Below are 56251 nucleotides of genomic sequence, written 5' to 3'. Positions count from 1 at the left end.
CGGCACCCTGCTGCCGAATCAGGTGCGCGACGTGCTGCAACGCTTCGACGAAGAGAGCCGCAGCCAGCGTACCCGTCAGCAGCGGCTGGCGCTGATTTCCCAGGGCATCATTGGCGTCTGGCTGATTATCGCCCTGGCGTTTCATCTGGCGGAGGTGGGACTGATTGGTCTGTCGGTCATTATCCTGGCGACCACCTTCTCCGGCGTGACGGATGAACATGCCATCGGTAAAGCCTTTACCGAAGCGCTGCCGTTTACCGCGCTGCTGGCGGTCTTTTTCGCGGTAGTGGCGGTGATCGTCGATCAGCACCTGTTTGGGCCGATCATTAACTTCGTGCTACAGGCGGCTCCCGATGCCCAGCTGTCGCTGTTTTATCTGTTTAACGGCCTGCTGTCGGCCATCTCCGATAACGTCTTTGTCGGTTCGGTCTATATCAACGAAGCGAAAGCGGCGATGGAGAGTGGTATCATCGACCGGGAGCAGTTTGAACTGCTGGCGGTGGCGATCAACACCGGCACCAACCTGCCTTCCGTGGCCACGCCAAACGGTCAGGCGGCCTTCCTGTTCTTACTGACCTCCACCCTCGCCCCACTTATCCGCCTCTCTTATGGCCGGATGGTATGGATGGCGCTGCCTTATAGCCTGGTGTTAACCGCTGTGGGTTTGCTGTGCGTCAAAATTACCCTCATTCCTTTTACCCAATGGATGCTGCAGGCAGGTATACTGGCGACGCATTAAATGAGTCGGCCGGGCGGTCATTGCCCGGCTGCACTTGTGCATGATAAGTATTCGATTACGTTATATTTTACGCGCTGAAGCTGGCGCGTAGATTGATTTCGTTTACACTGCGCTTTCTATACCTGCTCCAGGGAAATGATTATGTTGAAATTTTTGAACCAGTGCTCGCGCGGTCGCGGGGCGTGGTTGTTGTTGGCCCTGACCGCCTTCGTGTTAGAAATGGTGGCATTGTGGTTCCAGCACGTAATGCTGCTGAAGCCATGCGTACTCTGTATCTATGAACGCTGCGCGCTGTTTGGCGTCATGGGCGCGGGTCTGGTGGGCGCCATCGCCCCAAAAAGCCCGCTGCGCTATGGTGCCATTGCCATCTGGCTTTACAGTGCCGGTAAAGGCCTGCAACTGGCCTGGGAGCACACCATGATCCAGCTGCACCCGTCGCCGTTCCAGACCTGTGACTTTGCCGCCAGCTTTCCGAGCTGGTTGCCGCTGGACAAGTGGCTGCCGCAGGTCTTTGTGGCTACCGGTGACTGCGCCGTGCGTCAGTGGGAATTCCTGACCCTGGAGATGCCGCAGTGGCTGGTGGGCATTTTTGCCGCCTACCTGATCGTGGCGCTGCTGGTGCTGATTGCCCAGCCGTTTAAAGCGAAAAAACGCGATCTGTTTGGTCGTTGATGCCCGGCGGCGCTTCGCTTGCACGGGCCTACGGGTAAGCGCAGCGTCACCCGGCAATAAAGCCGCACATTAAAAAACCCGCCTTGGCGGGTTTTTTATTATCAGCGGTTGGGATGATTCAGAATATGGTCTTCCCAGTCCCGCACCTCGGACTCTTTCACCGCGATATGACGCACGGAGATCCGCTCGCCGTGCATCGCCGCTTTTGAGCCGGTCAGCAGCGGGTGCCACGCCGGCAGATCTTTCCCTTCCGCCAGCAGGCGGTAGGCGCAGGTCGGGGGCAGCCATTCGAAGGTCGGCAGGTTATCCCGGGTCAGCTTGATGCAGTCCGGCTCCAGCTCGAAACGCCGCTCGTAGTTGCGGCACTGGCAGGTTTTGATATTCAGCTGATTACAGGCGACATTGGTGAAATAGATTTCGTCCGAGTCTTCATCCATCAGCTTATGCAGGCAGCACTGCCCGCAACCATCGCACAGCGATTCCCACTCGGCGTCGGTCATGTTGTCGAGAGTTTTGCTTTGCCAGAAAGGGATTTCGCTCATAAGGATGTCCACACGTCAAAATAAAGCGCACCTTATAACCAGTCTGGCACCTCGATGCAAGTTTTGCCGCCCGAAAAGCGCGGCAAGCGAGGATTACAGTACGCGTGTTTTTAGTGACAGACCGTTGACGGATAGGTCCAGCTCATCGCCACTGTGCAGCGGCCCCACCCCTTCCGGGGTGCCGGTGAGGATCACATCGCCCGGTTTCAGGGTGAAGTAACGGCTCATATAGGCAATCAGCGGCACAATCTTATGGATCATGTCAGAGGTAGAGCCCTGCTGACGCACTTCGCCGTTAATTTTCAGGCTCAGGGTCGTATTCTGCGGATCGTCCTGGAACTCCGCCGCCGGTACAAACCCGGAGATGGGGCAGGAATTATCAAAACCTTTGGCTTTCTCCCACGGCTGGCCCGCTTTTTTCATTTTGCCCTGCACCTCGCGCAGGGTGAGATCCAGCGCCACACCATAACCGGCAATCGCCTTCTGCACATGATCTTCAGAGGCCTGGCGCAGCGTGGCGCCAATCAGCACCGCCAGCTCCACTTCGTGGTGCACCGACCCCAGCCCCTGCGGGATCACCAGCGGCTGGCGGATATCGCAGAGTGCGGTTTCGGGTTTAATAAACAGCACCGGCTCGTCCGGAACTGCACTGCCCATTTCCTGAATATGCTTTGCGTAATTACTGCCCACACAGACGACTTTACTGACCGGATAATCCAGCAAGGCGCCTTGCCAGTTATGATGCTGATACATAATGAGCCCCTAAAGGTTAATGTAACGCTGACAGATTAATCTCAAACTATTTTTTCCCCAGCGCCTCAAGATGCTGTTTGAGTAAATTCTCTTGCGGCGGAGGGAGTTGTAAATAATAGCCCTGTTCGGCTAACGCGCTTTTTACTTTTTCCAGATCGGCGTTCTTCAGCTGCTTACGCCCGTCAAGCGGCATGAGCATCACCAGTTGCGGCTTACCGAAGCTCTTCATCAGCGCCTCAGGCACACGGGAAAAATCGTCTTTTTTTTCGACATAAAGATAGGTCTGGTCGCGCTGGGTACTTCTGTAGATCACACAAAACATATATTTACTCAGAATTAACGGGGAGGGTGACTTGCCTCAATATAATTGTGACTATAACATGCCTGATACTCTTCGGAATATCACGACGCACACGCCGTGGTAAAAAGCAAATTGAGTAAGGCCAGGATGTCAAACACGCCAATCGAGCTTAAAGGCAGTAGCTTCACCTTATCAGTGGTTCATTTGCATGAAGCAAAACCCGAGGTTATTCGTCAGGCGTTAGAAGACAAAATCGCCCAGGCGCCCGCATTTCTGAAACATGCGCCCGTCGTCATTAACGTCAGCGATCTTGAAGCGCCGATTAACTGGCAGCAGCTGCAACAGGCGGTCTTAGCCACCGGGCTGCGGATTGTCGGCATCAGCGGCTGTAAAGATCCTGAACTGAAAGCCGAAATCGACGAGGCGGGTCTTCCGCTGCTCACCGAAGGTAAAGATAAAGCCCCGCGCGCAGAGCCCCCTGCCCCGCCTGAACTTCCTGTTACACCCGCCACAAAAACGCGTTTGATCGACCTGCCGGTACGTTCCGGGCAGCGTATTTATGCGCCAAATTGTGACCTTATTGTAACAAACCACGTCAGCGCAGGAGCGGAGCTTATTGCCGATGGCAATATTCATATCTATGGCTCAATGCGAGGCCGGGCGCTGGCAGGCGCCAGTGGCGATCGCGATGCGCAAATTTTTTGTACCCACCTGGAGGCGGAGCTGGTCTCCATCGCAGGTGTTTACTGGCTGAGCGATAACATCCCGGCCGAATTTTCTGGCAAAGCAGCGCGTTTGCGTCTGGCAGACAACGCTTTGACCGTTCAACCGTTGAATTGATCCCTTTTTAACAAGGAATTTCTATGGCACGCATTATTGTTGTTACTTCGGGTAAAGGAGGCGTTGGCAAGACCACCTCCAGCGCGGCCATCGCTACTGGTTTGGCCCAGAAGGGAAAGAAAACTGTCGTTATCGACTTTGATATCGGCCTGCGTAACCTTGACCTGATTATGGGTTGTGAACGCCGCGTGGTTTACGACTTTGTAAACGTGATTCAGGGTGATGCCACGCTGAATCAGGCAATGATTAAAGATAAGCGTACCGACAATCTCTATATTCTTCCCGCTTCCCAGACGCGCGACAAAGACGCGCTGACCCGTGAAGGCGTGGAAAAAGTGCTCGATGAGCTGAACAAGATGGACTTCGATTTCGTGATCTGCGATTCACCTGCGGGCATCGAAACCGGTGCGCTGATGGCGCTCTACTTCGCCGATGAAGCGATCATCACCACCAACCCGGAAGTCTCATCCGTGCGCGACTCGGACCGTATTTTAGGTATCCTTGCCTCAAAATCCCGTCGAGCGGAAAATGGTCAGGAACCGATCAAAGAGCACCTGCTGCTGACCCGCTATAATCCGGGTCGTGTCAGCAAAGGTGATATGCTGAGTATGGAAGACGTGCTGGAGATCCTGCGCATCAAACTGGTTGGCGTTATCCCGGAAGATCAATCCGTGCTGCGCGCCTCTAACCAGGGTGAACCGGTTATCCTCGACGCCAACGCAGACGCGGGTAAAGCGTATGCGGACACTGTGGATCGTCTGCTCGGAGAAGAACGTCCTTTCCGCTTCATTGAAGAAGAGAAGAAAGGTTTCCTCAAACGCCTGTTCGGAGGATAAGTTATGGCATTACTGGACTTTTTTCTCTCGCGGAAAAAAAACACCGCCAACATCGCTAAAGAACGACTTCAGATCATCGTGGCGGAACGCCGCCGCAGCGACGCTGAACCGCACTATCTGCCGCAGCTGCGCAAAGACATCCTGGAAGTGATCTGCAAATACGTGCAGATCGACCCGGAAATGGTCACCGTGCAGCTGGAGCAAAAAGACGGAGATATCTCGATTCTGGAGCTCAACGTCACCCTGCCGGAAGCGGAAGAGTCGCGTTCATAAACGTGCGTATTGCCGGGCGGCACGTCGTTTGCCCGGCCTACGGTTTGTCGTTTTGTAGCCCCGGCAAGCGCAGCGCCGCCGGGGGTTACAGATCGCGCTTACTGCGGATACTCATCCAGTAACGCATTCAGGCGATCGGCCATCAATTCCCCGCGCCATCCGGCAATCAGTTCCGGCGTGCCGTTTTGCGGTTTCAGCTTCCAGTGCGCGTTCAGCAGCTGGTTGATCTGACGGCGTGAGGCCAGCAGCTCGGCGCTGACTTTGCTCTCTGACGCCACCTCCTGCACCAGGGCCTTGATCGCCTTAAATGCTTTGCGATACCCTGGCATATCCATCAGATTCAGCAGCGGCTCCGGCAGCGCCTCATCCGGCAGTTGCTGAGCTTTCGCCACCAGCGCCAGCAGCGTTTTCCCGTGGAAACGGATCTCCGAACCCGAAAGCCCGATACTGTCCAGCTCGCCCATGCTGCCCGGCATGTACCGCGCCACGGCCCAGAGATGCTCCTCACGCACCACAAAATTCACCGCCAGGTCACGCTCACGCGCCTTACGCAGACGCCAGTCGGCCAGCAGTTGCAGACAGGCCAGCTGACGAGTGCGCAGCTGCCAGGCGTTGGTGATGTCGCGCCACGCCTCTTTCGGGTCGGCGATCTCCTGACGACGCTGCTGCGTCATCTGGCACTCATTCAGCGCCGCAGCCAGCCAGCCGGAGGCTTCGGCCTCTTTCATCAATTGACTGGCGATGGGCAGCAGGTAGAACACATCCGCCGCCGCGTAGTCGAGCTGACGTTCGGTCAGCGGACGCGCCAGCCAGTCGGTGCGGGATTCGCTCTTGTCGATGACAAGGCCGGTATACTCTTCCACCATGGCAGCAAAGCCCCATGATAGTGGACGACCCGCAAACGCGGCGAGGATCTGGGTATCAATCAGCGGCTGCGGCATGATGCCGAAGGTGTTGAGGAAAACTTCCAGATCTTCACTGCCGGCATGCAGATATTTGGTGATGGCGGTGTCCAGCAGCAACTCACGCATCGGCGTCCAGTCGGTGATCCCCAGCGGATCGATAAGCGATACCCGTTTGCCGTCATACAGTTGGATGAGACCCAGCTGCGGGTAGTAAGTGCGGGTACGAACAAACTCGGTGTCCAGCGCGATGGCGGATGCATCGCGGGTGAGATCGCACAGCGAAGCCAGTTCGTCGTTGGTGGTGATCATCTGGTAATTCAAATCATTTTCTCTATGGTTTGCGCCCATAAAAAAACGCTGGCCAGGCCAGCGTTTCTGGGTGACTAACACGAAGCTCAGCCTTTATTGTCTACTTTGGCGCGCGCTTCGTCACGTAATTCTCGTCGTAATATCTTCCCGACGTTCGATTTTGGCAGTTCGTCGCGAAACTCCACCAGCTTCGGCACTTTGTAGCCGGTAAGATGGCGACGGCAGAAGGTGATCAGCGCGTCTTCGCTCAGGGCAGGATCTTTTTTCACCACAAAGATTTTTACCGTTTCGCCGCTGCTGCCTGCCGGTACCCCTACTGCGGCCACTTCCAGTACGCCGTTGTGCTGCATCACCACCTCTTCGATCTCGTTGGGATAGACGTTGAACCCGGAGACCAGGATCATATCTTTCTTACGATCGACGATGCGCAGGAAACCTTCGTCATCCATCACCGCGATGTCGCCGGTGTGCAGCCAGCCATCCTTGATAATTTCGTCGGTAGCGTCCGGGCGTTGCCAGTAACCCAGCATCACCTGCGGCCCTCTTACGCACAGCTCGCCAGGCTCGCCATGCGGCACTTCGTTATCGTCGTCATCCACCAGTTTAGCTTCGGTGGAGGGCACCGGCAGGCCAATGCTGCCGCTGTGATAGTCGATATCGTGCGGGTTTACGCTCACCAGCGGGGCGCACTCGGTCAGGCCATAGCCTTCAAGCAGGTACTGCCCGGTGAGCTTGACCCAGCGCTCGGCCACCGCCTGCTGCACCGGCATCCCGCCGCCCGCTGACAGATGCAGGGTGGAGAAATCGAGCTGCTGGAACTCTTTATTATTGAGCAGCGCGTTAAACAGGGTGTTTACCCCGGTCATGGCGGTAAACGGATATTTCGCCAGCTCTTTCACCAGTCCCGGAATATCACGCGGGTTGGTGATGAGCACGTTCTGCCCGCCGAGTTCGATAAACAGCAGACAGTTCATGGTCAGGGCAAAAATGTGATACAGCGGCAGCGCAGTAATGACCAGCTCTTTGCCGCGATGCAGCAGCGGCCCGTAGGTGGCATTGACCTGTTCGAGGTTCGCCAGCATGTTGCGGTGGGTAAGCATCGCCCCTTTCGCCACGCCGGTTGTGCCGCCGGTATATTGCAGGAAGGCCAGATCCTGCGAGACGATCTCAGGCTTAACGTACTGCATCCGGTAGCCGGTGTGCAGCGCCTGGCGAAAAGAGATGGCATCCGGCAGGTGATATTTCGGCACCAGACGTTTGACATATTTGACGACGAAGTTAACCAGCGTCCCTTTGGCGGTGGAGAGCTGGTCGCCCATCCGCGTCAGGATGACGTGTTTGACCTGGGTCTTATCAACCACTTTTTCCAGCGTGTGGGCGAAGTTGGAGACAATCACAATCGCCGCGGCACCGCTGTCATTCAACTGATGTTCCAGCTCACGCGGAGTATAGAGCGGGTTGACGTTAACCACGATCATCCCGGCGCGCAGAATGCCGAACAGCGCCACCGGATACTGCAGCAGGTTGGGCATCATCAGCGCCACGCGATCGCCCTTCTGCAGGCCTAAGCCCTGTTGCAGATAGGCGGCAAAGGCCCGGCTGCGCTCTTCCAGTTTACGGAAGGTCATCACCTCGCCCATGTTCACAAACGCAGGCTGATCGGCGTAACGCGTTACGGAGTTTTCAAACAGTTCAACCAGGGATTGATAACGGTCAGGATTTATCTCTGCGGGAACATCCGCAGGATATCGGTTAAGCCAAACCTTCTTCACTACATCACCTCTGAAATGCGTGTTCGTCGTCATCACAACCCCGGTTAATAAACAAGTCGTTAACATAATATTAACTCAGCGTACCAGTTTATTTATTGTCCGGATTTAAGGTTGCGAAGCGCGTCACTATTTATTTTTCTTATTACCGTGGAAAAAACAAAACAGCGGACGGGCCGCTGTTTCTTAATTAAGAATAACAGTGACTTACTCTGTTACTATCGTTCGGACCTGAGCCGGACCGGGACCATAGCCTGGCCATCCGCCGTAGCCGTAACCATAGCCATAACGCCATGGATGCGGTCCCCAGTACCAGGGGTCGGGTGGCGGCATCATCACCTGCTGCTGCACCCGCCAGCGTTTATAGCCGTTGGCCTGCATGGTCATGAATTTATAAGGCGTGTTGCCGACTTTACCCTGCTCTGCGCCGGTGATCGGTCCCACTACGGTGATCAGTTGCCCCCGGAAATCCACCGGGTCGAGGAAGCCGTTAACATCGGCATAGATACGGCCTCGTGAGGCTTCACCCAGCACCGGACGCGCGCCGCTGTCGAGGGGAACGGTGGCAATCTCCAGACGGGTTTTCCCCTGCTGGTTGAGCACCTCCACGACTTTACCGCCGAAACGCGCTTCCTGACCCACGTAGAGTTCCGGGGCGTTCATCACCCGGACCAGATCCTGCTGCGGCGTGGGGCTGCTGCCCTGGATGGCATCAGGCACGGAGATACATCCCGTTAACGCCAGGGCCAGCGCCCCGACGGTCAGCAGACGAACGACATATTTTTGAACCGCCATGATGCGACTCCTTTTTCTCAGGCTCTTATACTGAGATTCACTCCCGGCCCGGAAGTTTCTTCCACGCTACGGTGTTTCGCAAATAAACCGGCTCGGCTTTCTCCACCGCCACGGTTTGCCCTGCCTCCAGCATCTGACAAGCGATGGGCAGCATATCTTCTGCGGCAGGTAACAGGACAGTGCCGTCCACCAGGGTCAGACCGCTCTCCTTTGCCATGTCAGGCCAGGCTGGCCAGCCGGTCCCGACGGTCGCCCACTCACCGGAAAGCTGCTTCATGCGCTCACCTGCCGCTTCCGGCGTGAGCACCGCTTCGCTCTCTTCCCCGTGCCAGACGCCTTGCTCGTCACGGGTGTACTCCGCCCAGTAGACTTCGCCCATTCGGGCATCAATAGCCGCCAGCACGCGGGTCGCACCGGTACGGCGCCACGCCCCCTGCGCCATGGTCGCCAGGGTCGAGATGCCAATCATCGGCAGTTCAGCGCCCAACGCCAGCCCCTGGGCAATGCCGATACCGATGCGAACGCCGGTAAAGCTGCCCGGACCACGGCCATAGGCCAGCGCATCGAGGTCGGTAAGAGAGGTATTGCCCTCGGTGAGGATCATCTTCACCAGAGGCAGGATACGTTGGGTGTGTTCCCGGGGGCACTCTTCGAAATGAGCAAAGGGAGTACCGTCATTCCACAGGGCAACGGAGCAGGCCTCCGTGGCGGTATCGATAGCCAGAATTCGCATGTATTGTCGCGCTCTCGCAGTGGTCAGTCACAAAAAGGGGCGCATTTTAGCACACCCACCAGCAAATTACTGCGTCTGCGACGCGGCAAGGAAACGCACGGCGCGATCGATATCCCGGGTACGTGGCGCCGGCGGCAGGCTGGCGATAAAGGTGGCACCGTAAGGTCGCATGACCAGGCGGTTATCGCAGATCACCAGCACTCCGCGATCCTCCACGTCACGGATCAGGCGCCCCACTCCCTGCTTAAGAGTAATGACCGCATCCGGAAGCTGCACCTCATCAAACGGATCGCCTCCCCGCAGGCGGCAATCTTCCATCCGCGCCTTCAGCAACGGATCGTCCGGCGAGGTAAAGGGCAGTTTGTCGATGATCACCAGCGACAGGGTATCGCCGCGCACGTCGACCCCTTCCCAGAAGCTACTCGTGGCCACCAGCAGGGCATTGCCGTGGCTGACAAACTGCTGCAGCAGCTGGCCTTTGCTGGTTTCCCCCTGCAACAGTACCGGCAGCGTCATGGTGGCGCGGAACTGCTCCGCCAGATCGCGCATCATTGCGTGGGAGGTGCAGAGCATAAAGCAGCGGCCGTTGTTGGCCTCAATCATCGGCTTGAGCATCGCCGCCAGATGGCGGGCGGCGCCGGGCTGATTAGGCAGCGGCAGGTTGCGCGGCACGCAGAGCAGCGCCTGGGTGGCGTAATCAAACGGGCTCGGCAGCAGCAGGGATTTGGCCTCTGCGATGCCGAGACGTTCGGTGAAATGGTGCAGATCGTCGTTAACCGACAGCGTGGCGGAAGTAAAGATCCAGCTACCCGGCTTCTGCGCCATCACATCCTGGAACTTATCGGCCACGGTGAGCGGCGTCAGCGCGAGGGTGAAATGGCGCGAGTTGCATTCGTACCAGTAGCTGTAGCCGGGCTGGTTAAATTCTTTCAGCCGTTTCAGGCGCGCGCGGTAGAGCGTGGCGCGTTCAAAGGCGGCATCCAGCAGCGCCGAACGGCCGAGGGAGAGCTTCGCCACGTCATAACAGAGCTCCAGAGCATCATCCAGCAGCAGCAGCGCGCGCTGAATATGCTGATCGGCCAGCAGTTCGCGCAGGTTGCCACGAAAACCCGGATCGCCAAGCTGCATGCGAAAATCCTGCGTACTCTGCGCCAGGCGGTCGGCGCACTTCTGTAGCTGCTGGGTATCTTTCAGTTCGGTGCGGTAGGTGATGGTAAAATCTTTCGCCAGATCCAGCAGCTGGCGGCTGGAGAGCGACTGGCCGAAATACTGGCTGGCGATATCGGGGAGCTGATGGGCTTCGTCGAAGATCAGCACCTCGGCTTCGGGGATCAGCTCGCCAAAACCGCTCTCTTTCACCACCATGTCCGCCAGGAAGAGGTGATGGTTCACCACCACCACGTCGGCCTCCATCGCCGTTTTACGCGCTTTGACCACAAAACAGTCTTTATAGAGCGGACAGTCGCTGCCCAGACAGTTGTCGTTGGTGCTGGTGACCAGCGGCCAGGCAGGAGAGTCTTCGGCGACGCTGGCGCAGGTACTGATATCGCCATCCTGGGTCTGGTTGGCCCAGCTGCGCAGGATGATCACATCGCTGAGGGTCTGTACCGGCAGATCGCCGCCCGCGAGCGCCTGCTGTTCGAGCCGCTCAATACAGAGATAGTTGGAGCGCCCTTTCAGCAGGGCCAGACGGCCTTTATATTTCAGGGCTTTGGCGACGGTGGGCAGATCGCGGCTGTAGAGCTGATCCTGCAACGCTTTCGAACCGGTGGAGATGATCACCTTTTTCTTCGTGCGCAGCGCTGGCGCCAGATAGGCGTACGTTTTACCGGTGCCGGTCCCCGCCTCTACCACCAGTGGCTGGGCGCTGTCGATCGCCTCGGCTACCGCGTGCGCCATCTGGCGCTGCGGTTCGCGCGGCTTGAAGCCGGGAATTGCCTTTGCTAACTGTCCGTCTGCTGCGAAATCGTCTGCCACTCTGCCCCCTGTAATTTTGCACAGGGATTATGTCAGGCCGATCGTCCTGGCGCCAGTCGAGAGTGACGCAGGCAAAACAATATGGCAGTCTTGCCCGCAGAAAGTCACCATAACGAGGAAACGTGTATGACAATTGTGCGCATTGATGCCGAAGCCCGCTGGTCAGATGTAGTGATCCACAACCAGACCCTCTACTACACCGGCGTACCGGAAAACCTGGATGCCGACGCCTATGAGCAGACCGCCAATACCCTGGCGCAGATTGACGCAGTGCTGGAAAAACAGGGCAGCGACAAATCCCGCATTCTGGATGCGACCATTTTCCTTGCCAGTAAAGAGGATTTTGCGGCGATGAACAAAGCCTGGGACGAGTGGGTGGTGGCGGGTCACGCGCCTGTCCGCTGCACGGTACAGGCGACGCTGATGAAGCCGCAGTATAAGGTTGAGATTAAGATTATCGCTGCGGTGTAAGGGCGTTACTCCTCTTCATCATCCTCAAAACGCGCCACGATCCGCTCGCCGGTATGGGTGGCGCGAAGCTCTTCTGCCACCTGAGAAATTGCCTGCCCGCTGCTCATCCCCTGGGACATCAGCTCCTGTATGCGCTCGACGGCCTTTTGCTGCTGCTCGTGGTTCAGTGAAGGTAAACCTGCAAACATTGTCAACTCCTGCTAAATTATTGGCGCTAATTATTTCACGCTGCCCGGTTGTTTACCACCCATGAACTCGCTATCCCCCACTGTTATGACATTACCGTGGCGTCCTGACGCCGCAGAATTCTGGTTTGCTCCGCTCAGCCATCTGCCGTGGGCCATGCTGCTGCACTCGGGCCATGCGGATCACCCCTACAGTCGCTTTGACATTCTGGTCGCTGACCCGCGCAGCACACTGGTGACGCACGGAGCGGATACGATGATCGACGGGGTTCATTCTGACGCCTGCCCGCTGAGTTTGTTGCAGCAGGCCCTTGATGAGATGGGCCTGCCCTGCACGCCTGACCCGGACCTCCCCTTCCAGGGCGGCGCGCTGGGGCTGTTCGGCTATGACCTTGGCCGCCGCTTCGAAAAGCTGCCGGAACGGGCCTTGCGTGATATCACCCTGGCGGATATGGCGGTGGGCCTGTATGACTGGGCGATAATCGTCGATCACCACAAAGAGCGGGTGTCGCTGGTCTGTCATGGCGATGCACAGGCGCGGCTGGCCTGGCTTGAAGCACAGCGCCCCCCTGAGAACGTACCTGCATTCCGGCTGACCTCCGGCTGGCAGGCCAATATGACCGCGGCGGAGTACCAGGAAAAATTTGAGCGCGTGCAGGCCTTCCTGCACAGCGGCGACTGCTATCAGGTGAATCTGGCCCAGCGTTTCCAGGCCCGCTACGAGGGCGACGAATGGCAGGCGTTTACCCGGCTGAACGCCAACAACCGCGCCCCCTTCAGCGCCTTTTTGCGTCTTGAAGAGGGGGCGATCCTGAGCCTCTCCCCGGAGCGTTTTATCCACCTTGCGGAAGGCACCATCCAGACCCGTCCCATTAAAGGCACCCTGCCGCGGCTGGCGGATGCCGAGGCGGATCGCCAGCAGGCGGAGAAGCTCGCCGCCTCGCCGAAAGACCGGGCGGAAAACCTGATGATCGTCGATCTGATGCGCAATGATATTGGCCGGGTGGCGGAGCCGGGAAGCGTGCGGGTGCCGGAGCTGTTCGTGGTGGAGCCCTTCCCCGCCGTGCATCATCTGGTGAGCACCATCACCGCCCGCCTGCCGCAAGCGCAGACCGCGTGCGATCTGCTGCGCGCCGCGTTTCCCGGCGGGTCGATCACCGGCGCGCCAAAAGTGCGGGCGATGGAGATCATCGACGAACTGGAGCCGCATCGCCGGAACGCATGGTGCGGCAGCATCGGCTATATCAGCCTCTGCGGCGGCATGGATACCAGCATCACCATTCGAACCCTGACGGCGGTGGAGGGGCAGCTCTACTGTTCCGCAGGCGGTGGCATTGTGGCTGACAGCAAGGCCGGGGCGGAATATCAGGAAACGTTTGATAAAGTGAATCGTATTCTGCAACAACTGGAGTGCTAACTGGTGAATATCGACGATCTGACCCTCGACCATTTTTTATCGCGTTTTCAGCTGTTGCGCCCGCAGGTGAACAGCACGTCGCTGAACCAGCGTCAGGCGGCAGTGTTGATCCCGGTGGTGCGCCGGGAGCAGCCGGGCCTGCTGTTGACCCGGCGCTCGGCGAAGCTGCGTAAACATGCCGGTCAGGTGGCCTTTCCCGGCGGCGCGGTAGACAGCACCGACGCCTCATTAATTGCCGCCGCCCTGCGTGAAGCCGAAGAAGAGGTGGCGATCCCGCCGCACAAGGTCGAGGTGATTGGCGTCCTGCCGCCGGTGGACAGCGTCACCGGTTTTCAGGTTACGCCGGTGGTGGGGATTATTCCGCCGGATCTGCACTATCACGCCAGCGAGGACGAAGTGGAGTCGGTCTTTGAAATGCCGCTGGCGGAAGCCCTGCGTCTGGGCCGTTATCATCCGCTCGATATTCATCGCCGTGGCCACGATCATCGGGTGTGGCTCTCCTGGTATGAGCATTATTTTGTCTGGGGCATGACGGCGGGAATAATTCGTGAGCTGGCGCTGCAGATCGGCCTGAAACCTTGACTATACTTTACATTCGCCTCTTTTTTGCGCCTTTGCGATCGGCCTCCCGCTATTAGTTTATCAGGCGTTAATCATTAGTTTAATTCATGTGAATAGTTAAGCTGACGACAGGGTTCCCTCTTACACTATGCGAAGTTATTACATCGTTACTGGAAACCCGGTAACCCTGTCAGGAGTGTTAAAGTGATTAGTATATTCGACATGTTCAAAGTGGGGATTGGTCCCTCTTCTTCCCACACTGTCGGGCCGATGAAGGCCGGTAAACAGTTCGTCGATGACCTGGTCGAAAAAGGATTACTGGATAGCGTTACCCGCGTGGCTGTAGACGTTTACGGTTCACTGTCGCTTACGGGTAAAGGCCACCACACCGATATCGCCATTATTATGGGTCTGGCCGGGAATATGCCGGACACCGTAGATATTGACGCCATTCCGGCGTTTATTCGCGACGTGGAAACGCGCGGTCGTCTGCTGCTGGCGAATGGCCGGCATGAAGTCGATTTCCCGCAGGACGACGGCATGCGTTTTCGCAGCGACAACCTCTCCCTGCATGAAAACGGGATGCAGATCCACGCCTTTAGCGGCGAGAAAGTGGTCTACAGCAAGACCTACTACTCCATCGGCGGCGGCTTCATCGTCGATGAAGAGCATTTCGGCCAGGACGTCACGGGCGACGTAAAGGTGCCTTACCCGTTCAAATCGGCGACAGAAATGCTGAATTACTGTAAGGAGACTGGCCTGTCCCTCTCCGGCATGGTGATGCAGAACGAGCTGGCGCTGCACAGCAAGAAAGAGATTGAAGACTATTTCGCCAACGTCTGGCAGACCATGCGCGCCTGTATCGATCGCGGTATGAATACGGAAGGGGTACTGCCTGGCCCACTGCGCGTGCCGCGTCGTGCCTCCGCCCTGCGCCGGATGCTGGTCACGACGGATAAGTACTCCAACGATCCGATGAACGTGGTGGACTGGGTCAACATGTTTGCCCTCGCGGTGAACGAAGAGAACGCTGCCGGTGGCCGCGTGGTGACCGCACCGACCAACGGTGCCTGCGGGATCGTTCCGGCAGTGCTGGCCTACTACGATCACTTTATCGAATCGGTAAGCCCGGATATCTATATTCGCTACTTCCTCGCCGCAGGCGCGGTGGGTGCGCTGTATAAGATGAATGCCTCCATTTCCGGCGCTGAGGTTGGCTGTCAGGGTGAAGTGGGCGTGGCCTGTTCCATGGCGGCAGCCGGTCTGGCTGAGCTGCTGGGCGCCAGCCCGGAGCAGGTATGCGTGGCCGCCGAGATCGGCATGGAACATAACCTCGGTCTGACCTGTGACCCGGTTGCCGGTCAGGTGCAGGTGCCATGTATTGAGCGTAACGCGATTGCCTCCGTAAAAGCGATCAACGCCTCCCGTATGGCGATGCGCCGTACCAGCGAACCGCGCGTCTCGCTGGATAAGGTGATCGAAACCATGTACGAAACCGGTAAAGATATGAACGCCAAATACCGCGAAACGTCCCGCGGCGGTCTGGCCATTAAGGTGCAGTGCGACTAAGACGCTGAAAGCGCTTCTGCGACTTTCGTCTTTCATGCTTTAAACGCCCATCTGATAGGGATGGGCGAATTTCATCCCCTTTCCTCGTTACCTGAAATAATGCCGACTACACTAGCCAGGTTGCCACGGGCATCTGCGCCAGTGGCTCTTCGGGTGACCGTGGCATGCAAACAACGCACAGGATAATTAAAAATTATCACCGCAAACGGGTAATCGTTTGCCTCCTGCTGTCCCTTTCCACTCTCGTTTGCACGCTAATTATCGGCTTTATTTCACAGCGCAATTTAAATCAGCAGACCACCGTGGCCTTTGTCTCCCATGCTGTCGATACGCTGGATAAGATCCTGCAACCGCTGGAGACGGGACGCGAGGTGGTACAACCGCTTATCGGCCTGCCCTGCGTGGAGGTCAACTTTTTACTGCGCAAGCACGCCGCCTCCCTGCAAACCGTGCGCTCAATCGGCCTGATTAAAGACGGCATTCTCTATTGCTCAAGCATGTTCGGTGACCGCGATATCCCCATCAGCCAGTTTCAGCCCCTGCTGCCCGCCGCGCAGCCCTTACTGCTCCTGACCACAGACCAGCCGCTGATGAAAGGCAGCCCGGTGCTGATCCAATGGTATCCGGCGCCCGGCCAGAGTGAGGATGGCATCATGGAGATTGTGAATATCGATCTTATCGCCCGGATGCTGCTGGAGCCCCAGCTGCCGCTCATCAGCGACGTTAACCTCAGCGTCGGCGGTAAGTACCTGAACCATGAGCGCCAGCTTTCGGACAGGCTGGTGACAGACGCTGGCGACAACGTTTACCAGCAGGCTTCCCTCAACTTTCCTTTCATCATCACCGTCAACGGCCCGGGGCTGACCGCGCTGGCGCTGAAAAATCTGCCGTCGCAGCTGCCGCTGGCGGTGATATTCAGCATGCTGGTGGGGTATATCGCCTGGCTTGCCACCGCCAGTCGCATGAGCTTTACCCGGGAGATCAACTTTGGCCTGGCCTCCGGTGAGTTTGAGCTCTTTTGCCAGCCGCTGATCGATGCCAAAAAACAGGATTGCGTCGGCGTGGAAATTCTTCTGCGCTGGAATAATCCGCGGCAGGGGTGGATCGCCCCGGATATTTTTATTCCACTGGCGGAGGAGCATAACCTGATTGTCCCCCTCACCCGCTACGTGCTTATCGAAACCGTCCGCCATCTGGCGATGTTTCCTACCGCGCCGGGCTTTCATATTGGGATCAACGTCGCGGCCAGCCATTTCCGTGACGGCACTCTGCTTCATGACCTGAACCGCGTCTGGTTCAGCGCCGAGCCCGCGCAGCAGCTAGTCATTGAATTAACCGAGCGCGATTCCCTGCTGGAGATGGACTACACCATGGTAGAGGCGTTACATCAGAAAGGGGTGAAGCTGGCGATTGACGATTTTGGTACCGGGAGCAGTTCGCTTTCGTGGCTGGAGAAACTCAATCCGGAAGTGCTGAAAATTGATAAATCTTTTACCGCCGCCATCGGCACGGATGCCGTCAACTCAACGGTGACAGACATTATTATCGCCCTGGCCCAGCGTCTGAATATTGAACTGGTGGCTGAAGGGGTGGAAAACAGCGACCAGGCGAGCCATCTGCGCCTGCACGGGGTGGATATCCTTCAGGGATTTTTGTACGCGCGGCCGATGCCACTGCGGGATTTCCCGCAGTGGCTGGCGGAGAGTTCACCTCCGCCAGCCTCTCATAACGGCGATATGATGCCGTCGGCTCCGTAATTACTCTTCTTCGTCGTGGGCGGACTGTTCTTTAACAATGCGCACCAGATCAACGCGGTAATCGTTGGCGGTCACGATGGTTATCTTCAGCGGCGGCAGCTCAAGCACATCACCGGCTCGCGGAATTTGACCGTTCACGGCAATCACCAGACCGGCCACCGTCGCGATATCTTCATCGTGGTTGGTCAGGTGTTCCAGCCCCAGCGTATGTTGCAGGGCATGCAGATCCGTGGTGCCTTTGACCAGCCAGCCATCATTATCGTTAACGATCTCCGGCGTTTCGTCGGCATCCGGGAACTCACCGGCAATCGCTTCAAGAACATCCAGCGGCGTAACCAGACCCTGCACCACGCCAAACTCGTTGGTCACGATAACAAAGCTACCCCGGGCACGGCGCAGTACGCCAAGCAGGTTGATCGGGTCGAGCGTTTCCGGCACCACGATAGCAGGCGATGCGGCGGCAATGGCCTCAACGTCCACGCCCTCTTCCAGTGCCACCAGCATCTCTTTGGCACGAACCACGCCAATGATCTCATCCAGCTCGCCGCGACACACCGGGAACAGGCTGTGCGGAGAGGAGAGCAGCTGCTGGCGGATTTCCGTCACGCTCAGTCTGGCATCGACCCAGCTGATTTCACCGCGCGGGGTCATGATGCCGCGCAGGGAACGCGAGGCCAGGGACAGCACGCCGTTAATCATATAGCGCTCTTCTTCAACAAAGGCGCCTTCCGGAACCGGCACCGGGACATGGTTATCGCTGTCCTGCTGTGCTTTGGCTTCGCGGCGGCCACCCATCAGACGCAAAATCGCATCAGCGGTCCGGGCACGCAGCGGCTGGTTCGACTGCTGGCGAATAAAGTTGCGACGGGCAATCTGGTTAAACAGCTCTATAATGATGGAGAAACCAATTGCGGCGTACAGATAGCCTTTCGGAATATGGAAGCCGAAACCTTCTGCCACCAGGCTCAAACCGATCATCAGCAGGAAGCTCAGACAGAGCACCACCACGGTCGGATGCTGGTTAACGAATCGCGTCAACGGCTTCGAGGCGAGTAGCATCACCGCCATCGCGATGATCACGGCCGCCATCATCACCGGCAGATGATTCACCATACCGACAGCGGTAATGACCGCGTCGAGGGAGAAGACCGCGTCCAGTACCACGATTTGCAGTACCACTACCCAGAAGCTGGCATAGCCTTTACCGTGTCCGTCGTCGTGCTGGCGGTTTTCCAGCCGTTCATGGAGCTCGGTTGTGGCTTTGAAGAGCAGGAATATCCCCCCCAGCAGCATGATCAGGTCGCGCCCTGAGAAGGTGAAGTTGAAGGCAGTGAACAGCGGTTGCGTAAGCGTAACCATCCATGAGATCACCGACAGCAGCGCAAGACGCATAATCAGCGCCAGCGACAGACCGATTAAACGTGCTTTATCACGTTGTTTAGGTGGAAGTTTATCCGCAAGGATCGCGATAAACACGAGGTTATCGATACCGAGAACGATCTCAAGTACCACCAGCGTGAGCAATCCTACCCAGATTTGCGGGTCCATTAAGAATTCCATGACAAGCTCCTGCTAAAGGAATGGCAAAACGGCGCCGCGAAAAGGTCGGGCGAAGCGGTAAAGAACGTAAACAGTGAGTGGCGCGAATCGCCGATAAGGCTGGCCAGAGCTGGCCGGGTGTGTGACTGGCGTCGGTGACGGTCCATACAGTGGGCTACTGCCCCATACTCCTGACAATTAAACGGATGGTAAACATATCAGAGACCTGAGCTCTTTGGCAAAGATTTACTTTCCTTTGCAAACAGATGTTTCCGTGCTTTTTTTGATCACAGAAATATCTCATTGGCTTAGGCTAAATTACGGATCTTCATCACATAAATTATTTTTTCGATGTCTAAAATAAATCGCGTAAGTCTTAGTTAATTGAACTCTAACCCTTATCTGAATCGATTCGTTCTTTCGAAGATGATCTCTAATGCTCCTCTCACCCGGGGGCATTAACGATAATAAAAGGAGGTAGCAAGTGACTATTGCTATTGTTATAGGCACACATGGTTGGGCTGCAGAGCAGTTACTTAAAACCGCAGAAATGCTTTTAGGCGAACAGGAAAACGTCGGTTGGATCGATTTCGTTCCCGGTGAAAATGCTGAGACGCTGATAGAAAAATATACCGCTCAACTGGCAAATCTGGATACCAGTAGCGGCGTGCTGTTCCTTGTTGATACCTGGGGCGGCAGTCCGTTTAACGCGGCAAGCCGCATTGTGGTTGATAAAGAGCAGCATGAGGTTGTTGCCGGGGTTAACATCCCCATGTTGGTCGAAACGCTGATGGCCCGCGATGACAACCCAAGCTTTGACGAGCTGGTTGCCCTGGCTGTCGAAACCGGTCGTGAAGGCGTGAAAGCGCTGAAAGCGAAACCTACAGAAAACGTCGCTCCGGCGGCGGCCCCTGCCCCGGCTGCTGCCCCGAAAGCCGCCGCCCCGCTTAAGCCGATGGGCCCGAACGATTACATGCAGATTGGCCTGGCGCGTATCGACGACCGTCTGATTCACGGCCAGGTGGCTACCCGCTGGACCAAAGAGACCAACGTCCAGCGCATCATTGTGGTCAGCGATGAAGTCGCCGCTGATACGGTTCGTAAAACTCTCCTTACCCAGGTGGCCCCGCCGGGCGTAACCGCGCACGTGGTGGATGTCGCCAAGATGATCCGCGTTTACAACAACCCGAAATATGCGGGTGAGCGTGTGATGCTGCTGTTTACCAACCCAACAGATGTCGAACGTATTGTTGAGGAAGGGGTAAAAATCACCTCCGTGAACATCGGTGGTATGGCTTACCGTCAGGGCAAAACGCAGGTGAACAATGCGGTGTCGGTGGACGAAAAAGATATCGAAGCGTTCAGGAAACTTAACGATCGCGGGATCGAGCTTGAAGTCCGTAAAGTCTCTACCGACCCGAAACTGAAAATGATGGATCTGATCAGCAAAGTGGCGAAATAAGCCGGCGCTGGTTGACAAATTTCACACTTAAGTCTGTTAAAGCTATAGGAGAAGTACAATGGAGATTACCACTCTTCAGATTGTGCTGGTGTTCATCGTCGCGTGTATAGCGGGTATGGAATCCGTACTAGATGAATTTCAGTTTCACCGTCCGCTGGTCGCCTGTACGTTAATCGGCGCCGTTCTCGGCGATATGAAAACCGGTATCATCATCGGTGGTACCCTGGAAATGATCGCCCTGGGCTGGATGAACATCGGTGCGGCCGTTGCGCCGGATGCGGCTCTCGCCTCCATCATCTCTACCGTGCTGGTCATCGCCGGCCATCAAAATATCGGTGCCGGTATCGCGCTGGCTATCCCACTGGCTGCAGCAGGCCAGGTTCTGACCATCATCGTGCGTACTATCACCGTTGCATTCCAGCATGCGGCAGATAAGGCGGCGGAGAATGGCAACCTGACGGCGCTGTCGTGGATCCATGTCTCGTCCCTGTTCCTGCAGGCCATGCGTATCGCTATCCCGGCGGTTATCGTGGCAATCTCCGTCGGTACCAGTGAAGTCCAGGGCATGCTGAACGCCATTCCTGAAGTGGTCACCAGCGGTCTGAACATTGCAGGCGGCATGATCGTGGTCGTCGGTTATGCGATGGTCATCAACATGATGCGCGCAGGCTACCTGATGCCGTTCTTCTATCTCGGCTTCGTTACCGCGGCATTCACCAACTTCAACCTGGTGGCACTGGGTGTGATTGGTGCGGTAATGGCTATCCTCTACATCCAGCTCAGCCCGAAATATAACCGCGTAGCCGGTAGTGCACAGGTTGCTGGTAATAACGATCTCGATAACGAACTGGACTAGCAGGTGAGCGAAATGGTTGATATGACTAAAACTACCCCTCAGAAAAAACTGACTTCGGGTGATATTCGTGGCGTGTTTATCCGTTCAAACCTGTTCCAGGGTTCATGGAACTTCGAACGTATGCAGGCGCTGGGCTTCTGCTTCTCTATGGTACCGGCAATCAAACGTCTGTATCCCGAGAACAACGAAGCGCGTCGTCAGGCGATTAAACGTCACCTGGAATTCTTCAACACCCATCCTTACGTTGCAGCGCCGGTTCTGGGCGTAACGCTGGCGATGGAAGAGCAGCGTGCTAACGGCGCAGAGATTGACGATGGTGCCATCAACGGTATCAAAGTGGGTCTGATGGGGCCGCTGGCGGGCGTAGGTGACCCGATCTTCTGGGGTACCGTGCGTCCGGTCTTCGCCGCGCTCGGTGCGGGTATCGCCATGAGCGGCAGCCTGCTGGGTCCTCTGCTCTTCTTTATCCTGTTTAACGTGGTACGTCTGGCAACCCGTTACTACGGCGTGGCCTATGGCTACCGTAAGGGCGTGGATATCGTCCAGGATATGGGCGGCGGCTTCCTGCAGAAACTGACTGAGGGGGCGTCAATCCTCGGCCTGTTTGTCATGGGGGCGCTGGTTAACAAGTGGACGCACGTTAACATCCCGCTGGTGGTGTCAACCATCACCGGTCAGGATGGCCAGACCCGTGTGACCACCGTGCAAACCATTCTTGACCAGCTGATGCCGGGCCTGGTGCCGCTGCTGCTGACCTTTGCCTGTATGTGGCTGCTGCGTAAAAAGGTCAATGCGCTGTGGATCATCGTCGGCTTCTTCGTTATCGGTATCGTCGGTTACGCTATCGGTCTGCTGGGTCTGTAATTTTTTTGTGAATACACCGGGGGCATGAACGCCCCCGTTTTTTTATCCGGAGGATGAATGACGGTCACGGACATCGTACTGGTTGTCTTTATTGTTGCCCTTCTGGCGTATGCCCTCTACGACGAATTGATCATGCCCCGCCGCAACGGCGCGACGTTGCTCTCAATCCCCCTTCTGCGCCGCGGTCGCGTTGATGCCATCATCTTTACCGGTCTGCTGCTGATCCTTATCTATAACAACGTGATGAGCCAGGGGGCATTACTGACCACATGGTTATTATCTGCCCTGGCATTAATGGGGTTTTACCTGTTCTGGATCCGGGCGCCGAAAATAATCTTCAAATCCACTGGATTCTTTTTCGCCAATGTCTGGATAGAATATAACCGCATTAAAGAGATGAATTTATCAGAAGACGGCGTGCTGGTGATGCAATTAGAGCAGCGACGTTTGCTTATCCGGGTAAGAAATATTGACGATCTGGAGAAGATATACAAATTATTGGTTAAGACTCAATAAGATACAAAAATAGCACTGGCTATATTTCGCTATGTTTTTCACAGTGTTATATAGCCAAAGCTATATTATTACGCGACATTTACGGGCTATTATTAACGTTATCTTCACATCAATTTCTAAATGAAAATCGTTATCAAAAACTAATCTGAATAATACTCCCCTGTAGTTGTTTTATATTCTCAAAATATGTTAAGGTTGCGCCCGTCGTTGGGGAGTAGCCGATTTCCGGTTTAACGGAAATGTACGTGTCAACATACTCGTTGCAAAACGTGGCACGTACGGATTTTTCTGCACAGCAGAAGGATCAGGCGAGACCATAGACGCATCGACTGCTGTTTACTGGGGGCAGTGATGTGTCATATGGATATCCCCGGTCTGGACGCGCTGATGAACCTCTCTGCAACACTTCTCCTGGCCTTTGGCATGTCGATGGATGCATTCGCCGCTTCCATGGGCAAAGGTGCCACGCTGCATAAACCTAAGTTCTCTGAAGCCCTGCGTACCGGTCTTATCTTTGGTGCTATCGAAACCCTGACCCCGCTGATTGGCTGGGGGCTGGGGATGCTCGCCAGCCAGTTCGTGCTGGAGTGGAACCACTGGATCGCCTTTATACTTCTGACCTTCCTCGGCGGACGTATGGTTATCGAAGGCATTCGGAATGATGTCGAGGACGATGAGCCGATTCAGCGTCACGGCTTCTGGCTGCTGGTGACAACCGCTATAGCTACCAGTCTGGATGCGATGGCGGTCGGCGTCGGCCTGGCTTTCCTGCAGGTCAACATCATTGCCACCGCGCTGGCGATTGGCTGCGCGACCTTTATTATGTCTACCCTGGGCATGATGATTGGCCGTTTTATTGGCCCGCTGTTAGGGAAACGCGCCGAGATCCTCGGCGGTATCGTCTTGATCGGCATTGGCGCACAAATTATGTGGAGCCACTTCGCCGGTTAACTGACTCGCTGCCAGCAGTGGATACTAAAATCGGTCTGGCAGCTGAAATGCGTCTGTTTTGCCAGCGCCTCCCACACCTCCGGCTTTGCCCGCCATGCAAACGGGGTCATCTGCAAAAGCGCTACCGCCTCTTTTCCAGTCACTGACATGTTATAGGCCAGCGACAGCGCCTCTTTCAGGGCAAAACCCTCCAGCTGCTCCGAATGCGGCGCATGCAGCAGAACTTCACTGTAAATCAGCTCTTTCAGCTCCATCAGGTGACGCGGTCCTGGCGTCACGGTGATCACCCAGCCGCCCTCTTTTACCACCCGCGCCAGCTCCTCGCCTTTGCAGGGGGCGTAGATGCGGACTACCGCATCCATACTGTTCTCTTCAAAAGGCAGACGATGGCTGGAGGCCACACAGAACGTCACCTCTGAATAGCGTTTAGCCGCCGCGCGGATGGCAGATTTTGAGACATCCAGACCAAAGGTGGTCGCGCCCTTTTCCTGCGCGGTTTGGGCAAAGGCCGATGTGTAATAGCCTTCGCCACAGCCAATATCAAGCAGCGAGGTCGCGCCATCCGGCAGCAAGGCCGCCAGCTTACCGGCTACCGCGTCACGCAGGGGCTGATAGTGTCCGGCATCGAGAAAGGCCCTGCGCGCCTGCATCATCTCTGCACTGTCGCCCGGATCGCGCGATCGCTTGTGCTGGACCGGCAGCAGATTGACATAGCCCTCTTTCGCCATATCGAACCGATGCCCCTGTGGGCAGGCGTAACTTTTATCCGTATGGGCGAGCGGCGCGTGGCAAAGAGGACAGCAGAATGTCATGGGAACTCCGGGCAATCATAAAGGGCGAAAGTGTACCGCTAATCGCCCTGCTATAAAACGGCCTTAACGCATTACGATGAGGTGGCTGGAATCGGCCGGGAGTCCATCCGGCTTGATGTTTTCGATGCGCAGCACGTCGCCCATAATCTGGCTGAAAACCGGTGCCGAAACCGCCCCGCCGTAATAGGCGCCGTTTTGCGGATCGTTAATCACCACCGCCAGGGCAAATACAGGGCGGCTGGCGGGCGCGACGCCGGCAGTATAGGCCACATATTTGTCGACATAATTACCGCCATCGTCGATTTTCTTCGCGGTGCCGGTTTTCACCGCCACCCGGTAGTCGCGCACCGCGGCTTTGATGCCGCCCCCACCCGGCAGCGCCACGCTTTCCATCATATGTTCCACCTCCTTCACAATCGACGCGGGCATCACCTGGGTACCGATAACCGGCGGATCGATGCGGGTGATAGAGAGTGGACGCTCCAGGCCATAGCTGCCGATGGTGGCGTAGACGTGGGCGAGCTGCAACGGCGTGACCATCAGGCCGTAGCCGAAGGCAAAGGTGGCGCGATCGAGCTGGCTCCAGAATTTACGCTCCGGCAGCAGGCCGCTGCTCTCCCCCGTCAATCCGAGACCGGTGGAACGACCAAAACCAAACCCGTGGTAGGTATCCAGCAGCCGCTGGATCGGCATCGCCAGCGACAGGCGCGACACACCCGTGTCGCTCGATTTTTGCAGAATGCCGGTCAGCGTCAGCTCCGGGTAGTAACCGACGTCGCGGATACGGTGTCCGGCCAGGGTATAAGGATGGGTGTCGATCACGCTGTCTGGCTGCACCAGCCCCTGCTGCAGGGCTGTCATTAGCACCAGCGGCTTAACGGTAGAGCCGGGTTCAAAGGTGTCGCTGATGGCACGATTACGAAAATCGTTCAGCGTGGCACCCTCGCGGTTATTGGGATTGAAATCCGGGTAGTTGGCCATCGCCAGGATCTCCCCAGTCTGGATGTTGATCAGCACCGCTGCCCCCGACTCCGCTTTATTCCAGGCGACAGCATTGTCCAGCGCATCTTCCGTAATCGTCTGCAGCCGTTCATCAATGCTTAACTGGATGTTGTGCGCCGGAACGGGCGGTACTTCGGTAATATTTTCGATCACGCGTCCGTAGCGATCCTCACGCACGCGGCGCAGACCGGGTTTGCCGGTGAGCTGGGCATTAAAACTTTTCTCGATCCCTTCGATGCCCTGACCGTCGATATTGGTAAAGCCGATCAGGTTAGCTGCCACGTGTCCGGCCGGGTAAAAACGGCGCGACTCATCACGCAGGCTGATACCAGGCAGCCGGAGTTTAGCGATCCACTGGGCCTGAGCCGGATCCACCTGGCGGGCCAGATAGATAAAACGGCCATATGGATTGCTGTTGATGCGCGCCGCAAGCGTGGGGAGCGACAGATGCAGCGCACTGGCTAATGCCTGCCAACGCGTGTCAAAACCCACTCCCCCTTTTGCCAGCACCGTTTTCGGATCCGCCCACACGGCCCGCACCGGCACACTCACGGCCAGCGGTCTCCCCTCCCTGTCCATAATCATCCCTCTGGGGGCATTGATGGCGACCTCGCGCAGGGAGCGCATATCCTCCTGCTTAACCAGCGGATCGGGTTTAACGATCTGCAACCAGGCGACACGACCAAGAAGAAAGAGAAGGCTGCCTAAAATCACCAGACAGAGGAGAGCAAAACGTAACGGGGTGAAGTTTGCTGCGGGATTGACGGGTTTCTTTTTCACCAGGGCTCCAGGGCTGAGTAACAACGCCCTGATTTAACGGCAAATTTGAGCCGCGAGGGTGAAAACAATGCTAATACTCTCGCAGCTTTGAAACAAACTGCTAACAGCGACGCATGTGGTAACACTTTGAAAAATATCCATTAAAAAGCCCCGCACAGGCGAGGCTTTATATCTCTGCAACTGAAACGTCGTGACGCTTCAGATCAGGCAGGGGTTCGATCAGATAGCGGTTACGTTAACAGCAGCCGGACCTTTCTGGCCGTCCTGAATTTCGAACTCAACGTTCTGGCCTTCAGCCAGAGTTTTGAAGCCGTTACCCTGGATTGCAGAGAAATGTACGAATACATCTTTGCTGCCGTCAGCAGGAGTAATGAAACCAAAACCTTTAGACTCGTTGAACCACTTAACTTGACCTTTGATCTTTGCCATTTGCAAAATTCCTTAGAATGTTTTCTTAGCCCGTGGGCATTAACTGAGATAAAACTGAGACATTACTGCATGAGGCACTAATATAAGGTTCGGCAGAGAAGCGGTATTCAACGACAACGTGTTTACTCAGGACTTCTTTACTGAAAATGCCACACATAAACAGAACTGTACCTCGTTTGACCCAAACCGTGTTATCACATACAACTTAAATAATGGCAAGCCATTTTTAAAGGTGTCTCGATCAGCCGCACAAATTCCGAGACTGACTTGCCACAATCTGCACAGTAATGCACGTTCAGTGTATACCAGACCAAAATGTTGCCTGCCCAGTCGCTGTCAGGATAAGCGCTGTTATCAAAGACTTTTTTACATTAGCTCAATAACTTCATATCGTCCAGCAAGCGCGCCAGAATTTCTGTGGTCGCTATTTCATTTAGAACTTTTCGTGAAAAGTTATGCTGAATTGATCGTAACGACAAGGGATTGTTTCAGGAAAAAAACATTGTATATCGGTTCGCTTGTTTAAGTTATATACACCTAAACCGGTAATCCGCTATGCACCAAAATAATGATATTTTTATGAACCTGCCTCAAAAAAAGGCAATCAAAACGTTTCGATTAAAATAAAATATGACAACCGTCGATTTAATAAAAAATATTCGCTAATTGAACAAGTATTCGTTTACAAGGATAAATATTGACCAATGCGCAGCGGATGAAAGTTATCGCTGCGCGGGGATAACTCTGCCAGTGCCTGCGCGAGCTCTCTGACAGGCTCATCCAGTGATTCATCCGCCAGTTCAAAGACACCCCAGTGGATCGGGATCGCCAGCGGCATGCCCAGCTGTTGCCAGAGCTTCACCGCCGCCTGCGGATCCATATGATGAATCGACATGAACCAACGTGGTGCATAGGCTCCGACAGGTATAGCGGCGGCATCCACTTTTCCCAGTCGCTCCGGAATGGTTAACAGTTCCGGAGTATAACCGGTATCGCCGCTAAACCAGAAGCGCTGCTGCCCGCTCTCAAAGACCCAGCCACACCATAACGAGCGATCGCGATCCCAGAGGCTACGCATGCTCCAGTGCTGTGCCGGCACGGCGGTAAACACCAGCCCTTCGAAAACATAGCTTTGCCACCAGTCCAGTTCAATAACCTGTTTCGCCCCGCGGCGGCGGCACCACGCCCCAAGACCTAAAGGCACAAAAAAGGTCAGCTGCGGAAAACGATGCACAAGCTGGCGCACCGTGGCCGAGTCCAGGTGATCGAAATGGTTATGGGAAATAACAACAGCATCAAGGACTGGAAGCGCCGCGACACTCATCACCGGAGGCGTTTTTCGTATCGGTCCGGCAAACAGCACCGGCGAGGCGCGCCGGGAAAAGACCGGATCGGTAAGGATATATTTTCCGTTCAGGCGTAGCAGCAGGCTGGCGTGGCCCAGCCACCAGACACCATCTTCTTCCAGGGTGTTGAGCGTAACGGGTTGCCACCACTGGCGGATAAAGGCGTCATAGCCTTCTGAAGGGGGTTTTGGCAACCCGGCGGCTTTTCGCGCCTTGCGCCAGCGTTCAACATCGCCGGGTTGACGAACAGGGGCATCCGGATTGCGGAAACCCTGCGGGGTATGGTGTGCAAGGGAGGGATTATACCAGGGATTACGCCAGGCCATACATACCTCCCCTGACCGATTAGCGTTCGGCTACCAGACGAATAAAGTCATCGTCCTGGCTCTTAGCCGTCTCTTCTGGCGCTTTTGGTACCTCTTTCTCTTCCGGCTCATTGGCTTCGCACAGGCGACGCAGCAGGACATTCTGTCGTTTCTGCAGGTCGACTAACTTCTCTAGCAGTTCGATCTGCTCGTTGGTACGGGAGCTCGCGCGATTGACAAAAAACCACAGCACCAGACCCGCAACCAGCAGTACGATCGAGATCGCCAGAGATGCCACGCTGAACATCCCGGAATTTACTAACTCACCCATTTCACTCCCCCATAAAAGCGCCTATTTTACCACTCGCGTTAAGGAAGGAAATCACTTGCGATAAAAATGACAACTACCAGGGGATAAACTTATTGATAGAACAAATACCGCTAAAGAACTGTACATCCTGGTCGCACATCACATTGATGGTCTGCGTCCAAAGTAAAACACAGGCCACTAACACTAAGACCAGAATAACCCAGCGTATTTTCTTCACTCCACTCTCCGTACCGTAACTGCCTGATGCCAGGTTATCATGCGCAACTTAAACCATGCCTAACTGTAACGCGAAGGCGATGCTTTCGGAATCATAGACTTGTTAAAGTAAGTGTATCGATTACGCTAAGCGGCAGTTATTCAAAAAATGAGGTAATGATGCGCTTTTTTATTCGCACATTGATTGTTATAGCACTGGTCTGGACGGGTATACTGCTCGCAGGCTACGGTGTCTTGATCGGCAGTAAAGAGAATGCGGGCGGGCTCGGGATCCAGTGCCAGTATCTCACCGCGCGCGGCGTCAGCACGGCGCAGTATATTCATTCAGACAGCGGTATTATCGGCCTCTCTCGCTGCCCGCTCCTGCGAAAGAGCGAGACAGTGATCGATAACGGCTGATCCCTTGCATAAAAAAACGCCGCCATAAGGCCGCGTTTTTTTATCGCGCTTTCAATCAGAACGGATAGTCGTTGTAACCCATCTGTTCAGAAATCTTACGCGCCGCTGTGTGCAGCATTTCAACATACTCGTGCAGATGCTCTTCAGAGAAACGCAGCGTCGGGAAGGAGATACTCAGGCCGGCAATGACCACACCGAAACGGTCAAATACCGGAACGCCGATGCAGCGCAAGCCTTCTTCCTGCTCCTGGTTATCTTCGCCATAACCTTGTTCACGGACTTTATCCAGCACCTGCAACAGCTCTTCGGTGGTGGTAATGGTGCGCTCAGTGCTGCGTTTGTACTCCACGTTCTCGAGGATCTGCTTCACTTCATCACGGTCGCGCCATGCCAGCAGAACTTTACCGATAGCGGTACTGTAGAGCGGGTTGCGGCGGCCAATGCGTGAGTACATACGCAGGTTATACATGGAATCAATTTTATGGATATAGACGATACTGTCTTCATCCAGCGCCCCCAGGTGCACCGTCTCTTTCGTCAGACGGGAGAGTTCGCGCATCTGAATATCCGCGCTGCGGATCAGATCGACGTTCTGCAGCGCACGAGCGCCCAGTTCAAATAACTTCAGGGTCAGGGAGTACTTTTCGGACTCGCCCTCCTGAGCAACATAACCCAGTGATTTCATGGTCTGTAAAAAGCGATAAACGGTGCTTTTTGACATCATTACACGCTGGGACAGCTCAGTAATACCGATTTCGCGCTCTTCACCAAGCGCCTGCAGGATGCCGAACACCTTTAACACGGATGAAACAGAATCTGGCTGTTTATCCAAATCCGCGATTGCCATTAATCACCTCAACGCAAGTGTTTTATAAAATTCAGAACCGGTTTTTATTATAAATTCGCTCCGGCGTTGCTGCAATCAATCCTGGCTTACCTGGTTACAAATCTGCGACACACAACAGAAATAACAGTGATAATATCCTTACCCTGTTAATAATAACCTCCAATGCTAATTAATTTTCATGACGACTCTCCCCAAAGACGGCCTGCCGCTGCCGCAACGTTATGGTGCCATTGCAACCATTATTATCGGTATTTCAATGGCTGTACTGGATGGCGCTATCGCCAATGTCGCCCTGCCAACCATTGCCAGCGACCTGAATGCCTCCCCGGCCAGCTCAATCTGGATTGTTAACGCCTACCAGATAGCCATTGTTATCTCGCTGCTCTCGTTCTCGTTCCTCGGGGATATGTTTGGCTACCGCCGGGTTTATCAGTGCGGGCTGGCGGTATTTACGCTGACCTCCCTTTTCTGCGCCCTTTCAGATACGCTGCACATGCTGACGCTGGCGCGTATCATGCAGGGGTTCGGCGGTGCGGCGCTGATGAGTGTGAATACCGCGTTGATCCGTCTTATCTATCCTCAGCGACATCTGGGCCGGGGGATGGGGATCAACTCCTTTATTGTTGCCGTGTCGTCTGCGGCGGGCCCAACTATCGCCGCAGCGATCCTCTCGGTCGCGTCCTGGCAGTGGCTATTTTTAATTAACGTTCCACTTGGGATCGTGGCGTTGCTGTTCGCCCTGCGTTTTTTACCGGCCAATGGCGCGAAAAGCAGCATGCCAAAATTCGATCTTCCGAGCGCGGTGATGAACGCCCTCACCTTTGGCCTGCTGATCACCGCCCTGAGCGGCTTCGCTCAGGGACAGTCGCTGATGCTGATTGCGGGCGAGGTCGTGGCGCTGCTGGTGGTAGGCTTCTTCTTCGTGCGTCGCCAGCTGGCACTGCCGGTGCCGTTACTGCCGGTAGATCTGCTGCGTATTCCGCTCTTCTCCCTCTCTATCTGCACCTCTATCTGCTCCTTCTGCGCACAGATGCTGGCGATGGTTTCTCTGCCCTTCTTCCTGCAAAGCGTGATTGGCCGCTCGGAAGTGGAAACGGGCCTGCTGTTAACGCCCTGGCCTCTGGCGACCATGGTAATGGCTCCGCTGGCGGGCCATCTGATTGAGCGGGTACATGCGGGGTTACTGGGCGCGCTGGGACTGGTGGTGATGGCGACAGGTCTTTTCGCTCTCGCCCTGCTGCCTGCGGCACCTCACGATCTGGATATTATCTGGCGGATGGTGCTGTGCGGGGCGGGCTTTGGCCTGTTTCAGTCACCGAATAACCATACCATTGTTACGGCAGCGCCTCGCCACCGCAGCGGCGGCGCCAGTGGGATGCTGGGCACTGCCCGCCTGCTGGGACAGAGTACCGGCGCGGCACTGGTGGCGTTGATGTTCAACCTGGCCGGACAAAGCGGCACGCATCTGGCGCTGTTGACCGCCGGCACGCTGGCCACCGTCGCGGCCATCATCAGCGGGTTGCGGGTGACCCAGCCTCATTCACAGCCATAAAAAAAGCGCGTCTTTGGACGCGCTTTTTTATTAGCAAACCGAGGCCGTTATTTCAGGTATTCACCGTTACGCAGCGCTGCGATACGCTTATCCAGCGGCGGGTGAGACATAAACAGCTCGCTCAGGGATTTTGATTTACCGTTGATGCAGAATGCCATCATGCTTGAGGCTTCCTGCGGTTCATAGCTGGTTTTCAGACGCTGCAGCGCAGCAATCATCTTCTCGCGTCCCACCAGTTTGGCTGAACCCGCATCCGCATGGAATTCACGGTGACGGGAGAACCACATGGTGATGATGCTTGCCAGAATACCAAATACCAGCTCCAGCACCATAGAGACCGCGAAGTAGATCAGTGGGTTACCGTTACTTGATTCGCCTTCCTCACGATCGCCCCCCATAAAGCCTGCGGCAATCTGGGCAATAATACGCGAGATAAAGATAACGAAGGTGTTCACGACACCCTGAATCAGGGTCATGGTCACCATATCGCCGTTCGCAATGTGACTGATCTCGTGGGCGATAACCGCTTCGGCTTCATCACGGCTCATGTTCTGCAACAGGCCGGTACTCACCGCAACCAGAGAGGCGTCGCGACGCGCGCCGGTGGCGAAGGCGTTGATATCCGGCGCGTGATAGATCGCCACCTGCGGCATGGCGATACCCGCCTGACGGGACTGGTTAGCAACGGTGGTCATCAACCACTGTTCCATATCGTTACGCGGTTGCTCAATAACCTCGCCGCCAACGGACTTAAGTGCCATCCACTTGGACATCAGCAGTGAGATAAAGGAGCCACCAAAACCAAACAGCAGCGCCATAATTAACAAACCCTGAACGCTGCTCGACTGAATTCCTGTCAGGCTGAGCACCAGCCCGAATACCACCATGACCGCCAGGTTGGTGAGCAGGAAGAGCGCGATTCGCATCATAATATTCTTTTAACCTCAGTTTAACAAAACGCACTATGCGATTACCCACATCGTATGGGTATTCCGTATATTTTCAAGGATTGCAGCGGCGTAAGTCACCAGAAAGACACAACTTTACACAATAAAAGGAATGCCTGACGGCAGGATGCGGTTAACAAAAAAACAGGCACAATTTCTTGTGCCTGTCAGGGGAGATTATTTAGCCGGAGCGGGATTCCCGGCTGGCTTATCTTTTTCCAGTTTCGCCAGATCGATAGCGATTTTTACCGTCTCATCAAGATAGGGATCCGGCTCCTGATAATCCTTCGGCAGGTCATCCAGTTTTTTGAGGGCTGGCTTTCCTTCGCGTTTGAAGCGGTCGTTGATCCGCGCCAGACGCGTTGCATCATCCTCTTCGTTCTCTTTCAGACGCTGCGCGTAGTTCAGAGAGACGATATTGCGTTTCGCCTTCAGGGCGTTAAAGCGGGCAATATCTTTGATGATGTACTGGAACTCAGGATCTTTGGCAATGCGATCGTCATGCTGCTTCAGCAGCGCCGGACCAAACGGAGTCATGTCGCCCGACTTCACGAAGGTGGCAGCGTTTACGCTATCCCACGGCAACGCGTTATCTTCAAACTTCTCACCTGTTTCGGTCTCTTCGTTGCCCGTCGGCATGATGATATCCGGAGTCACGCCTTTACGCTGGGTACTGCCGCCATTCACGCGGTAGAACTTCTGAATGGTGTACTGCACCGAGCCCAGCGCTGGCCATTCCGGACGCAGCATCTGATCGTAAATACGGTTCAGGGAGCGATACTGCTGTACCGTACCCTTACCGAAGGTCGGTTCGCCAACAATCAGCGCGCGGCCATAATCCTGCATGGCGGCAGCAAAGATCTCTGAGGCCGAAGCACTGAAGCGATCGACCATCACCACCAGCGGCCCTTTGTAGTAGACAACGCCATCGGTATCCGCGTCTTCACGCACTTTACCGTTATTGTCGCGAACCTGTACCACCGGGCCGGACGGGATAAACAGGCCCGAAAGCGAAACCGCCTCGGTCAGGGCGCCACCGCCGTTGCTACGCAGATCGATAATTACGCTCTTAACGTTCTGTTTTTCCAGTTTCTGCAGTTGGACTTTGACGTCGTCCGTCAGGCCCACATAGAAACCAGGAATATCCAGCACGCCAACCTTGTCTTTACCCACGGTTTTCACCGACATTTTCACCGCGCGATCTTCCAGACGGATGCGCTCGCGGGTCAGGGTAACGATACGGGTCTTGGTGCCTTTACCCGCTGGCAGAATTTCCAGACGGACTTTACTGCCTTTCGGCCCTTTGATCAGGGCAACCACATCATCCAGACGCCAGCCGATGACATCGACCATGCTCTGACCAACCTGACCGACACCCACAATGCGATCGCCTACGCTTATCGCCTTGCTTTTGGCAGCCGGACCGCCGGCAACCATGGAGTTAATCACGGTGTAATCGTCGTCCATCTGCAGCACCGCGCCGATCCCTTCAAGGGAGAGGCTCATCTCGGTGTTGAACTGCTCGGTGTTGCGCGGAGAGAGATAGTTAGTATGCGGATCGATTTCGTGCGCGAAGGCGGTCATCGCCAGCGAGAAAACATCTTCACTGTTGGTCTGCGCCAGGCGACGAATAGCAAATTTGTAGCGGCGGGTCAGCGTTTCGCGGATCTCTTTCTCATCCTTACCGGTGAGTTTGAGGCTCAGCTCGTCATACTTAACTTTGCTGTCCCACAGCTGATTCAGCTCGGCTTCATCTTTTGGCCACGGCGACTTGCTGCGGTCAAGATTAAAGGTGTCGTTACCCGTGAAGTCCATTGGACGTTCAAGCACCTTAAGCGCGTATTGATAGCGCTCAAAACGGCGTTTCTGCGACAGATTATACAGGTCGTAGAACAGGTCCAGCTTGCCGCTGCGTAACTCATCCCCGACCTGGGTCTGCTTTTTGGCAAATTGTTCGACATCGCTCGCCAGCAGGACGTTATGGCTGTAGTCCAGCAGGTTCAGATAGCGGTCGAAAATTTTTGTCGAAAAAGCCTGGTCGAGATCGAACTGACGATAGTGCGAACGGGTGAAGCGCGACGTGACGCGCTCACTCACCGTCGCGTGCTGAGTCTCTTCCTTCAGAACCGGAATCTGATCGACACGCGTAATCTCGTCCACAGCGAAAGCGTGGCCTGTTATCGCAAACAGGCCAGCCAGCGCGGTGAGCTTAAAAAATGTGTTCATGCCGGGCTTGGCCTCCGTTTTAGAACAACAAGTGTTCTGCGCGTACAATCATTGACAGACCAGAAGTCAGCTGTACACGAACGCCATCTTTGGTGATTTCCTGTACGGTGGCATCCATAGCATTGTTACCCGCTTTTACCTTCAGAGACTGACCGACGCTCAGGGCGTTAATGTCAGAAACCGGAGTGTGGCGCGGCTCTTCACGAGGCGCACGCGGGGCTTTTGCCGGTTGCTCAGCACGAGGCTTACGCTCGGTATTCTCTTTGCGACGCGGTGCAGGACGTGGCTTGCGCTCACGGCGAGGCGCTTCTTCCTGGCCATTGGCCGCAGCCGCTTCGCGTTTTTTCGCCTGCTGTTCAGCACGCTGAGCCTGAACGCGCGCTTTGGCTTCTTCAAGCTGCTTACGCGCATGCTCTACGTGCTGCTCGTCCAGCACGCCGCACGGGTTGCCGTCGAGGTCAACACGCGTTGCGCCCGCTTTAATACCGTAAAGGTAACGCCAGCTCGAAGTATAAAGACGTAAGGCGGAGCGGAGTTGGGTTTTGCTGAGGTTCATCTCACCTTCAACACGCTCTACCAGATCCTGAAAAATACCAATTTTCAGGGGACGAGCTTCGCCCTCGGCACTAAAACATTGAGGAAAACGTTCGGCCAAAAACGCGATAACTTCTTTACTGCTATTCAACTTAGGTTGATTTTCCATGAAATTTCCTGATTACAACGGACGTTGCCGACAAGCCGCAGGCATGAACAGGCGTCATTATAATGACGCCATCCGTAAATGCTACGTTATCCGTTGATTATCCTGCGACGCTCGCAAAGAATTTATGATAATCGGTCGCGGCGAGAACCTGTTCCAGATTCCCTACCACCTCGCGCAGCCCCTGTTCGTCCTCGGGGGTAAAGCGATTGAAGACCGTGCTGTCGATGTCCAGAACACCAATAATCTGATTCTCCACAGTCAGTGGCAGCACGATTTCAGCGTTGCTGGCGCTGTCGCAGGCGATATGCCCGTCGAACGCATGAACGTCATCCACGCGCTGCACCTGGTTTTGTGCTACCGCCGTACCGCAAACCCCGCGCCCAACCGGGATACGGACGCAGGCCAGTTTGCCCTGAAACGGCCCCAGCACCAGCGTGTCGCCTTCCAGCAGATAAAAACCGGCCCAGTTCACATCGGACAGACGTTCAAAGAGTAACGCGCTGGTGTTCGCCAGGGTGGCCAGGAAACTGGTTTCACCTGCCATCAATGCCTGGAAATCGCGGTTTAAGTCCGCGTAGAATTCTGTTTTGTTCATTATTCAATCACTTGGTTGTCTTACAAAATTACAGCATAGCCTATTAAAATACGCATTATTTGCGTTCATGCTCAAGATGAATCAATTCATGAGTTAAGATAACTATTAACTATCCCTTTTTAGCGCGACCGATGGCTCTTAAATCACCGAAAATAATGCCGACGAAAAAGATCACTGTGCACACGGTCGGCGATGCGCTGCCTCGTGCACATTATCAGCGTTGCCCGCAATGCGATACGCTTTTTACGTTGCCAAAGATGAAATCATACCAAAGTGCTTTCTGCCCGCGCTGCAACGCAAAAATCCGCGATGGCCGCGACTGGTCGCTGACCCGGCTGGCGGCGATGGCCGTGACCATGATGCTGCTGATGCCCTTCGCCTGGAGCGAGCCCCTGCTTCAGCTGCACCTGCTGGGCGTGCGCATCGACGCGAATCTGTTGCAGGGGATCTGGCAGATGACCCGCCAGGGCGATCCCCTGACGGCCTCCATGGTGCTCTTCTGTACCGTCGGCGCGCCGGTGGTGCTGGTGGCGGCGATAGCCTATCTGTGGTTCGGCAATATTCTGGGTATGAACCTTCGCCCGGTGCTCCTGATGCTTGAGAAGCTCAAAGAGTGGGTGATGCTGGATATCTACCAGGTAGGGATCGTCGTGGCCTCAATCAAAGTGCAGGACTACGCTTATCTGCAGCCGGGCTCTGGCCTGTTCGCCTTTATCGCGCTGGTGATATTGAGCGTCCTGACCCTGATTCACCTCAACGTGGAGCAGCTCTGGGAGCGCTTCTACCCGCAGCGCCCCGCCACCCGCTACGATCCGGCACTGCGGGTCTGTCTGGGCTGCCACTATACCGGCCTGCCCGACGCGCGGGGCCGCTGTCCGCGCTGCCATATTCCCCTGCGCCTGCGGCGGCATAACAGCCTGCAGAAATGCTGGGCGGCGCTCATCGCCTCGCTGATATTTCTGATCCCGGCTAACCTGCTGCCGATTTCGGTGATTTATGTCAACGGCGCGCGGCAGGAGGATACCATTATGTCGGGCATCGTCTCGCTGGCCCACAGCAACATCGCCGTGGCTGCGATCGTCTTTATCGCCAGTATTCTGGTGCCCTTTACCAAAGTGGTGGTGATGTTTACTCTGCTCGTGAGCATTCATTTCAAATGTGAGCAGGGGCTGAGAACCCGCATACTGTTGTTGCGTTTCGTGACCTGGATTGGCCGCTGGTCAATGCTGGATCTGTTTGTTATTTCGTTGATGATGTCGCTGATCAATCGCGATCAGCTCCTTGCTTTTACTATGGGACCCGCAGCGTTCTATTTCGGCTCTGCGGTGATTTTGACTATTCTTGCAGTGGAATGGCTGGATAGCCGCTTACTTTGGGATGCACATGAGTCAGGAAACGCCAGCTTCGCCGACTGAAGCGCGAGTTAAAACAAAACGTCGTATTTCGCCATTCTGGTTATTGCCGGTTATCGCTCTGATGATCGCCGGCTGGTTAATCTGGACCAGCTACGAAGATCGCGGCAATACCATCACCATTGACTTCCAGAGCGCCGACGGCATCGTTGCAGGCCGAACGCCCGTCCGTTTTCAGGGGGTTGAGGTGGGCACCGTCCAGGATGTTTCCCTGGACAAGAACCTGAATAAAATTGAGGTTCGCGCCAGCATCAAATCCGATATGAAAGATGCCCTGCGCGATGAGACCCAGTTCTGGCTGGTTACGCCCAAAGCCTCGCTGGCGGGCGTCTCCGGGCTGGATGCGCTGGTCGGGGGTAACTATATCGGCATGATGCCGGGCAAAGGTGAGCCAAAGGATCACTTTACCGCCCTCGACACGCAGCCGAAATACCGGCTTAACAATGGCGATCTGATGATCCATCTGCATGCAGCGGATCTGGGCTCCTTAAACAGCGGCTCGGTGGTCTATTTCCGTAAGATCCCCGTTGGCCGCGTATATGACTACGCCATCACCCCTAACAAGCAGGGGGTGGTTATCGATGTGCTGATTGAGCGACGCTTTACCTCGCTGGTGAAAAAAGGCAGCCGGTTCTGGAACGTCTCCGGCGTGGATGCCGACCTGAGCCTGAGCGGGGCCAAAGTGAAGCTTGAGAGCCTGGCGGCGCTGGTGAACGGCGCAATCGCCTTCGATTCACCGGAAGGTTCTGAGCCCGCTACCCAGGAAGATGATTTCGGCCTGTATAAAGATCTGGCTCACAGCCAGCGCGGCGTGATTGTGAAGCTCACCCTCCCCTCGGCGGATGGCCTGAAGGAGGATTCCACCCCGCTGATGTACCAGGGGTTACAGGTCGGGCAGCTCACCAAAATGACGCTTAACCCTGGCGGGCTGGTAACCGGTGAGATGACCGTTGACCCCAGCGTGGTCGATCTGCTGCGTAAAAACACCCGCATAGAATTACGTACGCCGAAACTGACGCTCAGCAACCCCAGCGTCAGCAGCCTGCTGACCGGCAGTACGTTTGAGCTCATTCCCGGCGGCGGCGAACCGGTTAACCAGTTTGTCATCGCCCCGGCCGATAAGGCGCTGCTGCAAAAACCCGGCGTACTGACCGTGACCCTCAACGCACCGGAAAGCTACGGCATCGACGCCGGCCAGCCGCTGATTCTGCACGGGGTGCAGATTGGCCAGGTGCTTGAGCGCAACTTAACCAGCAAAGGCGTCACCTTTGCGGTGGCGATTGATCCGCAGTACCGCGAGCTGGTGCATGGCGACAGTAAATTCGTGGTTAACAGCCGGGTGGACGTGAAAGTCGGACTCGACGGCGTCGAGTTCCTGGCGGCCAGCGCCAGCGAGTGGATCAGCGGCGGGATCCGTATCCTGCCGGGTGAGAAAGGCGCCATGCGCGACAGCTATCCGCTGTATGCCAATCTCGATAAAGCCCTGGAAAACAGCCTGAGCGATCTGCCGACCACCACCCTGACGCTGGTGGCCGACACCCTGCCGGATGTGCAGGCGGGCTCGGTGGTGCTGTATCGTAAATTTGAAGTGGGTGAAGTGATCCTGGTGCGCCCGCGCGCCAATGCCTTTGATATCGAACTGCATATCAAACCGGAATACCGCAAGCTGTTGACCAGCAACAGCGTGTTCTGGGCTGAGGGCGGGGCCAAAGTGCAGCTTAACGGCAGCGGCCTGACGGTGCAGGCCTCTCCGCTCTCCCGCGCGCTGCGCGGGGCCATCAGCTTCGACAACCTGAGCGGGGCCAGCGCCAGTCAGCGTAAAGGCGACAAGCGGATCCTCTATCCTTCTGAGACCGCAGCGCGTGCAGTCGGCAGTCAGATCACCCTGCATGCCTTTGACGCGGGCAAGCTCTCCGAAGGGATGCCGATACGCTATCTGGGGATCGATATCGGGCAGGTCCAGAGCCTGAAGCTGATCACCGCCCGCAATGAAGTGCAGGCCACGGCGGTGCTCTACCCGGAATATGTCGACAACTTCGCCCGCACCGGGACGCGCTTCTCGGTCATCACCCCGCAGATCTCCGCGGCGGGCGTTGAGCATCTCGATACCATTCTGCAGCCCTATATCAACGTGGAGCCCGGACAGGGTAAATCGCGCCGCGACTTCGAGCTGCAGGAGGCGACCATCACCGATTCACGCTATCTCGATGGCCTGAGCATTGTGGTGGAGGTCCCGGATGCAGCATCCCTTGATATCGGTACACCGGTGCTGTTCCGCGGTATGGAAGTGGGTACGGTCACCGGCCTGTCGCTGGGGACGCTCTCGGATCGGGTGATGGTAGCCCTGCGTATCAGCGATCGCTATCAGCACCTGGTGCGTAACAACTCCGTCTTCTGGCTGGCCTCCGGCTACTCGCTCGACTTCGGCCTGACCGGCGGGGTGGTGAAAACCGGGACCTTTAATCAGTTTATCCGCGGCGGTATCGCCTTTGCGACGCCGCCTGGCACCCCGCTCGCGCCGAAATCTCAGCCTGGCAAGCACTTCCTGCTGCAGGAGAGCGAACCGAAAGAGTGGCGCACCTGGGGAACGGCCCTGCCACGATAACCCCTACGCTCCGGTGTCAACCCACCGGAGCGTTTGTGGTACACTGCGCGCCTCTTTGACTCCCTGTGGTGCGCTCGTGTCTCAACGTTCCGTCTATTTGCCAGAAGAATTTCTGGCACAAATGCGCCAGGCTCTGCCTGACCCTCTCTCTCTTGATGCGTTTATCGCTGCCTGCCAGCGCCCGCTGCGCCGCAGCCTGCGCGTCAATACCCTGAAAATCAGCGTGGCGGATTTTCTCACGCTTGTCGCCCCCTACGGCTGGCAGCTCACCCCTGTGCCGTGGTGCGAAGAGGGATTCTGGATCGAGCGTGACGACGAAGAGGCGTTGCCGCTGGGCAGTACCGCAGAACATCTGAGCGGGCTCTTCTATATTCAGGAAGCCAGCTCCATGCTGCCGGTTGCTGCGCTGTTTGCCGATGGCAATATGCCCGCCCGGGTGATGGACGTGGCGGCCGCCCCCGGCTCCAAAACCACCCAGATCGCCGCGCGGATGAACAACCAGGGCGCGATCCTCGCCAACGAGTTCTCCGCCAGCCGCGTTAAGGTGCTGCACGCGAATATCAGCCGCTGCGGGATCAGCAACGTGGCGCTCACCCATTTCGATGGCCGCGTGTTTGGCGCCGCCCTGCCGGAAGCTTTCGATGCGATCCTGCTGGACGCCCCCTGCTCCGGCGAAGGGGTGGTGCGAAAAGATCCCGATGCGCTGAAAAACTGGTCCGTTGCCAGCAACCTGGAGATCGCCGCCACCCAGCGCGAGCTTATCGACAGCGCCTTCCACGCCCTGCGTCCGGGCGGCACGCTGGTCTACTCCACCTGCACCCTGAACCGCGACGAAAACGAAGCCGTTTGTCTGTGGCTGAAAGAGCAGTACCCGGATGCCGTTGAATTCCTGCCGCTTAACGACCTGTTCGCCAGTGCCGGGGACTGCGTCACGCCTGAAGGCTTCCTGCACGTCTTTCCGCATATTTACGATTGCGAAGGCTTTTTCGTGGCGCGCCTGCGTAAAAAGGCCGCCGTTGCACCGCTGCCCGCTCCCAAATATAAGGTCGGAAACTTCCCGTTCACGCCCCTTAAAACCCGCGAAGCCCAACAGATTACTGCCGCCGCTAACCAGGCGGGCCTGTTCTGGGACGACAGTCTGCGTCTGTGGCAGCGAGATAAAGAGGTGTGGTTATTCCCGACAGAGATTGAGCCGCTGATCGGCAAAGTGCGCTTCTCCCGTCTTGGCCTGCGCCTGGCGGAGACGCACAACAAAGGCTATCGCTGGCAGCATGAAGCGGTGATCGCGCTGGCAGGCCAGCACAACACCTTTGCCTTAACCCAGGCGGAAGCGGAAGAGTGGTATCGCGGACGCGATGTCTGGCCACAAACAACCCCGTCCGGGGATGATGCGGTAGTGACCTGGCAGGGCTTCCCAATAGGCATGGCGAAAAAAGTGGGCTCGCGGCTTAAAAACAGCTATCCGCGCGAGCTGGTTCGCGATGGCCGCTTGTTTACCGGTAACGGTGAAACGCGCTAAAAAAAGCACTTTTTTACTGGCGCTTTTGCTCTTCATTGTCCAGGCTGAAAAGTGGGCGACTATACTGGTCGTACCAGAACACAGCGTGATCATGGAGAGCATTATGACGAAAACCAATGTGCGCATTGGCGCATTCGAAATCGATGATGCCGAGTTAAGCGGCGATACGCAGGGCGAACGAACGTTAACCATCCCCTGCAAGTCCGATCCCGACCTTTGCATGCAGCTCGATGCATGGGATGCAGACACCAGCGTCCCGGCAATCCTCGATGGCGAACACTCAGTCCTTTACCGTGAGCATTACGATCAAAGTTCCGATGCCTGGATCATGCGCCTTGCCTGATTCAAAGAGAACCCGCCCGCAGGCGGGTTATTTATTCTCATAATCTCCTCTTCCCTGAATCATCCCCTACAATATCAATATGGTAGTAAATGCTGAGGGGCATGATGTACGCACTGGTGTTATTTATCTGTTATCTGGACGCAGGCTGTGAAGATCTGGTGGTGGATGTGTATCGCACCGAACCGCAGTGTGAGGCCTCGATGGACGATCAGCGTATTCGTCACGGCGGCTGTTATCCGGTTGAAGACTTCATCGACGGCTTCTGGCGTCCGGCGCAGGAGTATTCCGACCTGTAATCACTGTAGCTGCGCCAGGGTCAACGCGCCGCCAAATACCGCCCCGGTGTCGATATAGTGCAGGTTCTGGCAGTCATAACGTGTTTTGAGCGGTGTGTGCCCGAACCAGAAGTGATCCGCCCCAGCGATCCCCGCCTCTTTGCCGCTCATCAGTTCCCGCAAGCGTGCCCTGTCCCAGAGGACGCTTTGCTTGTTGACCGGCTTGTCCCGCACGTAGTGGGAGGACGGGTAATTGGCATGAGCAATAACATTCACGCCGTTGGCGCAGGCAATTTCGATAATCCACGGCAGGGTCTCACTGCGCCTGAGCAACGCCAGCGCCTGCGCCTGCTGTTCACCCTTTAATTGTGCTAACCAATTGCCGCCATTCATCATCCACAGGCCAAAATCATTATTCTGCAGCGCGTCCAGCGCCATCTGCTCATGGTTGCCCCGCACGGCATAAAACCACGCTTCATTTATTAACTGCAGGCATTTCACGCTATCCGGTCCGCGATCGATTAAATCGCCAACGCAAATAAGTAAATCCTCATACGGGTTAAAATGCCGCTGCCGCAGATCTGCCATAAGCATTTGATAACAACCGTGAAGATCGCTTACCACCCAGACGTGTCGCCAGTTGTGACCATCAAGATTGAGATACATAGCGCCCCCTCATGATCAGTATAGCCCCTGGAATGCTGACAATAAGATGAGCGGTAACTGGGGTTAGGAATAACCTCAATCGACATTAAACAAAGCGGAAATAAAGGTTTAGCAACGCTTAAATGATTATCCGATGGCCTTTAAGATAATTGCAGAAATATAAAGAGGTCTTCATCGTGTCTAATACCATCCTGCCTGCTGAGCTGTCTTTAACGCACCGTTCTTCTGTTATTTTCGCCCTGGCGAAGGGCGAGTTTATGCCCGGCCCGCTGTGGCATAAACGCGATTACAGGCTGAAATTTTTCCTGCGCTCCCTGCTATTCTGGTCCTCAACCACCCGCATGCTGGAGACGCTCTCCCGTCGCGATGATTTTCCGCTGTTGTTAAAAGCACAAACTACGCTACCGGTAAAAACCCAGCGTCAGTATCTCACTCGCGGATTTCGTGCCGGTGAGCGGGCTAACGCCATCCTGCACCATTACGCCTGGCTTGATGCGCTGCCGGACGCCAGCCTTGCGCGGAGCTTTAGCAGCCCGACTCCACTTTCGCTGCTGCAGTTCGCCACTAAAGACGATGCGCACTATACGATTTACGCCAGCAGCGCGGTGAAGGCCGAACGCGAGGGCGAAACCACGCTCTGGCTACGGGCCGGGGATAACACCCTGCTGGCGAGCCTGACCTTCAGCGTTGTTGAGGAGAAGGGCCAAAGTGCGCTGGTGATTGGCGGCCTGCAGGGGCCGCGTAAGGACGTAGGGCGGGAGACGATCAAAAATGCCACCCGCGCCTGTTATGGCCTGTTTCCAAAAAGGATCTTGCTGGAAGCGATCTTCAATCTGGCGAAGCAGTCAGGTATCAGCGCCATTTATGGTGTGAGCGATGAAGGCCATGTTTTTCGCGCCCTGCGCTATCGTCTGAGTAAAGGTCGTCATCTGCATGCCAGCTATGACGAATTCTGGCAATCGCTGGGCGCTAAGTCGTGCGGTGCATTTCGCTGGGCCCTGCCAGCAGGTATGGAGCGCAAAGCGATCGACAGCATTGCCAGTAAAAAACGCGCGGAATACCGCCGCCGTTTTCAACTGCTTGATGAGATTGAATGCGGCATCAGCGCACGTTTTTGCCGCTAATCTCTGCTTTCATCGGTAACAGCTAAAAATTTAACAAAACCGCTAAAAAGCACTGGACTTCCGCCGGGCGTAGTGTGGTATGGTTTAACGAAGAACAGAGAATGTTGCCCATCTGTTAAAGTCCGCAACGGGAAAAGGCGTTTACTTTCAACAGATAAAAAGAGACCGAATACGATTCCTGTATTCGGTCCAGGGAAATGGCTCTTGGGAGAGAGCCGTGCGCTAAAAGTTGGCATTAATGCAGGCTAAGTCGCCTTGCACTTTAAGAATAGATGACGACGCCAGGTTTTCCAGTCCGCAGCAAAAGTGGCCTGAAAAAAAGCGTTAGTCTCTCCTTAAACATAAAAACCGCAATGCTTCCGAAGAGAAGCCTGCGGTTTTTTTATTGGAAGCGGGAAGCTAGCAGAGCGTCTTCGCGCGCTCGATAAATGGCGCCAGGCTCATCTTTTGCCCCGGGTTTGCCGGATCGTCAATCTGAATAACCGAGATGGGCTGGCCGTTGCTTTTACCGCTGTCGACCTGCTGCTGCGCCACGTCGTTCAGGGGATACTGCACCAGGGTGCTGGGGTTAATGGCATAGAGCGCGTGTCCCGGACGGCAGGTCAGCATCACCTCTTCACGGTTGAACGCCCATTTGTCTTTACCCACTTCGAACCGGCTGACGGTGATCACCTGCGGAGCTGCCAGTGCCGCGCCGGAGCAGGCCAGCAATAAGAAAGAAAGTACTGTTTTTTTCATTGTATTCCACCTCGTCAGAAGGGTTCCCAGGTCGCGAACAGGCTGACTGCCGCCAGCACCAGCGCCCCCAGCACAACCTCACTCTGCGTCATCCTGATAAAATAGCGTTGCTCGCGTCCGTCGCCAGAACGAAACCGCGGCACCAGAACATACCGATTCACCAGGGCAATTACCACCATCATTACCACCAGCGCACATTTCACCAACAGCATTTTCCCCCAGGCCGAGTGCCACGGCAGCACCCACCCCTGGATCAGTACAATATTTGCCATTCCGGTGAGGATCACCCCCGCCACCGCCAGATGCCCGTAGCGCGAGAAGCGCATCATGGTGTGAACGGCGGCTCGCCGCCAGCGTCCACGGGACAGGCGCAGGCAAAACAGCAGCGGCGGCAGGCCCCCCAGCCAGCCTGCGGCACATAAAAGATGCAGGCCATGGTTGCTGCGCTGCATCAGGCCCGTTATCCCATCATGCAACGCCGCATGCCCGGTTCCTGCCAGCAGGAAAAACTGCGCAGCGGTAAAGAACAGCATCAGCAGCATGGTTTTTCCCGGCTGCATCCAGGCGACCCAGAGTGTAATCAGGGCCAGGATCATCTGCCATAACCAGATCCGTCCAAAATGGGTCGTGAGTACCGCCTGCCAGATAGATGGGCTGACCACATCTGGCCAGCCGTTACCCATCATCCCGCCCTGTAGCGCCAGCATCATCAGCGCCGCGAGCAGGCTGATAAACGCGATCTTTTTTTGCTGGCCGCGAAAGCGACGCACCATCAGCCGCCGCAGCGCAACGGGCGCCAGCCATGCACCGTACAGGGCATTGCCAAACAGCACCATCAGGGCAGCAAAATGCGCGAAGCGCAGCGTAACGTAGCAGAACGCCAGCATCTTACTTCACGCTAAAACGATAGCTGCCCTCGGTCTTATGACCATCTACGGAGACCACATGCCACTTCACCTGATAAGTACCCGCCGTCAGTGAAGAGGTCATCGGCACGATCAGCTGGGTCGGGTCTTTCTCGTTGCGTTTTACCGCCCCGAGTGCGACGGGCTGCTGTTTATCATCGGTGAGGGTGACGCCGCTAAAACGGGGTTCGATCCCCTCGGAGAAGTTCAGGGTCAACGCCTGAGGCGCCGCATCTACAGCAGCGTCTGCCGCGGGATATTGATGCTGTAAATGAGCATGAGCAAAAACAATGGGTGTCGTGAGCGTCGCCAGCAGCAACGTCAGGGTGCAGGTAAGGTGTTTAGTCATCACATATATTCCTTTTTGTTATGCCTGATTACCAGAGGATAACGCTGTATAATGGTCCAGTCGAGGATCATCCTGCCCGGGCTTGTCAACGCCCCGCCGTTTGGGTAACGTTGGCCCGCAAATGAAGGAGACGGTAATGCATATTAATCTCGCCACCCTCCCCCAGGAGGAGATGGACAAAGTGAATGTTGATTTGGCGGCCGCAGGTGTGGCGTTCAAAGAGCGCTATAACATGCCGGTGATCGCCGAAGTGGTGGAGCGTGAGCAACCGTCGCACCTGCGTGACTGGTTTCGGGAGCGCCTGATTGCCCATCGATTAAACTCCGTCAACCTCTCACGCCTGCCGTGGGAGCCAAAAGTTAAGTAAGCTTAACCAGCGTTACATTTCCTTACACCGTTTATGCCAGGATAGAAATCCATGTTATATTCATGGACTTTATGAATCTCTGCGACTCGGTGTATAAGGAAATCACGATGTCTCACTGGAATATTGCTGCCGCACAGTACCGCCTGAACCATCACCGCGTTGATGAACACATCGCGCATCACCTGCGTTTTATCTCCGCCGCCTCGAAGCTTGAGTGCAATTTAGTGCTTTTCCCGGAGCTCTCTTTAACGGGCCCTGCCCTGCCCGATGGCCAGCTTCCTGCTCCGCCCGACAGCCATCAGCTGGCGCCGCTTGTTGATGCCGCCTGCGCCCATAACGTCTCGGTGATTGCCGGAACGACCGTAGAAGTGAGGGGAGAGCGCCAGCCTGGCCTGGCCTGGTTTACCCCGGACCAGCCTGATGCTGCCCTTTATCCCCATGGCGCAGGGGCCTGCCTGGAGAGCAGGCATGGTGGCCTGAGTATCGTTGATTCTCACCCCGATTTGCCCAATATCGCTCCCGATGCCGCCCTGTTTACCCGCGGCATGGCGGTAAGTGAAACAGGCTGGTCAGCCACCTTTTCCCAGCTACAGCGTTTTGCCCATCGCTATGCTATCGCCGTATTGATGGCGAACCGTGATGGCGGGAGCGCGCTGTGGGATGCCCGTGGGCAATTAATCGTCCGCGCCGATCGGGGTGAGCTATTATTGACCGGGCGCTTTGTTGAGCAGGGTTGGCAAGGTGATATCATTCCATTACGCTAAGCCTTTTACGGCCAGGAGAGAGCCATGCTACGTGTCATCGACACCGAAACCTGTGACCTGCAGGGGGGGATTGTGGAAGTGGCATCTGTCGACGTTGTGAACGGGCAGATCGTCAATCCACGCAGCCATCTGGTACGTCCGGATCGCCCCATCAGCCCGCAGGCGATGGCTATCCACCGCATCACCGAGGCGATGGTCGCCGATAAACCCTGGATTGAAGAGGTGATCCCGCAGTACCACGGGAGCGCCTGGTATGTGGCGCACAATGCCAGCTTCGATCGCCGTGTACTGCCCGAGATGCCCGGGGAGTGGATCTGCACCATGAAGCTGGCGCGGCGCTTATGGCCGGGCATTAAATACAGCAATATGGCGCTCTACAAATCGCGCAAACTGAGCGTCCGGACGCCGGAAGGGCTGCACCACCACCGGGCCCTGTATGACTGCTACATCACCGCCGCGTTGCTGATCGATATCATGAACACCACCGGCTGGACGCCGGATGAGATGGCCGACATCACCGGACGCCCGGCGCTGCTGACCACCTTTACCTTCGGCAAATACCGCGGCAAAGCGGTGGCGGAAGTGGCAGACAAGGATCCGGGCTATCTCCGTTGGCTGTACAATAACCTCGACAGGATGAGTCCCGAGCTGCGTCTGACGCTGAAGCACTATCTGGGCGGATCCTGATCGACCTCTGCCGCCTGGCTGGTTAACGTCTCCTGGGCCAGGCCAACCAGAAAGGCATACTCCAGGGCCACCCCTTCGTAGGATTTGAAGCGACCGGATTTCCCGCCGTGCCCGGCATCCATATCGGTGCAGAGCAGCAGTAAATTATTGTCGGTCTTCATTTCCCGCAGCTTCGCCACCCACTTCGCTGGCTCCCAGTACTGAACCTGGGAGTCATGTAAACCGGTGGTAACCAGCATGTGAGGATAGGCTTTCGCGCCAACGTTATCGTAGGGGCTGTAACCTTTCATGTAGCGATAGTAGGTCTCATCCTGCGGGTTGCCCCACTCTTCATATTCGCCAATGGTCAGCGGGATAGATTCGTCCAGCATGGTGGTCAGGACATCCACAAAGGGCACCTGCGCTATCACCCCTTTAAAGAGTCCTGGACGTTCGTTAATCACGGTGCCCATCAGCATGCCGCCCGCGCTGCCGCCCATGGCAAAGCACTGTTTGCGATCGCCATAGCCCAGCTCCAGCAGTCCCTCGCAGACATCCAGGTAGTCATTGAAGGTGTTTTTCTTTTTCAGGAATTTGCCATCTTCGTACCATTTTTGCCCCAGCTCGCCGCCGCCGCGGATATGGGCGATGGCGAAGACAAACCCCCGGTCGAGCAGGCTCAGGCGGCTACCGCTGAAATCCGCGTCAATACTGGAGCCATACGAGCCATAGCCGTAGATGAGGATCGGGTTTTTACCTTTGCGAAAATGGTGCTTGTGATAGACCAGTGAGACGGGCACTTCGGTGCCGTCGCGGGCGACAATCCATACGTGCTCGCTGCGATAAAGATCGGCGTTAAACCCTTTCACCTCAGCCTGCTTCAGCACCCGGCGCTGCCCGGTGTCCATGTCCAGTTCAAACAGGGTGTCCGGGGTGGTCATGGAGGAGTAACCGTAACGCAGGCGCGACGTTTCCGGCTCGGGGTTATAGCCAATCCAGGTGACATAGGCGGGGTCGTCAAAGGCGATGCCAATCACTTCGCGGGTTTTACGGTTGATTTGCCGCAGGCTGGTGAGCCCGCGCTGGCGCTCTTCAACCACCAGCCAGTCGGTAAAGAGGGTGAAGCCTTCAAGCATCACCTGATCCCGCGGCGGGATCAGCACTTCCCATTTGCGTTCATCTCGTACCTTGGTCTTGTAGAGGCCAAAGTTTTTCCCCTCCCGGTTGGAGCGCAAATAGAAGGTGTGCTGGAAGTGATCGAGGCTGTACTCATGATCCTTGCGACGCGGCATAAAGCACAGCGGCTGAGCGTCCGGCAGCTCGGCATCCAGCAGCAGCACCTCAGTAGTGGTGGCGCTGGCGAGAAAAATAATCACATAGTGTTTGGAGGTGGTTTTATGCAGGCTGACGTAAAAGGTTTCGTCTTTCTCCTCATATACCAGTTCATCACTTCTCGATGAAGTACCGACCGTATGCCGCCAGACCTGATAAGGATGCAGGGTAGTGGCGTGCTTTTTGATGTAGTAGACGGTTTCAGAGTCGTTGGCCCAGATAAAGTCGGGTGAAACGTTATCGAGCATCTCCGGATACCAGTTGCCGGTCTCCAGATTGCGGAAACGCAAACCATACTGTCGTCGGGAGAGGTAATCTTCCGCCAGCGCCATGATGGCGTTATCCGGCGATACCGCCATGCCGCCCAGGGTATAAAACTCGCTGTGCGCCGCACGCTGGTTGGCATCCAGCAGCGTCTCCCACTCTTCCCATTCGGCGCAAAGTACCGACTGGCGCTGGTAGATGGCATATTCGTTTCCGGGCTCATAAATGTGCCGGTAACGATAGCCATTTCGACTCCAGGGGGCCGAGACGTCACGCTGCGGGACACGCTCAACCATTTCGCTGAGCAGACGATCCTGCAGCGCCTGCTGCGTCGCCATGATCCTTCGGCCATAATCGTTTTCGTCGTGGAGGTAGTCCAGCACCTCCGGCTTGGAGCGGGTATCGTCGCGCAACCAGTAATAGTTGTCGATACGCGTATCACCGTGCATGGTGAGAGCGTGCGGTATGCGTTGGGCTTTAGGTGGCATGGCGTTATGATTCTTCTACGTTTAACACCCTATAAGGTTGGCAAAACATGCGCACGATGCAAGCGAAACGGCTCCGCAAGGCGTAAAAAACTAGCCGGGGAGCGCTTGTTTTTGCTGGCGAATATCCTGCTCGATCCCATCCCGCACGTCTGCCGGGATTTTCAGCGCATCGCCCAGCGCATTAAGATAGCTGCGCTCCATAAAGTGATCGATATCGATAGCCGCACAGCTCAGGAAGTAAAGTTCGAGAGCCTCCTCTTCATTCTGGATCCCCTGGGCCAGACGTGCAGGATCGAGCGGCTCCTCAATAGCACGTGCCACCAACGCCCTGCCCTGTTCTTCCACGCCCGCTTCGCGCAACTGCTGCTCGATGGCCGCCCGCTCTTTATCGTCGATGTGGCCATCACTCTTTGCGGCAAAGACCAGCGCCAGGATCAGCCTTTCGCTGCGCACGTCCAGCGGCGACGCCTGCTGGCCAAACTGCGGCTCGCCCTGATGCGCGCTGCGAATCTTCTCTTTGTACTTGTTCCAGAGCACGGTACCGGCAACGGCACCGCCCCCGGCAAGCAGCGCGCCGGTGCCATATTTGCTCAGTAATTTACGCGAGGATTTATTCGCTACCAGTAATCCGGCCAGGCCGCCAAGCGCACCCGGCGTCAGCAGTTTGCTCAGGCCTTCACCGGATGACGACCCTTTCTGCCCGAGCAGAGACTGTAATTGATTCAGCCAGTTTGACATGTTTACCCTCACTTAACGGTGGATGAATTTCACAGCGTAAGCGAGGGGATGTCAGGAAATGTCTATGGCGACAAAAGAAGCGAAAATTCACCTCTTCGACGACTGATACTGCGCGCTACCCGCTTTACAGTCGATCTTCACCTGATAATGGATATCGGTGTTTTTGCCTCGCACCGTCAGCGGCACCGTCCAGCGCTCTTTCTCGCCTTTCACCTGCTTAGGGTTGATCCAGGCCACCGGATCGGCCTGTCCCAGGGTTTTCTGATCGTCCGCCCAGCGCACGATGCGGTTTTGCAGATAATCCCGCTTCACGCTGGCGGCAATACCTTCGGCATTCTGCCCTTCGCAGGTGGGAAATTTCACGGTTTTCTCCTCTGCGGCCTGCGCCGTCAGGCTGGCGGCCAGCAGTGCTATCGCTACCCCTGTTTTTTTCATCATGCTCTCCTGTTTTGGTTCAACAAAAGCATGGTCGAAAAATGCCGCGATGCAAATAACCCTCCGTCAGCGCGACAGATTTTCGCAACACAAGACAGACGCAAACGTTTTCGTTTATACTGCGCGCAACTTTTTCAGGGGAATCATTATGACTCGTATAGGAACTGCGCTGCGTCCGGCAGCAACGCGTGTGATGCTGCTGGGCTCAGGTGAACTGGGTAAAGAGGTGGCCATTGAGTGCCAGCGTTTAGGTATCGAAGTGATTGCTGTCGATCGTTATGCCGATGCGCCAGCGATGCACGTTGCGCATCGTGCCCACGTCATTAATATGCTCGACGGCGATGCCCTGCGCGCCCTGATCAATGAAGAAAAACCGCACTTCGTGGTGCCGGAAATCGAAGCCATCGCCACCGATACCCTGCTGGCGCTGGAAGCCGAAGGCCAGCGCGTGGTGCCCTGCGCCCGCGCTGCGAAGCTGACCATGAATCGGGAGGGTATCCGGCGTCTGGCGGCGGAAGAGCTCTCCCTGCCCACCTCACGCTATCGTTTCGCCGACAGCAAAGATGATTTTTTGCAGGCTGTCGCTGACATTGGCTACCCGTGCATCATTAAACCGGTGATGAGCTCCTCCGGTAAAGGACAGAGCTTTGTGCGCAGCGCCGAACAGCTGGATAACGCCTGGGATTACGCCCAACAGGGAGGGCGCGCCGGAGCCGGACGCGTGATCGTCGAGGGTGTGGTGCAGTTTGACTTTGAGATCACCCTGCTGACCGTCAGCGCCGTGGATGGGGTCCACTTCTGCGATCCGATTGGTCATCGCCAGGAAGATGGCGACTACCGTGAATCCTGGCAGCCGCAGCAGATGAGCCCGCTGGCCCGGGCGCGCGCCGAAGAGATCTCCCGTAAAGTGGTGCTGGCGCTGGGCGGCCATGGGCTGTTTGGCGTGGAGCTGTTCGTCTGCGGCGACGAGGTCATCTTCAGCGAGGTCTCCCCTCGCCCGCACGACACCGGTATGGTGACCTTAATTTCGCAGGATCTCTCCGAGTTTGCCCTGCACGTTCGCGCTTTCCTTGGTCTGCCGGTTGGCGGCGTGCGTCAGTACGGCCCGGCAGCGTCGGCGGTGATCCTCCCGCAGCTGACCAGCCAGAACGTCACTTTCGATAATGTCGATGCCGCGGTGGGCGCTGGCCTGCAGCTGCGTCTGTTTGGTAAGCCAGAAATTGACGGCTCGCGTCGTCTGGGCGTGGCGCTGGCGACGGGCGACAGCGTGGAAGAGGCCGTTGAGCGGGCGAAAACCGCGGCCGCCAGCGTGCAGGTAGCAGGATAAAAAAAACGGGCCGATTGGCCCGTTTTGTATGGCATTTGACGTTTATCGTAGGCCGGGTAAGGCGAAACCGCCACCCGGCAAAAAACGCGCACAATACCTGAATCTTACTGCTGCGCGCCTTCTACCGCTTCGCGCGCCAGCTTAGTGATGCGATCCCAGTCGCCCGCTTCCATGGCATCCGCCGGCACCAGCCAGGAGCCACCGATGCACAGCACGCTTTTCAGCGCCAGGTAGTCACGGTAGTTCGCCGGAGAGATACCGCCAGTCGGGCAGAAACGGACGTTCGCGAACGGACCTGCGATAGCCTGCAGCGCTTTGGTGCCGCCGTTCGCTTCCGCCGGGAAGAATTTGAACTCCTGCAGACCGTACTCCAGACCCAGCATCAGTTCAGACACGGTGCTGATGCCCGGGATCAGAGGAATGGAGCCTTCGGTTGCGGCTTTCAGCAGAGGCTCGGTCAGGCCCGGGCTGATGGCGAACTGCGCACCGGCTTCGGTAACCTCAGCCAGCTGCTGCGGATTCAGTACGGTACCCGCACCGATAATCGCTTCCGGCACTTCTTTGGCGATGGCGCGAATAGCATCCATTGCACAGGCAGTACGCAGCGTGACTTCCAGTACGCGTACACCGCCCGCAACCAGCGCTTTCGCCATCGGGACTGCGTGTTCCAGCTTATTGATCACGATAACCGGCACTACCGGGCCAGTTTTCAGGATTGCTTCTGCACTTGTATTCCAGTTTTTCATCAGAGTTTTTCTCTCGCCAGATCGATAATTCTTGTCGTCTTAAAACGTAATACAGGTCGCGCCCTGTTCTGCACCCGAGAGGTTCTCGCGTAACGCGCTGAACATTTCGCGTCCCGTTCCCACGCGCGATGCGCTCAGGTCAGGAATATGCGGCTTACGTGCGGCCAGGACCGCCTCATCCACCAGTAAGGTCAACTCGCCTGTCTGACCATTAACGCGGATGATGTCGCCATCGTACACTTTCGCCAGCAGTCCACCGTCGTAAGCTTCCGGGGTGACATGAATAGCGGAAGGCACTTTACCCGATGCACCGGAGAGGCGTCCATCGGTAACTAATGCAATTTTGAAACAGCGGTCCAATAATACACCAAGTGGCGGCATTAGTTTATGTAATTCTGGCATTCCGTTCGCTTTTGGACCCTGATGACGGACAACAACGACGCAATCTTTGTCCAGCAGACCGGCTTCAAAAGCCGGCAGAACATCATGCTGGCTTTCGAAAACCACTGCCGGGGCTTCAATGATCTGGTTTTCCACCGGCACCGCGGAGGTCTTCATCACCGCCCGGCCCAGGTTGCCGGTCAGCACTTTGGTGCCGCCGTGGTGGGAGAAAGGCTTGTCGAAGGTGGCGATGACGCTGTCATCCAGCGAGGCCTGGGCCCCTTCACGCCAGTCCAGCTCGCCCTCGTTCAGCCACGGCTCCAGGGTGTAACGCTGCAGGCCGAAACCGGCCACAGTGTTGACATCTTCATGCAGCAAGCCGCCCTTCAGCAGCTCGCGCATCAGCACCGGTACACCGCCCGCCGCCTGGAAGTGGTTGATATCGGCCGGACCATTCGGGTAAAGACGGGTCAACAGCGGAACCACTTCAGACAGATCGGAGAAATCATCCCAGTTGATCTGGATCCCGGCGGCACGCGCCATCGCCACCATATGCATGGTGTGGTTAGTGGAACCGCCCGTCGCCAGCAGGGCCACGATACCGTTCACCACCACTTTTTCATCCACCATTTTACCGAGCGGCATCCACTCGTTGCCGTTACCGGTCAGGCGGGTCACCTGACGGGCAGCGGCCGCGGTCAGCGCTTCGCGCAGCGGAGCATCCGGATGGACGAACGACGAGCCCGGCAGCTGCATCCCCATAAACTCCACCACCATCTGGTTAGTGTTGGCGGTGCCGTAGAAGGTACAGGTCCCCGGGGCATGGTAAGAGGCAGCCTCGGATTCCAGCAGCGCCATGCGGTCAACTTTGCCTTCGGCGTAAAGCTGACGAATACGGACTTTCTCTTTATTGGCGAGACCACTGGCCATTGGGCCTGACGGCACAAACAGCGCAGGCAGATGACCAAACGACAGCGCCGCCATGGTCAGGCCCGGGACAATCTTGTCGCACACGCCGAGGTAGAGCGCGCCGTCAAACATGTTATGCGACAGACCAACCGCCGTGGACATGGCGATCACTTCGCGGCTCAGCAGCGACAGCTCCATACCATCTTGCCCTTGAGTCACGCCGTCGCACATGGCGGGCACGCCCCCCGCTACCTGGCCTACCGCGTTGGCCTGATGCAGCGCCTTGCGGATGATATCCGGGTAGGTCTCATATGGCTGGTGTGCCGAGAGCATGTCATTATAGGAGGTGATGATCGCGATATTGTTACGCAGCATACTTTTCAGCGAGGCTTTATCTTCTGGCTTACAGGCGGCAAAACCGTGCGCCAGGTTGCCGCAGGCCAGCTGCGATCGATGGACCGTATCGGACTTCGCCTGCTGGATGCGCGCAAGGTAGGCAGAACGGGTCTGTTTCGAACGCTCAATAATGCGCTGTGTTACCCGTAACAAAGTCGAATTCATAGAAGCTCCTGTCATTTATCTGTCCGCGCTCTGGAATTAACAAAGTGTTTAGCAGGCGATAACATCGCTGAAACGCTTGATTGCCGGAGCCCTGGGGCAAAATCGCTGCTGGCAGTGTAATAAAAAAAGCCCCGGGTGGAAATCCACCCGGGGCTTAAATGATTAAAAATCGCACGCTGGCCTGAGCCAGATCATGTTACCGGTAAAATACCCCGTAGGGATTAGCGGTCCGCCTTACTCAAACTCGTTCCAGGAACGGCCATCACGGGTGATCATCGCCACCGAGGCGACCGGTCCCCAGGTGCCCGCCTGATACGGTTTCGGTGCATCCTGATCCGCTGCCCACGCTTCGGTGATGGAGTCGACCCACTTCCACGCCTCTTCCACTTCGTCACGACGGACGAACAGCGCCTGGATACCGCGCATGGTTTCCAGCAGCAGACGTTCGTACGCATCCGCCAGATGGGTCTGGTTGAAGGTTTCGGAGTAGCTCAGATCCAGTTTGGTGGTCTGGAGGTTGTGTTTGTGGTCCAGGCCCGGCACTTTGTTCAGCACCTGAATGTCCACGCCCTCGTCCGGCTGCAGACGGATGGTCAGTTTGTTCTGCGGCAGCTCCTGCCAGGACTCTTTGAACAGGTTCAGCTCTGGATTTTTGAAATAGACAACCACTTCAGAGCATTTAGCGGGCAGACGTTTACCGGTACGCAGGTAGAACGGAACCCCCGCCCAGCGCCAGTCATCAATGTCCACGCGGATCGCCACAAACGTCTCGGTGTTGCTGGATTTGTTCGCGCCCTCTTCTTCCAGATAGCCTGGCACTTTTTTGCCCTGCGCAAACCCGGCGGTGTACTGGCCGCGTACCGTCTTCTCACGCACGTTGGAGCGGTCGATACGGCGCAGTGACTTCAATACTTTCACTTTCGCGTCGCGGATGCTGTCCGCAGTGAGATCCGACGGCGGAGACATGGCGATCATACAGAGTACCTGCAGGAGGTGGTTCTGGATCATGTCGCGCATCTGCCCGGCCTGGTCGAAGTAACCCCAGCGCCCTTCAATACCGACCTCTTCTGCCACCGTGATCTCAACGTGATCGATGGTGCGGTTATCCCAGTTATTCACAAACAGGGAGTTCGCAAAGCGCAGCGCCAGCAGGTTCAGCACCGTCTCTTTACCCAGATAGTGGTCGATACGGTAAACCTGGCACTCTTCGAAGTACTCGCCAACCTGGTCGTTGATTTCGCGGGAGGTGGCAAGG

General features: G+C 56.3%; 59 protein-coding genes, 1 pseudogene and 1 riboswitch (2 of these 61 only partly in view). Of the genes and pseudogenes, 27 read left to right on the top strand and 33 right to left on the bottom strand.

Going from position 1 to position 56251, the window contains the following annotated elements; all coding sequences use genetic code 11:
* Positions 1 to 739, top strand: partial view of a sodium/proton antiporter NhaB gene (nhaB, locus tag ACT3IC_RS18370; RefSeq protein ID WP_103180005.1) — the end only. It extends 800 nt beyond the left edge of the window; only the last 739 of its 1539 coding nucleotides appear in the window; its start codon lies off the left edge, out of view; the stop codon is at positions 737 to 739.
* Between the two features lie 141 nt (positions 740 to 880).
* The gene (gene dsbB, locus ACT3IC_RS18365; protein WP_103180006.1) at positions 881 to 1411 is read left to right on the top strand and encodes a disulfide bond formation protein DsbB; all 531 of its coding nucleotides are present in this window, start codon (positions 881 to 883) and stop codon (positions 1409 to 1411) included.
* A 101-nt stretch (positions 1412 to 1512) separates the two neighbouring features.
* Here the strand turns inward: dsbB and ACT3IC_RS18360 are convergent, their stop codons facing one another.
* The 3 genes from ACT3IC_RS18360 to ACT3IC_RS18350 form a co-directional block, all read right to left on the bottom strand.
* A complete protein-coding gene (locus ACT3IC_RS18360) occupies positions 1513 to 1953 on the bottom strand; it encodes a YcgN family cysteine cluster protein (protein ID WP_103180007.1) in 441 nt (146 codons plus the stop codon).
* A gap of 93 nt (positions 1954 to 2046) precedes the next feature.
* Positions 2047 to 2706: a fumarylacetoacetate hydrolase family protein gene (locus ACT3IC_RS18355; protein WP_103180008.1), complete on the bottom strand. Its 660-nt coding sequence runs from the start codon at positions 2704 to 2706 to the stop codon at positions 2047 to 2049.
* 46 nt (positions 2707 to 2752) lie between these two features.
* Positions 2753 to 3028, bottom strand: coding sequence for a YcgL domain-containing protein (locus ACT3IC_RS18350; RefSeq protein WP_103180009.1), 276 nt, complete (start codon positions 3026 to 3028; stop codon positions 2753 to 2755).
* A gap of 126 nt (positions 3029 to 3154) precedes the next feature.
* On the opposite strand from ACT3IC_RS18350, the gene minC reads away from it, so the two are divergent.
* Genes minC through minE form a run of 3 tightly spaced genes read left to right on the top strand, consistent with a single transcriptional unit; the run spans position 3155 to position 4956 of the window.
* On the top strand, positions 3155 to 3847 hold the full coding sequence (gene minC / locus ACT3IC_RS18345; RefSeq protein ID WP_103180010.1) for a septum site-determining protein MinC: 693 nt from the start codon (positions 3155 to 3157) through the stop codon (positions 3845 to 3847).
* A 23-nt stretch (positions 3848 to 3870) separates the two neighbouring features.
* Positions 3871 to 4683 (top strand): septum site-determining protein MinD, encoded by an 813-nt coding sequence (minD, locus tag ACT3IC_RS18340; protein WP_103180011.1) that lies wholly within the window; start codon positions 3871 to 3873, stop codon positions 4681 to 4683.
* Positions 4684 to 4686: 3 nt separating this feature from the next.
* On the top strand, positions 4687 to 4956 hold the full coding sequence (gene minE, locus ACT3IC_RS18335; RefSeq protein ID WP_103180012.1) for a cell division topological specificity factor MinE: 270 nt from the start codon (positions 4687 to 4689) through the stop codon (positions 4954 to 4956).
* Between the two features lie 98 nt (positions 4957 to 5054).
* Here minE and rnd read toward each other — a convergent pair whose 3' ends face one another.
* The 5 genes from rnd to ACT3IC_RS18310 form a co-directional block, all read right to left on the bottom strand.
* Positions 5055 to 6182: a ribonuclease D gene (gene rnd / locus ACT3IC_RS18330; RefSeq protein WP_473478514.1), complete on the bottom strand. Its 1128-nt coding sequence runs from the start codon at positions 6180 to 6182 to the stop codon at positions 5055 to 5057.
* Positions 6183 to 6256: 74 nt separating this feature from the next.
* Positions 6257 to 7942: a long-chain-fatty-acid--CoA ligase FadD gene (gene fadD, locus ACT3IC_RS18325; protein WP_139156349.1), complete on the bottom strand. Its 1686-nt coding sequence runs from the start codon at positions 7940 to 7942 to the stop codon at positions 6257 to 6259.
* 204 nt (positions 7943 to 8146) lie between these two features.
* Positions 8147 to 8734, bottom strand: a complete 588-nt coding sequence (locus tag ACT3IC_RS18320; RefSeq protein ID WP_156654701.1) for a Slp/YeaY family lipoprotein — start codon at positions 8732 to 8734, stop codon at positions 8147 to 8149.
* A gap of 37 nt (positions 8735 to 8771) precedes the next feature.
* The gene (tsaB, locus tag ACT3IC_RS18315) at positions 8772 to 9467 is read right to left on the bottom strand and encodes a tRNA (adenosine(37)-N6)-threonylcarbamoyltransferase complex dimerization subunit type 1 TsaB (protein WP_156654702.1); all 696 of its coding nucleotides are present in this window, start codon (positions 9465 to 9467) and stop codon (positions 8772 to 8774) included.
* Between the two features lie 66 nt (positions 9468 to 9533).
* The gene (locus ACT3IC_RS18310; protein ID WP_263950628.1) at positions 9534 to 11444 is read right to left on the bottom strand and encodes an ATP-dependent DNA helicase; all 1911 of its coding nucleotides are present in this window, start codon (positions 11442 to 11444) and stop codon (positions 9534 to 9536) included.
* 126 nt (positions 11445 to 11570) lie between these two features.
* Between ACT3IC_RS18310 and ACT3IC_RS18305 the strand changes: the two genes are divergently transcribed.
* Complete coding sequence (locus ACT3IC_RS18305) at positions 11571 to 11915, top strand: RidA family protein (protein WP_103180017.1); 345 nt, start codon at positions 11571 to 11573, stop codon at positions 11913 to 11915.
* Between the two features lie 5 nt (positions 11916 to 11920).
* Here ACT3IC_RS18305 and ACT3IC_RS18300 read toward each other — a convergent pair whose 3' ends face one another.
* Positions 11921 to 12103 (bottom strand): YoaH family protein, encoded by a 183-nt coding sequence (locus ACT3IC_RS18300; protein ID WP_103180018.1) that lies wholly within the window; start codon positions 12101 to 12103, stop codon positions 11921 to 11923.
* A 61-nt stretch (positions 12104 to 12164) separates the two neighbouring features.
* On the opposite strand from ACT3IC_RS18300, the gene pabB reads away from it, so the two are divergent.
* From pabB to ACT3IC_RS18280, 4 genes are all read left to right on the top strand, one after another.
* Positions 12165 to 13517, top strand: a complete 1353-nt coding sequence (pabB, locus tag ACT3IC_RS18295) for an aminodeoxychorismate synthase component 1 (protein ID WP_473478507.1) — start codon at positions 12165 to 12167, stop codon at positions 13515 to 13517.
* Between the two features lie 3 nt (positions 13518 to 13520).
* Positions 13521 to 14099: a CoA pyrophosphatase gene (locus ACT3IC_RS18290; RefSeq protein WP_103180020.1), complete on the top strand. Its 579-nt coding sequence runs from the start codon at positions 13521 to 13523 to the stop codon at positions 14097 to 14099.
* Between the two features lie 183 nt (positions 14100 to 14282).
* On the top strand, positions 14283 to 15647 hold the full coding sequence (gene sdaA / locus ACT3IC_RS18285) for an L-serine ammonia-lyase (RefSeq protein ID WP_103180021.1): 1365 nt from the start codon (positions 14283 to 14285) through the stop codon (positions 15645 to 15647).
* Between the two features lie 164 nt (positions 15648 to 15811).
* Positions 15812 to 17404: an EAL domain-containing protein gene (locus tag ACT3IC_RS18280; RefSeq protein ID WP_159339506.1), complete on the top strand. Its 1593-nt coding sequence runs from the start codon at positions 15812 to 15814 to the stop codon at positions 17402 to 17404.
* On the opposite strand, the gene yoaE is transcribed toward ACT3IC_RS18280, so the two are convergent.
* Together yoaE and ACT3IC_RS18270 are read right to left on the bottom strand one after the other, a co-directional pair.
* On the bottom strand, positions 17405 to 18964 hold the full coding sequence (gene yoaE / locus ACT3IC_RS18275; protein ID WP_103180023.1) for a CNNM family cation transport protein YoaE: 1560 nt from the start codon (positions 18962 to 18964) through the stop codon (positions 17405 to 17407).
* Complete coding sequence (locus tag ACT3IC_RS18270) at positions 18952 to 19110, bottom strand: protein YoaL (RefSeq protein WP_371413849.1); 159 nt, start codon at positions 19108 to 19110, stop codon at positions 18952 to 18954. The genes yoaE and ACT3IC_RS18270 overlap by 13 nt, the downstream gene beginning before the upstream one ends.
* 317 nt (positions 19111 to 19427) lie before the next feature.
* Between ACT3IC_RS18270 and manX the strand changes: the two genes are divergently transcribed.
* From manX to mntP, 5 genes are all read left to right on the top strand, one after another.
* On the top strand, positions 19428 to 20405 hold the full coding sequence (gene manX / locus ACT3IC_RS18265; protein WP_114314650.1) for a PTS mannose transporter subunit IIAB: 978 nt from the start codon (positions 19428 to 19430) through the stop codon (positions 20403 to 20405).
* Positions 20406 to 20463: 58 nt separating this feature from the next.
* Positions 20464 to 21261, top strand: coding sequence for a PTS mannose/fructose/sorbose transporter subunit IIC (locus ACT3IC_RS18260; protein WP_103180025.1), 798 nt, complete (start codon positions 20464 to 20466; stop codon positions 21259 to 21261).
* 12 nt (positions 21262 to 21273) lie between these two features.
* A complete protein-coding gene (locus ACT3IC_RS18255; protein ID WP_168192027.1) occupies positions 21274 to 22125 on the top strand; it encodes a PTS mannose transporter subunit IID in 852 nt (283 codons plus the stop codon).
* Between the two features lie 57 nt (positions 22126 to 22182).
* Positions 22183 to 22641, top strand: a complete 459-nt coding sequence (locus tag ACT3IC_RS18250; protein WP_103180027.1) for a DUF986 family protein — start codon at positions 22183 to 22185, stop codon at positions 22639 to 22641.
* Positions 22642 to 22838: 197 nt separating this feature from the next.
* Positions 22839 to 22947, top strand: a riboswitch (yybP-ykoY riboswitch).
* Positions 22948 to 23028: 81 nt separating this feature from the next.
* On the top strand, positions 23029 to 23592 hold the full coding sequence (gene mntP / locus ACT3IC_RS18245) for a manganese efflux pump MntP (protein WP_139156373.1): 564 nt from the start codon (positions 23029 to 23031) through the stop codon (positions 23590 to 23592).
* Here the strand turns inward: mntP and rlmA are convergent.
* The 7 genes and pseudogenes from rlmA to mgrB form a co-directional block, all read right to left on the bottom strand.
* Positions 23589 to 24404, bottom strand: coding sequence for a 23S rRNA (guanine(745)-N(1))-methyltransferase (gene rlmA / locus ACT3IC_RS18240; RefSeq protein WP_159339507.1), 816 nt, complete (start codon positions 24402 to 24404; stop codon positions 23589 to 23591). The genes mntP and rlmA overlap by 4 nt on opposite strands.
* A gap of 63 nt (positions 24405 to 24467) precedes the next feature.
* Positions 24468 to 26186 (bottom strand): peptidoglycan glycosyltransferase FtsI, encoded by a 1719-nt coding sequence (gene ftsI, locus ACT3IC_RS18235; RefSeq protein ID WP_159339508.1) that lies wholly within the window; start codon positions 26184 to 26186, stop codon positions 24468 to 24470.
* Between the two features lie 219 nt (positions 26187 to 26405).
* Positions 26406 to 26615, bottom strand: a complete 210-nt coding sequence (gene cspE, locus ACT3IC_RS18230; protein WP_001062678.1) for a transcription antiterminator/RNA stability regulator CspE — start codon at positions 26613 to 26615, stop codon at positions 26406 to 26408.
* Between the two features lie 12 nt (positions 26616 to 26627).
* Positions 26628 to 26772: pseudogene (locus tag ACT3IC_RS18225) on the bottom strand (DUF2627 domain-containing protein).
* Between the two features lie 525 nt (positions 26773 to 27297).
* Positions 27298 to 28287, bottom strand: coding sequence for an MBL fold metallo-hydrolase (locus ACT3IC_RS18220; RefSeq protein ID WP_159339510.1), 990 nt, complete (start codon positions 28285 to 28287; stop codon positions 27298 to 27300).
* Positions 28288 to 28306: 19 nt separating this feature from the next.
* The gene (locus ACT3IC_RS18215; protein ID WP_156654706.1) at positions 28307 to 28597 is read right to left on the bottom strand and encodes a YebO family protein; all 291 of its coding nucleotides are present in this window, start codon (positions 28595 to 28597) and stop codon (positions 28307 to 28309) included.
* 73 nt (positions 28598 to 28670) lie between these two features.
* On the bottom strand, positions 28671 to 28814 hold the full coding sequence (gene mgrB / locus ACT3IC_RS18210; RefSeq protein ID WP_103180034.1) for a PhoP/PhoQ regulatory lipoprotein MgrB: 144 nt from the start codon (positions 28812 to 28814) through the stop codon (positions 28671 to 28673).
* Positions 28815 to 28972: 158 nt separating this feature from the next.
* Here mgrB and ACT3IC_RS18205 point away from each other — a divergent pair, with 158 nt between their 5' ends.
* Positions 28973 to 29212 (top strand): YobH family protein, encoded by a 240-nt coding sequence (locus ACT3IC_RS18205; protein WP_103180035.1) that lies wholly within the window; start codon positions 28973 to 28975, stop codon positions 29210 to 29212.
* A 55-nt stretch (positions 29213 to 29267) separates the two neighbouring features.
* On the opposite strand, the gene kdgR is transcribed toward ACT3IC_RS18205, so the two are convergent.
* Positions 29268 to 30059 carry a DNA-binding transcriptional regulator KdgR gene (gene kdgR / locus ACT3IC_RS18200; protein WP_039030796.1) on the bottom strand — a complete coding sequence of 264 codons (792 nt, stop codon included), beginning with the start codon at positions 30057 to 30059 and terminating at the stop codon, positions 29268 to 29270.
* 178 nt (positions 30060 to 30237) lie between these two features.
* Here kdgR and ACT3IC_RS18195 point away from each other — a divergent pair, with 178 nt between their 5' ends.
* Positions 30238 to 31611, top strand: a complete 1374-nt coding sequence (locus tag ACT3IC_RS18195) for an MFS transporter (protein WP_103180036.1) — start codon at positions 30238 to 30240, stop codon at positions 31609 to 31611.
* Between the two features lie 47 nt (positions 31612 to 31658).
* Here the strand turns inward: ACT3IC_RS18195 and htpX are convergent, their stop codons facing one another.
* From htpX to ACT3IC_RS18175, 4 genes are all read right to left on the bottom strand, one after another.
* The gene (gene htpX / locus ACT3IC_RS18190) at positions 31659 to 32540 is read right to left on the bottom strand and encodes a protease HtpX (protein ID WP_103180037.1); all 882 of its coding nucleotides are present in this window, start codon (positions 32538 to 32540) and stop codon (positions 31659 to 31661) included.
* A gap of 195 nt (positions 32541 to 32735) precedes the next feature.
* Positions 32736 to 34784: a carboxy terminal-processing peptidase gene (gene prc / locus ACT3IC_RS18185; RefSeq protein ID WP_103180038.1), complete on the bottom strand. Its 2049-nt coding sequence runs from the start codon at positions 34782 to 34784 to the stop codon at positions 32736 to 32738.
* A gap of 19 nt (positions 34785 to 34803) precedes the next feature.
* Positions 34804 to 35487 (bottom strand): RNA chaperone ProQ, encoded by a 684-nt coding sequence (proQ, locus tag ACT3IC_RS18180; protein WP_103180039.1) that lies wholly within the window; start codon positions 35485 to 35487, stop codon positions 34804 to 34806.
* Between the two features lie 97 nt (positions 35488 to 35584).
* The gene (locus tag ACT3IC_RS18175; protein ID WP_103180040.1) at positions 35585 to 36082 is read right to left on the bottom strand and encodes a GAF domain-containing protein; all 498 of its coding nucleotides are present in this window, start codon (positions 36080 to 36082) and stop codon (positions 35585 to 35587) included.
* A gap of 131 nt (positions 36083 to 36213) precedes the next feature.
* Here ACT3IC_RS18175 and yebS point away from each other — a divergent pair, with 131 nt between their 5' ends.
* From yebS to ACT3IC_RS18150, 5 genes are all read left to right on the top strand, one after another.
* A complete protein-coding gene (gene yebS, locus ACT3IC_RS18170; protein WP_473478494.1) occupies positions 36214 to 37497 on the top strand; it encodes a membrane integrity lipid transport subunit YebS in 1284 nt (427 codons plus the stop codon).
* Complete coding sequence (locus ACT3IC_RS18165) at positions 37466 to 40099, top strand: PqiB family protein (RefSeq protein WP_156654707.1); 2634 nt, start codon at positions 37466 to 37468, stop codon at positions 40097 to 40099. The genes yebS and ACT3IC_RS18165 overlap by 32 nt, the downstream gene beginning before the upstream one ends.
* A 76-nt stretch (positions 40100 to 40175) precedes the next feature.
* Complete coding sequence (gene rsmF, locus ACT3IC_RS18160; RefSeq protein ID WP_103180043.1) at positions 40176 to 41618, top strand: 16S rRNA (cytosine(1407)-C(5))-methyltransferase RsmF; 1443 nt, start codon at positions 40176 to 40178, stop codon at positions 41616 to 41618.
* 103 nt (positions 41619 to 41721) lie between these two features.
* A complete protein-coding gene (locus tag ACT3IC_RS18155; RefSeq protein ID WP_103181101.1) occupies positions 41722 to 41961 on the top strand; it encodes a YebV family protein in 240 nt (79 codons plus the stop codon).
* Between the two features lie 104 nt (positions 41962 to 42065).
* Positions 42066 to 42257 (top strand): YdfD/YebW family protein, encoded by a 192-nt coding sequence (locus tag ACT3IC_RS18150; protein WP_039030805.1) that lies wholly within the window; start codon positions 42066 to 42068, stop codon positions 42255 to 42257.
* On the opposite strand, the gene pphA is transcribed toward ACT3IC_RS18150, so the two are convergent.
* Positions 42258 to 42902, bottom strand: coding sequence for a protein-serine/threonine phosphatase (pphA, locus tag ACT3IC_RS18145; RefSeq protein WP_473478489.1), 645 nt, complete (start codon positions 42900 to 42902; stop codon positions 42258 to 42260).
* Positions 42903 to 43078: 176 nt separating this feature from the next.
* Between pphA and ACT3IC_RS18140 the strand changes: the two genes are divergently transcribed.
* A complete protein-coding gene (locus ACT3IC_RS18140) occupies positions 43079 to 44026 on the top strand; it encodes a VirK/YbjX family protein (protein WP_236560459.1) in 948 nt (315 codons plus the stop codon).
* Positions 44027 to 44425: 399 nt separating this feature from the next.
* Here ACT3IC_RS18140 and ACT3IC_RS18135 read toward each other — a convergent pair whose 3' ends face one another.
* The 3 genes from ACT3IC_RS18135 to yobA are packed head-to-tail and all read right to left on the bottom strand — an operon-like array spanning position 44426 to position 46018.
* A complete protein-coding gene (locus ACT3IC_RS18135) occupies positions 44426 to 44764 on the bottom strand; it encodes a YebY family protein (RefSeq protein WP_103180045.1) in 339 nt (112 codons plus the stop codon).
* 14 nt (positions 44765 to 44778) lie between these two features.
* Complete coding sequence (copD, locus tag ACT3IC_RS18130; RefSeq protein ID WP_159339512.1) at positions 44779 to 45651, bottom strand: copper homeostasis membrane protein CopD; 873 nt, start codon at positions 45649 to 45651, stop codon at positions 44779 to 44781.
* A 1-nt stretch (position 45652) separates the two neighbouring features.
* Positions 45653 to 46018, bottom strand: coding sequence for a CopC domain-containing protein YobA (gene yobA, locus ACT3IC_RS18125; RefSeq protein WP_103180047.1), 366 nt, complete (start codon positions 46016 to 46018; stop codon positions 45653 to 45655).
* 136 nt (positions 46019 to 46154) lie between these two features.
* On the opposite strand from yobA, the gene ACT3IC_RS18120 reads away from it, so the two are divergent.
* The 3 genes from ACT3IC_RS18120 to exoX all read left to right on the top strand — a co-directional run bounded on the left by ACT3IC_RS18120 (position 46155) and on the right by exoX (position 47836).
* A complete protein-coding gene (locus ACT3IC_RS18120; protein WP_103180048.1) occupies positions 46155 to 46385 on the top strand; it encodes a DNA polymerase III subunit theta in 231 nt (76 codons plus the stop codon).
* 107 nt (positions 46386 to 46492) lie between these two features.
* On the top strand, positions 46493 to 47149 hold the full coding sequence (locus ACT3IC_RS18115) for a nitrilase-related carbon-nitrogen hydrolase (RefSeq protein WP_103181103.1): 657 nt from the start codon (positions 46493 to 46495) through the stop codon (positions 47147 to 47149).
* A 24-nt stretch (positions 47150 to 47173) separates the two neighbouring features.
* Positions 47174 to 47836: an exodeoxyribonuclease X gene (gene exoX, locus ACT3IC_RS18110; RefSeq protein ID WP_103180049.1), complete on the top strand. Its 663-nt coding sequence runs from the start codon at positions 47174 to 47176 to the stop codon at positions 47834 to 47836.
* Here the strand turns inward: exoX and ptrB are convergent.
* The 3 genes from ptrB to yebF all read right to left on the bottom strand — a co-directional run bounded on the left by ptrB (position 47818) and on the right by yebF (position 51072).
* Positions 47818 to 49899 carry an oligopeptidase B gene (gene ptrB, locus ACT3IC_RS18105; RefSeq protein WP_159339513.1) on the bottom strand — a complete coding sequence of 694 codons (2082 nt, stop codon included), beginning with the start codon at positions 49897 to 49899 and terminating at the stop codon, positions 47818 to 47820. The two genes, exoX and ptrB, sit on opposite strands and share 19 nt — an antisense overlap.
* Positions 49900 to 49989: 90 nt before the next feature.
* Complete coding sequence (locus ACT3IC_RS18100) at positions 49990 to 50637, bottom strand: tellurite resistance TerB family protein (protein WP_214422143.1); 648 nt, start codon at positions 50635 to 50637, stop codon at positions 49990 to 49992.
* Between the two features lie 87 nt (positions 50638 to 50724).
* On the bottom strand, positions 50725 to 51072 hold the full coding sequence (yebF, locus tag ACT3IC_RS18095; protein ID WP_325941140.1) for a protein YebF: 348 nt from the start codon (positions 51070 to 51072) through the stop codon (positions 50725 to 50727).
* A 148-nt stretch (positions 51073 to 51220) separates the two neighbouring features.
* On the opposite strand from yebF, the gene purT reads away from it, so the two are divergent.
* On the top strand, positions 51221 to 52399 hold the full coding sequence (purT, locus tag ACT3IC_RS18090) for a formate-dependent phosphoribosylglycinamide formyltransferase (RefSeq protein WP_420193708.1): 1179 nt from the start codon (positions 51221 to 51223) through the stop codon (positions 52397 to 52399).
* 104 nt (positions 52400 to 52503) lie between these two features.
* Here the strand turns inward: purT and ACT3IC_RS18085 are convergent, their stop codons facing one another.
* From ACT3IC_RS18085 to zwf, 3 genes are all read right to left on the bottom strand, one after another.
* A complete protein-coding gene (locus ACT3IC_RS18085) occupies positions 52504 to 53145 on the bottom strand; it encodes a bifunctional 4-hydroxy-2-oxoglutarate aldolase/2-dehydro-3-deoxy-phosphogluconate aldolase (RefSeq protein ID WP_473478481.1) in 642 nt (213 codons plus the stop codon).
* 39 nt (positions 53146 to 53184) lie between these two features.
* Complete coding sequence (gene edd / locus ACT3IC_RS18080; RefSeq protein ID WP_103180054.1) at positions 53185 to 54996, bottom strand: phosphogluconate dehydratase; 1812 nt, start codon at positions 54994 to 54996, stop codon at positions 53185 to 53187.
* Positions 54997 to 55230: 234 nt separating this feature from the next.
* Positions 55231 to 56251, bottom strand: partial view of a glucose-6-phosphate dehydrogenase gene (gene zwf / locus ACT3IC_RS18075; protein WP_103180055.1) — the 3' portion only. Its footprint extends 455 nt past the window's final position; the window shows 1021 of its 1476 coding nt (coding positions 456–1476); the start codon falls outside the window, past its right edge — the gene reads right to left on this strand; the stop codon is at positions 55231 to 55233.

The sequence above is a fragment of the Leclercia sp. GHBNCSD genome, assembly GCF_055805075.1.
This window is presented reverse-complemented; position numbering and strand designations above follow the sequence as displayed.

Coding starts and splice junctions, on each gene's coding strand:
- cspE (WP_001062678.1), bottom strand. CDS start 26,615: ATGGCAAAGATCAAAGGTCAAGTTAAGTGGTTCAACGAGTCTAAAGGT.
- exoX (WP_103180049.1), top strand. CDS start 47,174: ATGCTACGTGTCATCGACACCGAAACCTGTGACCTGCAGGGGGGGATT.
- rlmA (WP_159339507.1), bottom strand. CDS start 24,404: ATGACATTCTGCTGTCCTCTTTGCCACGCGCCGCTCGCCCATACGGAT.
- purT (WP_420193708.1), top strand. CDS start 51,221: ATGACTCGTATAGGAACTGCGCTGCGTCCGGCAGCAACGCGTGTGATG.
- ACT3IC_RS18205 (WP_103180035.1), top strand. CDS start 28,973: ATGCGCTTTTTTATTCGCACATTGATTGTTATAGCACTGGTCTGGACG.
- ACT3IC_RS18270 (WP_371413849.1), bottom strand. CDS start 19,110: ATGGACCGTCACCGACGCCAGTCACACACCCGGCCAGCTCTGGCCAGC.
- ACT3IC_RS18150 (WP_039030805.1), top strand. CDS start 42,066: ATGTACGCACTGGTGTTATTTATCTGTTATCTGGACGCAGGCTGTGAA.
- htpX (WP_103180037.1), bottom strand. CDS start 32,540: ATGATGCGAATCGCGCTCTTCCTGCTCACCAACCTGGCGGTCATGGTG.
- ACT3IC_RS18085 (WP_473478481.1), bottom strand. CDS start 53,145: ATGAAAAACTGGAATACAAGTGCAGAAGCAATCCTGAAAACTGGCCCG.
- edd (WP_103180054.1), bottom strand. CDS start 54,996: ATGAATTCGACTTTGTTACGGGTAACACAGCGCATTATTGAGCGTTCG.
- yebS (WP_473478494.1), top strand. CDS start 36,214: ATGGCTCTTAAATCACCGAAAATAATGCCGACGAAAAAGATCACTGTG.
- ACT3IC_RS18215 (WP_156654706.1), bottom strand. CDS start 28,597: ATGGGTGAGTTAGTAAATTCCGGGATGTTCAGCGTGGCATCTCTGGCG.
- ACT3IC_RS18115 (WP_103181103.1), top strand. CDS start 46,493: ATGTCTCACTGGAATATTGCTGCCGCACAGTACCGCCTGAACCATCAC.
- ACT3IC_RS18355 (WP_103180008.1), bottom strand. CDS start 2,706: ATGTATCAGCATCATAACTGGCAAGGCGCCTTGCTGGATTATCCGGTC.
- mntP (WP_139156373.1), top strand. CDS start 23,029: ATGAACCTCTCTGCAACACTTCTCCTGGCCTTTGGCATGTCGATGGAT.
- dsbB (WP_103180006.1), top strand. CDS start 881: ATGTTGAAATTTTTGAACCAGTGCTCGCGCGGTCGCGGGGCGTGGTTG.
- kdgR (WP_039030796.1), bottom strand. CDS start 30,059: ATGGCAATCGCGGATTTGGATAAACAGCCAGATTCTGTTTCATCCGTG.
- yobA (WP_103180047.1), bottom strand. CDS start 46,018: ATGACTAAACACCTTACCTGCACCCTGACGTTGCTGCTGGCGACGCTC.
- ACT3IC_RS18195 (WP_103180036.1), top strand. CDS start 30,238: ATGACGACTCTCCCCAAAGACGGCCTGCCGCTGCCGCAACGTTATGGT.
- ACT3IC_RS18360 (WP_103180007.1), bottom strand. CDS start 1,953: ATGAGCGAAATCCCTTTCTGGCAAAGCAAAACTCTCGACAACATGACC.
- minE (WP_103180012.1), top strand. CDS start 4,687: ATGGCATTACTGGACTTTTTTCTCTCGCGGAAAAAAAACACCGCCAAC.
- minD (WP_103180011.1), top strand. CDS start 3,871: ATGGCACGCATTATTGTTGTTACTTCGGGTAAAGGAGGCGTTGGCAAG.
- ACT3IC_RS18175 (WP_103180040.1), bottom strand. CDS start 36,082: ATGAACAAAACAGAATTCTACGCGGACTTAAACCGCGATTTCCAGGCA.
- copD (WP_159339512.1), bottom strand. CDS start 45,651: ATGCTGGCGTTCTGCTACGTTACGCTGCGCTTCGCGCATTTTGCTGCC.
- ACT3IC_RS18280 (WP_159339506.1), top strand. CDS start 15,812: ATGCAAACAACGCACAGGATAATTAAAAATTATCACCGCAAACGGGTA.
- yoaE (WP_103180023.1), bottom strand. CDS start 18,964: ATGGAATTCTTAATGGACCCGCAAATCTGGGTAGGATTGCTCACGCTG.
- ACT3IC_RS18300 (WP_103180018.1), bottom strand. CDS start 12,103: ATGTTTGCAGGTTTACCTTCACTGAACCACGAGCAGCAGCAAAAGGCC.
- ACT3IC_RS18220 (WP_159339510.1), bottom strand. CDS start 28,287: ATGGCCTGGCGTAATCCCTGGTATAATCCCTCCCTTGCACACCATACC.
- ACT3IC_RS18165 (WP_156654707.1), top strand. CDS start 37,466: ATGAGTCAGGAAACGCCAGCTTCGCCGACTGAAGCGCGAGTTAAAACA.
- prc (WP_103180038.1), bottom strand. CDS start 34,784: ATGAACACATTTTTTAAGCTCACCGCGCTGGCTGGCCTGTTTGCGATA.
- tsaB (WP_156654702.1), bottom strand. CDS start 9,467: ATGCGAATTCTGGCTATCGATACCGCCACGGAGGCCTGCTCCGTTGCC.
- ACT3IC_RS18155 (WP_103181101.1), top strand. CDS start 41,722: ATGACGAAAACCAATGTGCGCATTGGCGCATTCGAAATCGATGATGCC.
- pphA (WP_473478489.1), bottom strand. CDS start 42,902: ATGTATCTCAATCTTGATGGTCACAACTGGCGACACGTCTGGGTGGTA.
- ACT3IC_RS18250 (WP_103180027.1), top strand. CDS start 22,183: ATGACGGTCACGGACATCGTACTGGTTGTCTTTATTGTTGCCCTTCTG.
- pabB (WP_473478507.1), top strand. CDS start 12,165: ATGAACTCGCTATCCCCCACTGTTATGACATTACCGTGGCGTCCTGAC.
- yebF (WP_325941140.1), bottom strand. CDS start 51,072: ATGAAAAAAACAGGGGTAGCGATAGCACTGCTGGCCGCCAGCCTGACG.
- minC (WP_103180010.1), top strand. CDS start 3,155: ATGTCAAACACGCCAATCGAGCTTAAAGGCAGTAGCTTCACCTTATCA.
- proQ (WP_103180039.1), bottom strand. CDS start 35,487: ATGGAAAATCAACCTAAGTTGAATAGCAGTAAAGAAGTTATCGCGTTT.
- ACT3IC_RS18260 (WP_103180025.1), top strand. CDS start 20,464: ATGGAGATTACCACTCTTCAGATTGTGCTGGTGTTCATCGTCGCGTGT.
- ACT3IC_RS18255 (WP_168192027.1), top strand. CDS start 21,274: ATGGTTGATATGACTAAAACTACCCCTCAGAAAAAACTGACTTCGGGT.
- ACT3IC_RS18320 (WP_156654701.1), bottom strand. CDS start 8,734: ATGGCGGTTCAAAAATATGTCGTTCGTCTGCTGACCGTCGGGGCGCTG.
- ACT3IC_RS18350 (WP_103180009.1), bottom strand. CDS start 3,028: ATGTTTTGTGTGATCTACAGAAGTACCCAGCGCGACCAGACCTATCTT.
- ACT3IC_RS18120 (WP_103180048.1), top strand. CDS start 46,155: ATGCATATTAATCTCGCCACCCTCCCCCAGGAGGAGATGGACAAAGTG.
- ptrB (WP_159339513.1), bottom strand. CDS start 49,899: ATGCCACCTAAAGCCCAACGCATACCGCACGCTCTCACCATGCACGGT.
- ACT3IC_RS18100 (WP_214422143.1), bottom strand. CDS start 50,637: ATGTCAAACTGGCTGAATCAATTACAGTCTCTGCTCGGGCAGAAAGGG.
- ACT3IC_RS18135 (WP_103180045.1), bottom strand. CDS start 44,764: ATGAAAAAAACAGTACTTTCTTTCTTATTGCTGGCCTGCTCCGGCGCG.
- ACT3IC_RS18305 (WP_103180017.1), top strand. CDS start 11,571: ATGACAATTGTGCGCATTGATGCCGAAGCCCGCTGGTCAGATGTAGTG.